The organism is Rhizobium subbaraonis, from assembly GCF_900220975.1.
GTDB classification, from domain to species: Bacteria; Pseudomonadota; Alphaproteobacteria; order Rhizobiales; family Rhizobiaceae; genus Mycoplana; species Mycoplana subbaraonis.
This window is the reverse complement of the sequence record NZ_OBQD01000033.1, coordinates 1-40390: the sequence shown is the minus strand read 5'-3', so window position 1 is coordinate 40390 and position 40390 is coordinate 1. Positions and strand designations below refer to the sequence as shown.

31 protein-coding genes and 1 riboswitch are annotated in these 40390 nt (G+C 62.8%); of the genes, 20 read left to right on the top strand and 11 right to left on the bottom strand.

Going from position 1 to position 40390, the window contains the following annotated elements; genetic code table 11:
* The first annotated feature begins 226 nt into the window (after positions 1 to 226).
* From CRO48_RS28825 to CRO48_RS28795, 7 genes are all read left to right on the top strand, one after another.
* Positions 227 to 1048, top strand: coding sequence for an ABC transporter permease (locus tag CRO48_RS28825; protein ID WP_097143128.1), 822 nt, complete (start codon positions 227 to 229; stop codon positions 1046 to 1048).
* Positions 1045 to 2469: an ABC transporter ATP-binding protein gene (locus tag CRO48_RS28820; protein ID WP_097143127.1), complete on the top strand. Its 1425-nt coding sequence runs from the start codon at positions 1045 to 1047 to the stop codon at positions 2467 to 2469. The genes CRO48_RS28825 and CRO48_RS28820 overlap by 4 nt, the downstream gene beginning before the upstream one ends.
* Positions 2470 to 2518: 49 nt before the next feature.
* A riboswitch (cobalamin riboswitch) is annotated at positions 2519 to 2749 on the top strand.
* 179 nt (positions 2750 to 2928) lie between these two features.
* A complete protein-coding gene (locus tag CRO48_RS28815) occupies positions 2929 to 3960 on the top strand; it encodes an ABC transporter substrate-binding protein (RefSeq protein WP_097143126.1) in 1032 nt (343 codons plus the stop codon).
* Entirely contained in the window at positions 3957 to 4985 is a 1029-nt protein-coding gene (locus CRO48_RS28810) for a FecCD family ABC transporter permease (RefSeq protein WP_097143125.1), read from the top strand. Before CRO48_RS28815 ends, CRO48_RS28810 begins: the two co-directional genes overlap by 4 nt.
* Positions 4982 to 5803 carry an ABC transporter ATP-binding protein gene (locus CRO48_RS28805; RefSeq protein ID WP_097143124.1) on the top strand — a complete coding sequence of 274 codons (822 nt, stop codon included), beginning with the start codon at positions 4982 to 4984 and terminating at the stop codon, positions 5801 to 5803. Before CRO48_RS28810 ends, CRO48_RS28805 begins: the two co-directional genes overlap by 4 nt.
* 4 nt (positions 5804 to 5807) lie before the next feature.
* Positions 5808 to 6644 carry a class I SAM-dependent methyltransferase gene (locus CRO48_RS28800; protein ID WP_097143123.1) on the top strand — a complete coding sequence of 279 codons (837 nt, stop codon included), beginning with the start codon at positions 5808 to 5810 and terminating at the stop codon, positions 6642 to 6644.
* Between the two features lie 23 nt (positions 6645 to 6667).
* Positions 6668 to 7663, top strand: a complete 996-nt coding sequence (locus CRO48_RS28795; RefSeq protein ID WP_097143122.1) for an ABC transporter substrate-binding protein — start codon at positions 6668 to 6670, stop codon at positions 7661 to 7663.
* Positions 7664 to 7723: 60 nt separating this feature from the next.
* On the opposite strand, the gene CRO48_RS28790 is transcribed toward CRO48_RS28795, so the two are convergent.
* The 3 genes from CRO48_RS28790 to CRO48_RS28780 all read right to left on the bottom strand — a co-directional run bounded on the left by CRO48_RS28790 (position 7724) and on the right by CRO48_RS28780 (position 11680).
* Complete coding sequence (locus tag CRO48_RS28790) at positions 7724 to 7870, bottom strand: helix-turn-helix domain-containing protein (RefSeq protein WP_097143121.1); 147 nt, start codon at positions 7868 to 7870, stop codon at positions 7724 to 7726.
* A 489-nt stretch (positions 7871 to 8359) separates the two neighbouring features.
* Complete coding sequence (locus CRO48_RS28785) at positions 8360 to 10810, bottom strand: GcvT family protein (protein ID WP_097143120.1); 2451 nt, start codon at positions 10808 to 10810, stop codon at positions 8360 to 8362.
* Between the two features lie 87 nt (positions 10811 to 10897).
* A complete protein-coding gene (locus tag CRO48_RS28780) occupies positions 10898 to 11680 on the bottom strand; it encodes a DeoR/GlpR family DNA-binding transcription regulator (protein ID WP_097143131.1) in 783 nt (260 codons plus the stop codon).
* A 189-nt stretch (positions 11681 to 11869) separates the two neighbouring features.
* Here CRO48_RS28780 and CRO48_RS28775 point away from each other — a divergent pair, with 189 nt between their 5' ends.
* Positions 11870 to 12913 carry a GlxA family transcriptional regulator gene (locus CRO48_RS28775; protein ID WP_176526937.1) on the top strand — a complete coding sequence of 348 codons (1044 nt, stop codon included), beginning with the start codon at positions 11870 to 11872 and terminating at the stop codon, positions 12911 to 12913.
* A 288-nt stretch (positions 12914 to 13201) separates the two neighbouring features.
* On the opposite strand, the gene CRO48_RS28770 is transcribed toward CRO48_RS28775, so the two are convergent.
* The 7 genes from CRO48_RS28770 to CRO48_RS28740 all read right to left on the bottom strand — a co-directional run bounded on the left by CRO48_RS28770 (position 13202) and on the right by CRO48_RS28740 (position 23496).
* Positions 13202 to 15211 carry a putative 2-aminoethylphosphonate ABC transporter permease subunit gene (locus tag CRO48_RS28770; RefSeq protein ID WP_097143130.1) on the bottom strand — a complete coding sequence of 670 codons (2010 nt, stop codon included), beginning with the start codon at positions 15209 to 15211 and terminating at the stop codon, positions 13202 to 13204.
* Between the two features lie 8 nt (positions 15212 to 15219).
* A complete protein-coding gene (locus CRO48_RS28765; protein ID WP_245423703.1) occupies positions 15220 to 16332 on the bottom strand; it encodes a putative 2-aminoethylphosphonate ABC transporter ATP-binding protein in 1113 nt (370 codons plus the stop codon).
* A gap of 141 nt (positions 16333 to 16473) precedes the next feature.
* On the bottom strand, positions 16474 to 17496 hold the full coding sequence (locus CRO48_RS28760; RefSeq protein WP_097143117.1) for a putative 2-aminoethylphosphonate ABC transporter substrate-binding protein: 1023 nt from the start codon (positions 17494 to 17496) through the stop codon (positions 16474 to 16476).
* 294 nt (positions 17497 to 17790) lie between these two features.
* Positions 17791 to 19245 (bottom strand): phosphonoacetaldehyde dehydrogenase, encoded by a 1455-nt coding sequence (gene phnY, locus CRO48_RS28755; protein WP_097143116.1) that lies wholly within the window; start codon positions 19243 to 19245, stop codon positions 17791 to 17793.
* Positions 19246 to 19255: 10 nt separating this feature from the next.
* Positions 19256 to 20518, bottom strand: a complete 1263-nt coding sequence (gene phnA / locus CRO48_RS28750) for a phosphonoacetate hydrolase (protein WP_097143129.1) — start codon at positions 20516 to 20518, stop codon at positions 19256 to 19258.
* Between the two features lie 20 nt (positions 20519 to 20538).
* Positions 20539 to 21741, bottom strand: a complete 1203-nt coding sequence (locus CRO48_RS28745) for a 2-aminoethylphosphonate--pyruvate transaminase (protein WP_097143115.1) — start codon at positions 21739 to 21741, stop codon at positions 20539 to 20541.
* A 102-nt stretch (positions 21742 to 21843) separates the two neighbouring features.
* The gene (locus CRO48_RS28740) at positions 21844 to 23496 is read right to left on the bottom strand and encodes a Na/Pi cotransporter family protein (protein ID WP_097143114.1); all 1653 of its coding nucleotides are present in this window, start codon (positions 23494 to 23496) and stop codon (positions 21844 to 21846) included.
* 115 nt (positions 23497 to 23611) lie between these two features.
* On the opposite strand from CRO48_RS28740, the gene CRO48_RS28735 reads away from it, so the two are divergent.
* A complete protein-coding gene (locus tag CRO48_RS28735; RefSeq protein ID WP_097143113.1) occupies positions 23612 to 24487 on the top strand; it encodes a LysR substrate-binding domain-containing protein in 876 nt (291 codons plus the stop codon).
* Positions 24488 to 24743: 256 nt separating this feature from the next.
* On the opposite strand, the gene CRO48_RS33600 is transcribed toward CRO48_RS28735, so the two are convergent.
* Positions 24744 to 24941: an IclR family transcriptional regulator domain-containing protein gene (locus CRO48_RS33600; RefSeq protein WP_407071963.1), complete on the bottom strand. Its 198-nt coding sequence runs from the start codon at positions 24939 to 24941 to the stop codon at positions 24744 to 24746.
* A gap of 493 nt (positions 24942 to 25434) precedes the next feature.
* On the opposite strand from CRO48_RS33600, the gene CRO48_RS28725 reads away from it, so the two are divergent.
* The 11 genes from CRO48_RS28725 to CRO48_RS33325 form a co-directional block, all read left to right on the top strand.
* The gene (locus CRO48_RS28725) at positions 25435 to 26913 is read left to right on the top strand and encodes a sugar ABC transporter ATP-binding protein (protein ID WP_097143111.1); all 1479 of its coding nucleotides are present in this window, start codon (positions 25435 to 25437) and stop codon (positions 26911 to 26913) included.
* A 51-nt stretch (positions 26914 to 26964) separates the two neighbouring features.
* Positions 26965 to 27969, top strand: coding sequence for an ABC transporter permease (locus tag CRO48_RS28720; RefSeq protein ID WP_097143110.1), 1005 nt, complete (start codon positions 26965 to 26967; stop codon positions 27967 to 27969).
* Between the two features lie 94 nt (positions 27970 to 28063).
* A complete protein-coding gene (locus CRO48_RS28715; protein ID WP_097143109.1) occupies positions 28064 to 29050 on the top strand; it encodes a substrate-binding domain-containing protein in 987 nt (328 codons plus the stop codon).
* Between the two features lie 66 nt (positions 29051 to 29116).
* Positions 29117 to 29890: an SDR family oxidoreductase gene (locus CRO48_RS28710; RefSeq protein ID WP_097143108.1), complete on the top strand. Its 774-nt coding sequence runs from the start codon at positions 29117 to 29119 to the stop codon at positions 29888 to 29890.
* Between the two features lie 28 nt (positions 29891 to 29918).
* A complete protein-coding gene (locus tag CRO48_RS28705; RefSeq protein WP_097143107.1) occupies positions 29919 to 30911 on the top strand; it encodes a dihydroxyacetone kinase subunit DhaK in 993 nt (330 codons plus the stop codon).
* 12 nt (positions 30912 to 30923) lie between these two features.
* Positions 30924 to 31565, top strand: coding sequence for a dihydroxyacetone kinase subunit DhaL (gene dhaL / locus CRO48_RS28700; RefSeq protein ID WP_097143106.1), 642 nt, complete (start codon positions 30924 to 30926; stop codon positions 31563 to 31565).
* A gap of 160 nt (positions 31566 to 31725) precedes the next feature.
* Entirely contained in the window at positions 31726 to 33822 is a 2097-nt protein-coding gene (locus CRO48_RS28695; protein WP_097143105.1) for a bifunctional sugar-binding transcriptional regulator/dihydroxyacetone kinase subunit DhaK, read from the top strand.
* Positions 33823 to 33884: 62 nt separating this feature from the next.
* Positions 33885 to 34523 (top strand): dihydroxyacetone kinase subunit DhaL, encoded by a 639-nt coding sequence (gene dhaL / locus CRO48_RS28690; protein ID WP_097143104.1) that lies wholly within the window; start codon positions 33885 to 33887, stop codon positions 34521 to 34523.
* 199 nt (positions 34524 to 34722) lie between these two features.
* Positions 34723 to 35169 carry a pseudoazurin gene (locus tag CRO48_RS28685; RefSeq protein ID WP_097143103.1) on the top strand — a complete coding sequence of 149 codons (447 nt, stop codon included), beginning with the start codon at positions 34723 to 34725 and terminating at the stop codon, positions 35167 to 35169.
* Between the two features lie 510 nt (positions 35170 to 35679).
* Positions 35680 to 36342, top strand: coding sequence for a hypothetical protein (locus CRO48_RS28680; protein ID WP_097143102.1), 663 nt, complete (start codon positions 35680 to 35682; stop codon positions 36340 to 36342).
* Between the two features lie 88 nt (positions 36343 to 36430).
* Positions 36431 to 40390 (top strand): RCC1 domain-containing protein (locus tag CRO48_RS33325; RefSeq protein ID WP_210202043.1); only part of this gene is annotated, 3960 nt, incomplete at its 3' end.

Below are 40390 nucleotides of genomic sequence, written 5' to 3'. Positions count from 1 at the left end.
TCTCATCTTCGCTTCCTTTGAATGAGCTACGATGAGCCGAAAATCCTCTCTTCTCAATTAAACCAATTCTGTCTCATGGGCGCTGATGTCGGACACACGCCATCGTCGAGCGCGACGTGCCGATGGTGCAAGGCACGGCGCTGACCATGGGCCTGATGTTCGTCGCTATAGCCGCCATCGTCGACCTTCTGACGCTTTGGCTCGACCCGCGGATGAGGAAAATCGCATGACAGCCATCGACCAGACATATCAGCCGCCCAAAAGCGGACCCGGAGCCACGCGTCTCGCCGGTGCCGGCCTGCTGGTCCTGCTCGCCGGTTTTGCCATCATCGGACCGGCGGTCATTTCGAGCGATCCGGCGGCCCAGGATTTTGGCGCCAGCCTTGCGCCCATCGGTGGCGATTTCCTGCTGGGCGCCGATCACTACGGCCGCAGTCTGCTGGCGCGGCTTGCCCATGGCGCACGCCTGTCGTTCGGAATGGCCTTCCTCACCATGCTGGCTGCCGCCATACCCGGGGTCTTGTTCGGTCTCATCGCTGCCTGGAGAGGCGGTTGGGCGGAACGCGGGTTCGAATTCGTGGCCACCACCGTCCTGGCATTGCCCGGCCTGATGCTGGTCCTGCTGTTGCTCGCCTTTTCGCCCGGCAACTACGGCCCGCTCTTCCTTGGTCTGGCGCTGACGCTCTGGGTCGAGTTCTACCGGGTGACGAAGGCGAACACGAAAACGATTCTGTCCCAGCCACACATCGAGGCGGCTCGCATGCTGGGCTTCGGCTCGCGCTACATCCTCACGCACTATGTGTTTCCGGTCATCGCACCGATGATCACGACCCTTGCCGCATTCGCGATGGCAACAGCCATTATCGCGGTCTCGACGCTGAGCGCCATCAGTGTCGGCCTGCAACCACCGACGCCTGAGCTTGGAAGCATGATCGTTGAACTTCTGCCCTATTTTGCCGAGGCGCCCGTGCATGTGCTGCTTCCCGCAGCCCTGATCTTCCTCCTCGTTCTTGGCCTGCAACTTCTCGCCCAGGGAGAGCGCGCATGAATATCCAGATGATGAATGATATTGCGGTTCATGATCTGTCGATCCACGCAAAAGATGGCCCCATCGTCATGGACGTCTCGCTCGCCCTCGGCAAGGGTCGACCACTGACCCTGCTCGGTGAAAGCGGCTCTGGGAAATCCCTGGTCGCCCAGGCGATCATGGGCAATCTGCCGGCGGGTGTGCACGCCACGGGAGGCGTGATCTTCAAGGGGGTGGACCTCCTTGCGGAAGCGGCCGGAGAGAGGCGCAAGCGCTGGGGACGAAGCATCGGTCTCCTGCCGCAGGAACCATGGCTGGCGCTCGATCCCACGATGCGCGTCGGTCCGCAGGTCGCCGAGGTGCATCGCTACGTCAAGGACAAGACGGCCAGCGATAGCGTGGTGGCGGCCAAGCAAAATCTAGCTGAGGTCTCCCTTTCCGCGGCCGAGGCTCTCTATCCGTTTCAGATCTCGGGTGGCATGGGTCAGCGTGCGGCAATCGCGATGGCGCATGCGGCCGGGACCGAATTGTTGATCGCCGACGAGCCGACAAAAGGCCTCGATGCAGCGCTGCGGGACTCGGTGACGGCACGGCTGAGCCGCGAGGTCGAGGCAGGACGCTTGCTCCTGACCATCACCCATGATGTCGCGGTGGCGAGGGCGCTCGGCGGCACGATTGGCGTCATGCTCGATGGCCGGCTGGTCGAATACGGCCCTGCCGAGGCGCTGCTCGCCGAACCGCAGCACGCCTACACCAAGACACTTCTTGCTGCTGAACCTTCGCAATGGGGGCGCAAGACAAGGGCAACGCCCGGCACGACCGTTGTTACAGCGCAGGGGCTGGAAAAGCGTTATGGCGACAGGGTACTGTTTTCCGGCTTCGATATTGAAGTTGCCGCCGGCGAAATCGTATCCATCGTCGGCCCGAGCGGCTGCGGAAAGACCACGATCGGCAATATTCTGCTCGGCCTGACCAAACCCGATGCAGGTGAGGTCGTGCGAGAAGGGGAGCTTTCGCCACTCCGTTTTCAGAAGCTCTACCAGGATCCACCGGCTGCCTTTGCGCCGCATCAGACGATCCGCAAGGGTCTGAAGGATCTGGCGCGTCTGCATGGCAAAGACTGGTCCGGGATTGAAGCGTCGTGCAGGCGGCTGCGTTTGCAGGACGTCTTGCTCGATCGCCTGCCGGGGCAGGTTTCCGGTGGCGAGTTGCAGCGCTTCGCGCTCCTGCGCGCTCTTCTGCTTGATCCCGCCTTCCTCTTCGCCGATGAGGCGACATCACGCCTTGATCCCGTTAGCCAGCAGGACGTTGTCACGTTCCTGCTGGAGCTCGTCGAGGAGACCGGGCTCGCGGTTCTGTTGGTCACCCATGACCGCGATCTTGCCGAAAAGGTCTCCACGCGGCTCATCGAATTGGAAGGCGCTGATGGACGAGCCGCCTAACGTTATCCCTGGTGTCTCCAGCGCGGGACTTGACCGGCTGCCGGCTTCTCCCTTAACTGGCCGCGACGGTTCCCCTACCCATGAGGTGGAGGGGAATAATAGGGAACACGGTGCGGACGACCCGCATGGGACCAAAACCGTGGCTGCCCCCGCAACTGTAAGCGGATTGCCGTCCATCCTCGTGGCGCTTGGCGCCATGCCACTGTGCGAACGGCACGGGAAGGCAGATGGACGGCAGATATCCGCGAGCCAGGAGACCTGCCGTCACAGATCGATCCATCGTCACGGGCGGGGAAGCCCGGAACAGGAGTATGCAATGAAGATCACCAGCGCCACACGGCGTGGACCGACCCTGTCTTTCCCCCAGCCTGTCGATTGTTCGATCGTGCGGACGGCCTGACCGTCCTTCGTTTCGCTGTGTCGCCTTGCGCGGCTTTCAATCCGAATTCGGGGAAAACTATGACATCGCTTTTCAACACACCGCTTCGCGCGGGTTTCCTGTTCGCGTCGCTTGCAGCCGGCATCTTTGCCGGTCACGCACAGGCCGCCGAGACCGCCTATCCCTTGACTCTGAAAAACTGCGGTCGCCAGATCACCATCGAAAATGCGCCGGAAAAGACCGTTTCGATTGGGCAAAGCAGCACCGAAATCCTCTATTTGCTCGGCTTGGCCGACAAGGTCGCGGGCACGGCGCTCTGGGTTGGCCCGGTTCTGAAAGGCTACGAGGCGGTCAATGCCGGGATCGACCGCCTGGCCGACAATGATCCGAGCTTCGAAAGCGTGCTTGCCAAGAAGCCGGACTTCATCGCCGTGCAGTTCCAGTGGCAGGTCGGCCCGGAAGGCGTTGTGGCCAAGCCGGAGCAGTTCGAGGAGCTGGGCATCCCGGTCTATACCTCTCCGTCCGATTGCACCGGCAAGGAAAACTCCGCCGCAAGCGACGGTGTACGTCATCAGGTCTTCACCATGGAACTCGTGTACCAGGAAATCCGCGAACTGGCGCAGATCTACAACGTGCAGGAGAAGGGTGAAGAGGTCGTCGCCGACCTGAAGAAGCGCGAAGAGGCAGCCCGTGCGAAGGTTGCTTCGGCGGACGGCAAGCTCTCGGCTGTCTTCTGGTTCTCCAGCGCTGCGGATGCCGACCCCTACGTTGCGGGAAAGAACGGTGCACCGGGCTATATCATGTCGGCGCTCGGCATCGAGAACATCATCAAGACCGACGACGAATGGCCGACAGTCGGATGGGAGACGATCGCCAAGGCTGATCCGACGATCATTGTCGCCGGTTCCATGGAACGTCGTCGCTATCCTCTGGACAGCCTTGAAGCCAAGCTGGCCTTCCTCAAGACCGATCCCGTCGCGAGCCTCATGCCGGCGGTCACGAACGGCCACGTCTTCAGCATGGACGCACAGGCCATGAACCCGACGATCCGCACGATCGAAGGTATCGAGGCACTGGCGGACGCCATCGCCGAAGCCGGCCTCGCCAAGTGAGCCGGACGCTGACATCGTTCGGACGAACGGGCGCGGCATTTGCCGCGCTCGCCATCCTGCTGATCGCACTCTGGCTCGGAGCGGCAATCGGGGAAACGGCCATACCCTTCTCGACCGTGGCACAGACGGTTGCGAACCGGCTCTGGAACGCGGGCTATCCGCTGGAGCCGATCGATGAAGGCATCATCTGGAGCTATCGGCTCAGTCGAGCCGTGGTCGCTGCCTCGTGCGGCGCAGCACTTGCGCTTTCCGGCACGGTGCTGCAATCGCTGCTGCGCAATCCTTTGGCTGATCCTTATATCCTCGGCATTTCGGCCGGCGCTTCGACGGGCGCCGTCAGCGTTGCCATCCTGGGTGTCGGCGCCGGTTTCCTGACCATGCCGCTCGGCGCCTTCCTCGGGGCGGTCATCGCGTTCGTTCTGGTGAGCATTCTGGCAGTGAAGGCCGGCCGCGGCACGGCGGCGATCATTCTGGCGGGTGTCGCTGGTTCGCAACTTTTCAACGCACTGACCTCCTTCATCGTCACGAAGGCTGCAACGGCGGAGCAGGCGCGGGGCATCATGTTCTGGCTGCTTGGCAATCTTTCCGGAGTGCGCTGGCCCGATGCCTGGCTGGCCGTGCCCGCGGCGCTCGCGGGCCTCGTGATCTGCCTTCTTCACGCGCGGGCGCTCGATGCCTTCACCTTCGGCTCCGAATCGGCCGCTTCTCTCGGTATTTCCGTTCGCCGGACCTATCTGGTTCTTGTGGGGGCTGCAGCGATGATGACGGCCGCGATGGTCTCGATCGTCGGATCGATCGGGTTCGTCGGCCTCGTCATCCCGCATGCGGCGCGAATGCTCGTCGGCGTTCGCCACGGTGTCCTGCTGCCCGCCTCGGCCCTGATCGGTGCCGTCTTCATGATCGTCGCCGACATTCTTTCGCGCACGCTCATTCCCGGACAGGTTCTGCCAATCGGCGTCATCACCGCGCTGGTCGGTGCTCCCGCCTTTGCTCTTATTCTCGGACAAAAGAGGGCTCGCGCATGACGCTTTCCGCCAACAGCGTTGCCTGGGCCGCTGGAGGGTCCGAGATCCTGAAGGATGTTTCCCTTACGGTGGAGACTGGCGAGTTTCTCGGCATTATCGGCCCCAACGGCTCCGGCAAGACGAGCCTGATGTCGCTCCTTGCGGGCCTTCGCACGCCGAAATCCGGCTCCGTGCTGCTCGATGGCGTGCCGATCGGATCGCTCGGCAGGCGCGCCGTCGCTCAACGCCTCGCCCTTGTAGAACAGCAGGCCGAGACCGGGGAGCGCATCACGGCGCGGCAAGCCGTCGAACTCGGCCGCACGCCCTATGTCGGCACGCTGTCGCCATGGTCGCCCAAAGACGACCGGATCGTCGATGGTGCGCTCGAGAGCGTGGACATGGCACATCTGGCGGAACGGTCCTGGCACACATTGTCCGGTGGCGAGCGTCAGCGTCTGCATATCGCCCGCGCGCTCGCGCAACAGCCGGAAATCCTGCTGCTCGACGAGCCGACAAACCATCTCGACATCGGCCATCAGATCAGCCTGCTCGATCTGGTGCACCAGCAGGATCTGACTGTCGTTGCGGCCCTGCACGATCTCAATCACGCAGCCCTGTTCTGCGACCGGATCGCGGTGCTGGAGGAGGGCCGTGTTGTCGCCCTCGGTGAACCGCGCGCCGTTTTGACCGAGGAGCGCATCCGTACGGTCTTCGGCGTCGATGTCGAGATCGAGCAGGATGACGGCGGCATCTGCAACATCCGCTTTTTGACGCGGCGGGCGCACAGGCGCGCGCCAGTTCGGCAAGGGCGGAGAAATCTCTCTGCCATGGAAGCCTGAGCCGATGGACATGCGCAACTACGATTTGAAGGAAGACATTCGGGAATACTGGTCGCGGCGCTCGGCGACGTTCGACCTCGCCTTCGGTCATCGCATTCCGCCCGGTCCGGAGCTGGATGCCTGGGCGGCTGCCGTGCGCGAGGCGATCGGTCCGGCGCCGCAGAAAGTCCTCGAACTTGCCTGCGGCACTGGTGAAGTAACCAATGTCCTGCTTTCGCTCGGACACGAGGTCACGGCACTGGATTTCTCCGAAGCGATGCTCGGCGTCGCACGCGCCAAGCACGACGGTAATACCCGCGCGCGTTTTATTCTGGCGGATGCTGAGCGCACGATGGAGCCCGACCAGACCTATGATGCAGTGATCTGCCGTCATCTCGTCTGGACGCTGACGGAGCCGGAGCAGGCGTTCGCCGACTGGTTCCGCGTGCTGAAACCGGGTGGGAAGCTGCTCGTCTTCGACGGTGACTGGACCAAGCCGACGCCCATCGGGCGGATCGCGAGCCTTGCAGTCCGTGTGATCGAGCGCTTCATCGGTCATGATCCTTATTATGACGGGGCCATGAGCGAAAGGCATGCGAATATCATGACCCGCCTGCCATTCAGCGGCGGGCTCACCCCCGAGGGCCTAAAGCCGCTTGTCGCAGCCGCTGGCTTTGCGGAGGTCCGTTTTCCTTCCCACCGTCCGATCGCGGTTGCGCAGCGCCGCAACGCGGATCTCAGGAACCGGCTGCGAACGCGGTTCTATCGCCGCTTCGTGCTGACGGCGTCCCGCCCAGAGGATGGCGCGACCGCAGGTCCGCATCTCAACACGCTGCCTCAGCCAGAAGGAATCTCGTCTTGAGCAAAGCCAGTGCACTCCTATCCATGGCCCTTGCTGCTTCCGCCGCATTCTTCTGCAGCGCGCCGGCGGGTGCCGCCCAGGAGACGCAATATCCTTTGTCGATCCAGAATTGCGGCCGGACGCTTACCTTCGACAAGGCGCCGTCGCGGGCCGTTGCCGATGGCCAGAACTCCGCAGAGGTTTTCTATCTCCTGGGTCTCGGGGACAAGGTTGTCGGTTCGGCACTCTGGATCGGCCCCGTGCTTGAAGGCTATGAGGACGTGGACGCTCGTGTTCCGCGCATTGCCGAACTTGATCCGAGTTTCGAGGGTATCCTGGCAACGAAACCGGACTTCGTCGCCACCCAGTTCCAATGGCAGATCGGCCCGGAGGGCGTGGTGGCCACGGTCGAGCAGTTCGAGGAACTCGGGATTCCGGTCTATACGGCGCCGGCCGATTGCCACTTGAAGGACAAGAAGGCGGATGGGGCCGCGCCGCCAAAGTTTACGATGGACCTGGTCTACCAGGAAATCGAGGAAGTCGCGCGTATCTTCAACGTTTCCGCCCGGGGAGAGAAGGTCATATCAGAATTGAAGGCCCGCGAGCAGGCGGCGAAGGCCCGAATTACGGCACTGAGGGGGAATGTGTCCGCCGTCTTCTGGTATTCCAGCGCCAAGCTCAATGCGGACCCCTATGTGGCGGGTGAGGGCGGTGTGCCGGCCTATCTCATGTCGGAGCTCGGCATTCAGAACGTGGTCGAGAGCAATGAGGAATGGCCAACCGTCGGCTGGGAAACCATTGCCAAAGCCAATCCGACATTGATCGTCGCGGGTGACATGACGCGGCGGCGGTTCGAAGGCGACGATCTCGCCGTGAAGCTCGTTTTCCTCAAGAACGATCCGGTTGCAAGCGTCATGGACGCGGCGCGCGAGGGGCGGATCGTCGAAATGAAGGTTCAGTTCATGGATCCGACCGTTCGCACGATTCGCGGACTCGAGATCCTCGCCGATGGCCTGGAGAGGCTCAATCTAGTCCAGTGACAACGATTGGCCTGAATAGCCCCCAGATTTGTAGACACCTTCTTTCCTAATTTTGAGGTTCTAAACGTATTTCGCCTGATCTCGGTAGATGGTCGAGCGATCCCGCTGCAGAGCGCGCGCGATCTCGGCCTGGCTGAACTTCTTCTCATGCATGCGCGCAACGATGCGGCGTTCGTCAAAACTCAACTGCGCAAAGGAGCGGGCCATTCCATCCTCCTGAAGCCATGGCCATTATTGTCCTCGTTGCATTTGAAAATGGAATCTGCCCCGCTACACCCTTTGCTGGCATAATCATGTTTATGGAACTATCGCAACCGCCGGCCGCCGCCGCCGCCGACTTTCTTTCAAAAATGAGTAGCCGGTGATTTGAGAGTATGCAGCGGGGCATCGGGGCGCGGTACCAAGGTACGAACCAACGCCGACAGCCAGCTATCTCATTTCAAAGCTCGATGACTTCAATCTGAAAGAACTTCCAAGGCGTCACCCAATGCCGGCGTCCGCCACATCTCGGCGCGCATCCGGCAGATCAAATGTCCAGGAAAAGCGTGCCGTCATGGCGCCGCCGTATCCGTCGCGACCGGGCAGCAAAATCGCGTCAAATAAGTGAAGCTGCACAGTAAGGTCACATTAAATTCTGTAGGCCTTGCCGGTCTCCGTGCGCCGCCCGAGACAACCCGGCGGCGCGAGGATATGCCGCTATGCTTTCACTCGCAGGCCTTTCGGGTCGTAGGCCGGCGAAAGATGCGCCGTCACGGCGAAGCGATCGCCGGCAAGATCGACCTCGAAGTGGCCGGTTTCCAGAAACGCTCGATCCACCCCGGCAGCGTTGTCGATGAGTGCCAGCGCAACGGAGCGCCCGAGCGTGTGCCCGTAGGCGGCCGAGCGGACCTCGCCCACCGGCTGGCCGTCGCGAAGGATCAGTTCGCCGCCCCACAGCATCGGTGCGGCGTCATCCACGGTGAACTGCACGATGCGCCGCGAAGGCACGCCCCTCGCCTTTGCGGCGACGAGAGCATCCCGGCCGATGAAGCCGCCGGGCTTGTCGAGGGCGACCGCGAAGGCGAGGCCCGCCTCATAGGGCGTGATGTCCGGCGTCAACTCGCGGCTCCACGCCCGGTAGCCCTTCTCCAGCCGCAGCGCCTCCAGCGCGTAGTAGCCGCAATCGATAAGCCCGAGATCGGCCCCCACCGCGTGCAGCGCCTCATAGACGCCGACCGCGAATTCCGTCGGCACGATCAGCTCCCAGCCGAGTTCGCCGACATAGGTCATGCGATTGGCATAGGCCGTGGCATAGCCGATATCGATCTCGCGGATGGCGGCGAAGGGGAAGGCTCCGTTGGAAAGATCGATGGCGGTGATCTTGCCAAGAATATCGCGCGACTTCGGCCCCATCAGCGCCAGCACCGCATAGGCCGAGGTGACGTCGGTGAGCGTGACATGGGCGTCAGCGGGGATGTTCTTGCGAATCCAGTCCGCATCGTGCACCGCCTGCGCCGAGCCAGTGACAATGAGGAAGCGGTCCGCTGCAAGGCGCATGACAGTCAAATCGCTTTCATAGCCGCCACGGCCGTTCAGCAGGCCGGTATAGACGGAGCGGCCGACCTCGACATCGATCTCGGCGGCGCAGATGCGGTTGAGCGCGGCCGCGGCATCGCGGCCCTGGACGAGCAGCTTGGCAAAGGAGGTCTGGTCGAAGATGCCGGCCGCCTCGCGCGTAGCCGTCATCTCGCGCTTTACCGCCGCGTGCCAGTTCTGCCGGCCGAAAGCATAGTCCGTCATCGGCCGCTCACCCTCTGCGGCAAACCAGTTGGCGCGCTCCCAGCCCATCTTCGAGCCGAAGCAGGCGCCCTTGGCTGCCAGCCGGTCATAAAGCGGGGACCGGCGGAAGGGTCGCGCGGTGTCCAGCTCGCGGTTCGGCCAGGGCATGGCGTAGTGCAGGCCAAGCGTTTCCTTGACGCGATCGTGGAGCCAGCGCGGGTTGTTGTTGAAGTTCGCGAAGCGGCGGATATCGACCGGCCAGAGGTCCATCGTCGGCGCGCCATTGACGATCCATTCCGCCAGCGCGCGCCCGCCGCCGCCGGCGCTGGCGATGCCCATGGAGTTGAAACCGGCGCCGACATAGAAATTCTTCAGCTCTGGCGCCTCGCCGAGGATGAAGTTGTTGTCGGGCGTGAAGCTCTCCGGGCCGTTGTAGAATTTCTTGACCTCGCTGGTTGCGAGTTGCGGCACGCGCTCAAGCGCGCTCTGCATGAGGATCTCGAACTGGTCCCAGTCGTCGGGCAGCAGCGCGAATTCGAAGTCGTCCGGGATGCCCGTCATGCCCCAGGGCTTGGCCTCCGGCTCGAAGCCGCCCATGACGAGGCCACCGACCTCTTCCTTGAAGTAGATATAGCCATCTGGATCGCGCATCACCGGCAGGTCGGGATGCACGCCGTCAATCTTCCCGGTGACGATATACATGTGCTCTGCCGAATGGAGCGGCACCGAGACGCCGCACATCCGGCCCACCTTGCGCGCCCATTGCCCGGCGCAGTTGACCACGATCTCGGCCGCAATCGCCCCGTGGTCCGTCTTCACGCCCGTGACAACGCCGTCGGCGACGGATATGCCGGTGACGCGCACGCGCTCGAGAATGCGGGCGCCGCGGCTGCGCGCACCCTTGGCGAGCGACTGGGTGAGATCGGTGGGATTGGCCTTGCCGTCGCCCGGTAGCCACACGGCGCCGGCGAGATCGTCGATCGCCATGACCGGCCAGAGGTCCTGCGCCTCCTTCGACGAGATCACCTCGATCGCGACACCCTGAGCGCGGGCGGAGGCGGCGGTGCGCTTCAGTACCGTCATGCGATCGGCCGTGCGCGCGACGGAAAGCGAGCCGCAATTCTTCCAGCCGGTGGCCAGCCCCGTCTCAGCCTCCAGCTCGCTGTAGAGCTGCGTCGAATATTTGATGAGGCTCGTCATGTTGGCGTGGCTGCGCAGCTGGCCGACGAGGCCAGCGGCATGCCAGGTGGTGCCGCCGCTGAGCTGCCCCTGCTCCAGCAGCACCACGTCCCGCCAGCCGAGCTTCGTCAGGTGATAGGCAACCGAGCAGCCGATGATGCCGCCGCCGATTATGACGACCTGTGCCTGTGCTGGAAATTCTGGCGTCATGAAACGATCTCCGAAAAAGATGGAGGCCGCACGGTAACAAAACGCCGTCAAAGAACAAGACAAAAAATTACAGAAAATTACATTTCGTCACGTCGCAACGATCAAGGCAGGCCCCCTTCGCTCCAGAGCCTCACCGATCGGCTCCGGCGGGCGCCGGTCGACGATCACGCCGGCGGCCAATTCGAAGCGCGGAATGCGCAGCGGTGTCAACCGGCCGAACTTCGAGCTGTCGAGCACGAAATAGGCCTTGCCCGCCGTGTTCGTCATGCGCGAGCGCTGCTCCGCGCCGCTGCGGGTGAAGTCCGTCACCTCGCCATCCGGCGACAGGCCGCCACCGCCGAGGAAGGCGACGTCGACCCGGAAATGCCTGATCGCCTCCAACGCATCGATGCCGACGGCGGCCTCCTCGACCGGATCGATCTCGCCGCCCAGCATGTGCACCCGCACGTGTGGCTGGCGGCACATGAGAAGCGAGATCGACAGCGAGGTGGTGCAAATCGTGAGGTTTTTCCGCTCGGACAGCGCGTGTGCCACCGCGAGCGTCGTCGTCCCGGAGTCAAGAAAGACCACCATGCCGTCACGCACGAGGCCTGCGGCCGTACGGCCGATCGCCGCCTTCGCGCCTGCATTCTCCTCGCGCCGCTCGGTGAAGGCCGCCTCGACCGGCTCGAACAGCGTAGCCCCGCCATGCACGAGATCGAGCTGGCCGCGGTCGGCCAGAAGCTTCAGGTCGCGACGGATCGTCTGCCGCGACACGTCGAAGAAATCGGCAAGCTCGGTGATGCCGACCGTGCCGTCGGTCGCGAGACGGCGCAGGATCTCGCCATGACGGCGGGGGGCAAGGGCGCGGGCGTTCTGAGAGTCTGACATGGCGGTATCTGCGATCATTTTTGTCGCTTTGACAAGCTGAGCGTGAAACTCGCCCCTCCGCTGGGTCAAGAATACGGCCGCTATAGAGCATCTCATACCAGATTGTGGCGCTATATGTTGTTTAATGTTGCTTTATGTAATTCTTTTTCCCATTCTGCTCAAAATGATTTTCCAGATCGGGAGACGACAATGCGACAGGCGTGCGAACAGGGCGGCCGCTTTACCTTCTATCTGCTCGACGGCTTTGCGTTGCACACCTTCTCCGCGGCGCTCGAAGCCCTGCGCCTCGCCAATCAGGTCGCCGGCCGCACGGTCTATGACTGGCAGGTCGTGACGGGCGACGGCGAGCCGGCCCGCTCCTCCTGCGCAATGCGGATTGCCGCAGACCACTCCCTCGCCGAGGAGCGGGGACAGCTGTACCGGCCGGGAAGCCGGCAGGTCATCGTGGTCTGCGGCGGAAACGCGATCCCCGCGCCCGACCGGTCGCTGGAGGCGTGGCTGCGGCTTTGCCAACGCAGCCGGACCACATTGGTGGGCCTTGCCGGCGGTCTCTATCCGCTCGCCCGTGCAGGGCTTCTCGACGGTAAGCGCTGCGCCGTGCATTGGGAGCATTTCCCAGATTTTTCCGAGCGCTTCTTCGCCGTTAATCCGCATCAGACCGCCTTCGAGATTGACGCGGATCGTCACACCTGCGCGGGCGGTAACGCGTCCTTTGACATGTTCCTCACCATCGTCGAAAGGGATCTCGGCGCGGACGCCGCCAACCGCATCTGCGAGATCGCGCTTTGCGAGCGACTGCGGGAAGCCGGCGAACGCCAGCGCTTGCCGCTTCAGGCCCGCCTCGGCATCCACAATGCGCTCCTGATCCGGATCATCCAGCAGATGGAGGCGAACCTCTGCGAACCGATCAGGCTATCGGACATGTCGCCGGTGAGCGGGCTCTCCCGCCGTCAGATGGAGCGCCTGTTCCGCCGGGAAATGGGCCGCACGCCGGCGCGCTACTATCTCGAGCTGAGGCTGGAGCGGGCGCATCTGCTACTCATCACCTCGTCGCTGCCCGTCATTGAGGTCGCCATGGCCTGCGGCTTCTCCACCGCCTCTCATTTCGCCCGCACCTACCGCGAACGCTACGGCTGCACACCGCAGAGGACGCGCCTGGCGGAAGCGGAGCGGCAGGCCCTCTCCAATCGTACGCGCGCGCAGCTTGTGATGGGGGAGCGGCAGGTCGCTTGAGACATGCTTTTCGCAAAACAAAGGCTCCTCCATGGCTGGAAAGGAGCTTCATAGGCCGTTTGCGGGGAAGCTCATCCGAGCCGGAATTCAGATCCTGGCCGACCATCCGCGGCTTTACTGGAAGCGGCACAGTGCGTCACGAACGGAATGGTTCCGTATCCAGAGCGATGTCCCGGCAGAACGCATCCAAGGGCGGCTGCAACGAAGACATGATTGGGCCACGATCACTGGAAAGGCCTCCTCCCCTGCCGGAGAAGAGGCCTCCGCCGCCGCTCTCGGAAAGTGCCGTCAGCGCCAGGCCTGGGTCCGTTTCAGCAGGCCGCGGGCGATCAACGCGTGGATGAGCTTGGCGGCGACATTGGTATAGAAGATCATTATGCCCATGGCCGCAGCCGGTGCGATGTCGCCGGCATCGTCCATATTGAGCACCGCGACCGAGGCGAGCTTGGTGTCGGTGGAATAGAGGAAGACCACGGCGGAGACCGTCGTCATCGCGTTGACGAAGAGATAGATCGCGATGTTGAGGATCGCCGGCAGGCAGACCGGCACCGTGACGCGGAAGAACAGCCGGTGGAAGGGCTGCTTCAGGGAGGCGGCCACGGATTCGAATTCCGGATCCATCTGCTTGAGGGCCGTCAGCGCGGTCAGGTGCGCGACGGTGTAGAAGTGCGTCACCGTGGAGACGACGAGGATCGTCATCGTGCCATAGATGGCGTTGAGAGGATTGGCCGGGTTGTTGAAGAAGAAGATGTAGGCAAGGCCGAGCACCATGCCGGGCACGGCCATCGGCATCATCGCCAGGAAGTGGAAGATGCCGCGGCCGACGCGAAAGCCGTCCGCCTTCTCGACCATGTAGGCGCCGGCAAAGACGATGATCGAGCCGAATAACGCCGTCAGCATCGCCAGCCTGATCGAGTTGCCATAGGCCGCCCAACCGCCGCCGTCCATCAGGTCGAACGCGAAGTTCTTCGTCGTCAGCGAGAGGTCGTAGGGCCAGAATTTCACGACGGCTGCGATCTGGCACATGGCGATCATGCCCAGGATGAACAGGCTGACGAGGCAGGCGAAGGAAAAGCATAGCGCATCCGTGCGGGCGTTCGGCTTCGGCGCATAAGGCACGGCTCTGGCCGAAAGCAGCGCCACCTGCCGCTTCTGCATGCGCCGGTCGACGGCAAAGGCGAGGATGGCCGGCACCAGCAGGATGACAGAGACGACCGCCCCCATCTCGAAATTCTGCTGGCCAATCACCTGCTTATAGATATCGACGGCAAGCATGCCGTATTGCCCGCCGATCACCTTTGGCAGGCCGAAATCGGTGATGACGAGCGTGAAGACGACGAAGGCAGCAGACACGAGGCCGAAGCGCGCGCCTGGCACCGTGACGGTCTTGAAGGTGCGCCACTTGCTGGCCTTGAGCGAGGCGGCTGCCTCGTAGTGCCGGGCATCTGCGACGGACAGCGCCGTCAGGATGATCAGGAAGGCATGCGGCAGCGTGAAGAAGATCGAGCCGATGACGATGCCGATCGGACCATAGATGGAATAGCCCAGCAGCCAGTCCTTGAAGACGCCCTGAGTGCCGAAGAGATAGACGAGCGCGATACCGGGCAGCAGCGACGGCACGAGGATCGGGATCGTCAGGATGCCGCGGAAGAGCCCCTTCAGCGGCATGCAACTGCGCGTCAGACCGAAGGCGAGCGCGAAGGCGATGGCGACGGTGAACACCGTGCTGATCGCCGCCATCAGCACCGAATTGCGGATCGACTGGGCGAGTGCCGGCGTGGAGAAATAGGTGACGAAATTCGCGACGCCGAGGCTTCTTTCAGGGCGCAGCACCACACGCCGGAACTCGCTGGAATCATAGTCGCGCCATTCCGTCCCCTTTTCCAGCGTCGAGCCGGCAAGAAAGGCCGCCTCGTTTGTCGTGCCGCGAATGCGGTAGTGAACGGGGCTGCGGAAGCTGAATTCCGGGAAGAATTTCGTCGCTGCAAGCCGCCCGTCGGAATTGGTCGAAAGCTCCCCGTCCGCAACGGCGCCAAGCTCACGGTTCAGAGCCTCCGCGCTGACTACCGGTCCCCAGTTCGCCCCCGTTTCGTCGCTCACCTGGAACTCGAAGGCCGCGAGATCGAACCGGTAGGTCGAGAACGACTTCGAGAGCATGACGAAGAGCGGTGCGCCGAGCGCGATGATCAGATAGAAGCCGATGACCGCCATGAAGCCGAGCTTGATGCGGTCGTCACGGGAGGCTTCCTGCCGCAATCTTTTCCCGATGAGGGGAAGATGGGGCGCTTCGAGGACCATGTTCATCGTCATGCGCTCCTTGGAAAGAGCAACAGGCGCTCGCGCGGGATTTCGACCTGGATGACGCCGCCGGTCTGGATGCTGAGGCGCCGGACGGCATTGACGGAGAAGTCGGCGACGAGCGTACGGTCGCCGAGCCGCGGCGCGGTCAGCCGCGTGCGCCAGAACATGCCGAGGAACTCCATTTCCCGGACTTCGGCATCGATCAGGTTCTGCAGCGTGGCGGGCCGGTCGACCGCGTTGACGGCGTGGGCGTCGGCACCGTGCGGGATGATATCGACCGGGCGCACCACCGCGGTCGCGGCCTGGCCGGCGGAAAAGTCCTCCGTCGCGCAGCGGAAGGCGGAATGGCCGATCCCGATCTCGCCGTCGGCGAGCACCCTGGCGGGAAACTGGTTGGTCTCGCCGATGAAGTCGGCGACGAAGAGGGTTGCGGGGTGCCGGTAGATTTCCGTTGGCGAGCCGACCTGCTCGATGACGCCGTGGTTCATCACGACGATGCGGTCGGCCATCGCAAGCGCCTCTTCCTGGTCGTGCGTGACCATGATGGTGGTGACGCCGAGCTTTCGCTGCAGCGCCTTGATCTCATGGCGAAGGTGTACCCGGACCTTGGCGTCGAGCGCCGACAGCGGCTCGTCAAGCAGGAGCAGACCCGGCGAAATGGCTATGGCACGGGCCAGCGCGATGCGCTGCTGCTGCCCGCCGGAAAGCTGGGCGGGATACTTCTTGCTCTGGGCGGCAAGGCCGACCGTGTCCAGCAGCTCGGCGACCCGGGCGGCGATCTCCGTCTTCGAGCGGCCGGCGTTCTCCAGTCCGAAGGCGATGTTCTGCTCGATGGTAAGATTCGGAAACAGCGCATAGGACTGGAAGACGATGCCATAGTCGCGCCTGGAAGCCGGAAGCGTCGATATGTTGCGGCCGGCCTGCTCGATCTTGCCGTGCGACTGGAGATCTAGACCGGCGATGGCTCGCAGCAGGGTCGTCTTGCCGCAGCCTGACGGGCCGAGGAAACAGATGAACTCGCCCTTGTCGATGCTGAGGGAAATGTCGCGCAACGCGACAAAATCCGCATAGCTTTTCCAGAGGCCGGTGATTTCGAGGTAGGGAGCTGTCGCAGCCATAGGCTGATCTGCGGCCAAAGAGCCTGTAGGTGTCGGTTCGATCGACATGGCATGTCTCATCTGCAAGCTCCGTTGGCTGTCAGGCAATCTTCGAGAATGCGCGGGGCGAGGCACGAAAGCGTCCCGCCCCGTCGATCACGATCAGGTCTTCGGCTCGGACTTGGCGTCGTAGCGCTTCTGCCATTCCTTCAGGATGGCCCCACGGCTGTTGGCGGCCCATTCGAAGTCGTTTTCGATCATCTTGGAGGCGATATCGTTTGGCAGATGCTCGACCTGCTTGGCGACGCCCGGATAGGCGACGACGGCGTAGCCGGCATTGTACATCTCGTTGGCTTCCTTGGTGACCGACCAGTCGACCAGGGTCTTGGCCGCCTCGAGGTTCGCCGTGCCGGCGATTATCGCCGTCGCCTCGGCCTCCCAACCCGACCCTTCGGACGGGAAGATGATGTCGATCGGCGCGCCGGCGCTCTTGGCCTTGGCGCCGGGGAACTCGAACGAAACGCCGATGACGGCTTCGCCGGCACCCGCCATCTTGCAGGGCTTCGAGCCGGAATGGGTATAGGCGGAGATGTTCTCGTGGAGCTTGTCCATGAAGGACCAGGCCTTCTCCTCGCCCCACATCTGGAGCCAGCCCGAGACGTCGAGGAATCCGGTGCCGGAGGAGGCAGGGTTCGGCATTACGACATGGCCCTTGTATTCTGGCTTGGTGAGATCCTCCCAGCTCGTCGGCGCGGTCAGGCCGAGCTTTTGGCCTTCCACGGTGTTGTAGCAGAGCGCGGCGACATAGGCGTCCATGCCGACCCAGCTCGGCGGCGTGTCCTTGTCGACGAATTTCTTGTCGAGTTCTGCAACGCCCTTGGGCTCGTAGGCTTCGAGCATGCCTTCTGTCTTGAGCAGAAGCAGCGACGTCGCCGCAAGCCCCCAGACGACGTCGGCCTGTGGGTTGTCCTTTTCGGCAAGCAGTTTGGCCGTCATGACGCCGGTGGAGTCGCGCACCCAGTTGATCTTGATATCGGGGTGAGCCTTCTCGAAGGTCTCTTTATAGCGGTCGAGGTCGACGGCTTCGATTGCGGTGTAGACGGTGAGCTGGGTTTCAGCGAAAGCAATGGCGGGGAGCACGGCGGACATGGCGCCGGTCAGCATAAAAAGCATGCGTCTGTTCATGATCTAAAAACTCCTCTGAAGGCCTGGAAAAATCCGGGAAGCACGGCGGTCGATCTAGGTGTCGACCTTATGAAGTTCGGCTTCACGAGGCATTCTGCGCAGGGGTTTTCGGTAAGTAAAATTTATTATTCTTATCGTTCACAAGATAAAAGCTATATGTTATTTGCCGTTAAAACAGGCATTTAAGCCAGAATTTTTGCCGCCGACGCCCTGCCCTGCCCTCCTGCGAGCAACAAAAAAGGAGCCGCACGGAGCGGCTCCCGGAATGGGCGATCCAGCAGGGGATTGCTCAGATCACCATGGCAGGGAAAAGGTCTTGATATTGGTAAAGCTCTTCATCGCCTCGATGACACCTTCCTTGTAGCCGTTGCCCGAATCCTTGATGCCGCCGAAGGGGGACATCTCGATGCGGTAACCCGGCACTTCCCAGATGTTCACCGTGCCAACCTTGAGGCCCGCGATATACTTCTGCATGCGGCGGAAGTCGTTGGTGCACACGCCGGAGGAAAGGCCGAAGGCGGTGGAGTTGGAAAGCGCGATCAGCGCATCATCGTCGTCGGGCGCGCGCACAATCGGGATGATCGGCGCGAAGGTTTCCTCCATGATCAGTTCGCTCGAATGGGAAACCCGATCGATGACGATCGGCGGCAGGAGGGCGCCCCTGCGGCCGGGATCGTAGAGGATTTCCGCCCCCTCCTCCGCCGCCTTGTGCACGCGGCGTTCGAAGACTTCCGCCGCCCTGGCGTGGACGACCGTGCCCAGATCCGTCGTGCGGTCCATGGGATCGCCGAACTTCAGCTTCTTCGCCCGCTCCAGCACCAGCGGCACGAAGCGGTCGGCGACGCGCTCCTGGCAGAGGATGCGCTTGACCGCCGTGCAGCGCTGGCCGGAATTCTTGGTCGCGCCGGCGACCGCCAGATCCGCCGCTCTCGCAAGGTCGTCGTCCGAGAGGTCGTTCAGGATGATCAGCGGATCGTTGCCGCCGAGTTCCAGCACCTGGCGCTTGTAATGGGCATGGGCGGCGATCAGCTTTCCGACCGGCACGGAGCCGGTGAAGGTAATGAGGTCGAAATTCGGGTTGGTGATCATCTCCATGCCGATATCGCCCGGCCAGCCGGTGACGACCGAGAGCATTTCCGGCGGCAGACCGGCCTCGTAGAGGATGTCGGCGAAGACGAGCGCCGTCATCGGCGTCAGCTCCGTCGGCTTCAAGACGACGCAGTTGTTCGTCGCGATCGCGGGAGCGACCTTGTGCGCCACCATGTTTAGCGGATGGTTGAAGGGCGTGATCGCCGAAATGGCGGTCAGCGGCTCTCGGGTCGTGAAGATCTTGCGCGCCTTGCCATGGGGCGTGAGGTCGCAGGAGAATATCTCGCCGTCGTCGTGGATGCACATCTGGCCCGACAGCGTCAGCACGTCGAAGGCGCGGCCCACTTCATAAAGCGAATCCTGCTTGGAAATGCCGAGCTCGAGTGTGATGAGGTCGGAGACCTCCTCCTTGCGGGCGACCAGCAGTTCGGCCGCCTTCAGCAGGATGCGCTGGCGCTCGTAGCGCGTCAGCTTCGGCTGGCAGGCCGCTGCTATCTCGAACGCCTTCCTGGCATGTTCGGCATTGCCCGCCGGAACGGTGCCGATGACGGCATCGTTCCAGGGATAGTGGACCTCGATCCTCCGTTCGGTATCGACCATCTTGCCGGCGATCCGCATGGGCTCATGGCGGATCGCAAATCTCGTTTCCACCTTGGTCATCGCTGCCTCCTCAATGCGCCGGCTGGGCGGCCGCGACGAGCGCGTAGTAGAAGGCGTCGAAATTGCGCAGCGTACCGGCCGAAAGCAACTCCGGCAGGGGGCGGTTGGCTATGAACGGCACCTCCTGCTCGGTGAGGCCGCCATGCGAGCGTAGCGGCTCGTTGAGCGCGGCAAGGTCGTGCCGGTGCTCGCTGGTGCCGAGCGTCTTGTTTTCCGACGAGACCAGCACGATGTCGCCTATGCGGTCGTCCGGCAGCTCGAAGCGCACGCAGGCTTCCGGGCGCGACAGAACGACGTCAATGCCCTCGATGGCCTTCAGCCGTTCGATTATCTCCTCCTTGTCGGTTCCTTCCGGCAGATAGGCCGTAGCGAAGGAGCCGAGCGCACCGTGGTGCACGACATAGGGGTCGGTAATCGGCAGAATGACGCGGGCTGTGCCCTTGCCCAGCCATTCGTCGAGCAGGTCCTGCACGTAGATGACGTCGGGCGTGCCATCCGCCTTGTGCTTGGGCTTCATGCCGTGGTCGGCTGTGACGATGATCGCAGCACCCAGCGCATCCAGTTCCGCCAAGTACTTGTCGAACATCTCGTAGAAGGAATTGGCTTCAGGCACACCCGGCGCATATTTGTGCTGCACGTAGTCGGTGGTGGTCAGGTACATGACGTCCGGGCGGAACTCCTTAAGGAGCTTGACGCCGGCGGCGAAGACGAATTCCGACAGATCGGCGGAATAGACTTCCGGCACCGGACGGCCGAGCCACCCCGAGGCATTGTCGATGCCGTGCTCCGCCTTGGTCGACGTGTCCGACTTCTCCGAGGAGAAGCAGATCGCGCGGCCGTCGTCGAACTTCAGGCCATGGCCGAGCAGGGCGCGCAGCTTGTCCTTCGCCGTCACCACGGCGACCTTGGCGCCGGCATCGTAGAAAGCCTTGAAGATGGTCGGCGCGCGCAGGAAGCGCGGGTCGTTCATCATCACTTCCTTGCCGGTCGCGGGCTCGTAGAGATAGTTGCCGCAGATGCCGTGGATCGCCGGCGGTCGACCGGTGGCGATCGACAGGTTGTTCGGGTTGGTGAAGCTCGGGATGACGCTGAGCGCGGTGCGCTCCGTGCCGGTCTTGCGGATGCGTTCCAGCGTCGGCATCAGGCCGGCCTTGATGGCCTCGTCGAGATAGGCCGGCTCGCAGCCGTCGAGGCAGATGGCAATCGCCGGGACGTTCGGCCAGGGATAAGTGCGCCGGTTGACGGCGACGGTGATCTTGGAAATCTGGTTCATCGAAAGAATCCTATATTGCACTAGGCTGCAAGGCGGCTGCGTTCTTCAAGGGCAATGGCCGGGGGCGCGGCATTGTCGACGCCCATTTCGGCAAGCGAGGAGCGGGCGGCGTCCACCACGCGGCGCATGACATGCTCGTCCATGCGGCCGATGCAGCCGACCCGGAAGCTGTCCACCACCGTCAGCTTGCCGGGGTAGATGATGAAGCCCTTGTCCTTCATGAGATCGTAGAAGCGGTCGAAGGCGAAGGCCGGGTGGGCCGGGCTGAAGAAGGTGACGATAATCGGCGAGAGCCACTGGTCGGCCAAGAGCGTCTCGAAGCCGGCTTCGCGCATACCTGCCACCATGACGTCGCGGTTGCGGGCGTAGCGCGCGCCGCGGGCCGCGACGCCGCCTTCCTCACGATGGATGCGCAGTGCCTCCAAGAAGGCGGCGACGACGTGGGTCGGCGGCGTGAAGCGCCACTGGCCGCTTTTGTTCATGTAATCCCACTGGGCGTGGATATCGAGACTGAGCGAGTGGCTGCGGCCCTTGGCGGCCTCCAGTTCGCTCTTGCGGGCGATGACGAAACCGAAGCCCGGCACGCCTTCGATGCACTTGTTGGCCGACGAGACGATCGCCTCGTAGCGGAAATCGGAAACACGGGCGGGCACGGCGCCGAAGGCGCTCATCGAATCGACCAGCAGCTTGCGGCCATGAGCATAGACGGTGTCGGAGATTTCCTTCAACGGATTGAGGATGCCGGAGCTGGTTTCGCAATGAACCACTACGACATGGCTAATCGCCGGATCGGCATCGAGCGCTGTTGCTACTTCGGTCCCGCGCGGCGGCATGTAGTCGCCCTTGTCGATCACCGCATGGTCGCGGCCGAGATAGGACAGCGTCTGGGCGATGCGTTTGCCGTAGGCGCCGTTGCTCAGCACCAGAACCTTGCCGTCCTTCGGCACGAAGCTGCCGAGCATGGCCTCCACCGAGAAGGAGCCGCTGCCCTGCATGGGCACGCAGTCGAACTCGCCAGCCATGTCCCCGGCGATATCGAGCAGTTCACGGCGCAGTCTTGCCGTCATGGCGCGGAAGGCGCCGTCCCAGGAACCCCAGTCCCGCAGCATCGCTTCCTTGACTTCGTAAGCCGTCGTCAGCGGGCCCGGAGTGAGAAGGTAAGGCTCGCCGAGTCTCGGCGTTTCAAGGGGCGCGCTGGTGCTGTCAGAAGCGGTGTTCGGCATGGTCCGTCCTCACGTTTGGCATATCCGAGACCGACAATGCAGTGGAAAGATATATATGTAAAATCGTTCTTTTGTATAAATGTATCGTTTTAACTTATGAAACTATGCCGCCGGCACCAGGCGGCTTTCCAGGAGGTCGCCGGTCTCGCGCAGGCGCGGATAGGCCATGGTCGTGACCAGCGAATTGACCTCCTTCAGCGCGCGCACGATCTCCAGATGCATGTCGCTGGACTGGATGGAGGCGGCAAGGCCCTGACGCAGACGCTCGAGATGGTTCTTGCTGCTTGTCTGCACGAGATGGCGCACATACTCCTTCTGCCGCACCATCTCGCGGGCGATGACGGGATCGGGCGAGACGAGCAGATTGGCGGCGAGCCGGACATTGGAAAACACCGCGCCATGCAGCAGCGTCAGTTCCCGCCAGCCTTCCTGTGAAAAGGCCCCTGCGCCTTCCAGGCGCTCCTGCGCAATCTGCAGCAGGTTCTTTGCGACCACGTCGCCGGCATATTCGAGATGGATCGCCGCCTCGGTCAGTTCGATACCGCGCCGGGATTGCTCCTCGGTGAGCACGCCGCGGTTGACCGCCGCGATATAGAGCTTGATCTCGCTATGAGCCCGATGAATATCGCCGTCCACGCGCCGAAGCGCCTGTACCGTTTCCGGCGTCGGCGACTGGATGACCGTCATGAGCGGCTCCAGCATCCGGGTGATGAGGTTGCCCATATGCAGTACTTCCCTCGCTGCGGCAGCAAGCGCTTGCGCCGGCTTGTCGATCAGCGAGCGGTCGAGCGCGCTGACATGAGCCGTCAGGTCGCCCGCGCCCGTTGCTTCCGGCGTGAGAAGCCGGACAAAACGTCCCATCAGGCCGCAGCCGACAAGCCCGATGACGACGAGCACGGCGTTGAAAAGCACATGCAGGTTGACGAGCCTGGCGGCGACCGTATCGCCGGGTAACCAGTCGAACGGCGCATGCAGCGAAAAAAGCGCGAAGATCGCGGCGCTGAACAGCCCGCGGAACAGAAGGTTGCCCAGCGGCAGGCGCCGCCCCTCGACCGGCAGGCCGCGGGTTAGCCACAGCGCAATCAGCCCGCCGCCGAGATTGACGCCGAGGACCAGCGGAATGCCGACATCGAGCGGCACGATGCCCTTCGCCGCGAAGGTCAGGATGAGCAGGATCGCCGCCACGCTGGAGTGTAGCGCCCAGGTGAAGACGGCCGCCAGGATCATCACCGTCAGCCCGTCCTTACCGAGATAGGCGATGGCGGACGGCAGCAGCGGGCTTTGCGCCAGCGGCAGCGTGGCATGGCCGATCATCTGCAGCGACAAGAGCAGGAGGCCGATGCCGAGCACGGAGCGTCCGGCTTCGATCGCCTTGCGCGAACGCGCCTTCAGGTGGAGCAGACCGCCGCCGGCTATGAGCAGCGGCGCCAGCCAGTGCAGGTCGAAGGACAGAATCTTGACAACCAGCGCCGAGCCGAGATCGGCGCCGAGCAGCACCGCGAGCCCCGCATCGAGCGCCAGCGCGCCGCTGACAGCAAAGCCGGCCGCGAGCATTGCGACCGCCGTCGAGCTTTGCAGGGCGATTGCCACGAGACAGCCGTAGAAGGCGGCGCGCAGCCTTCCCCCGCCACCGCCGACCGTGCGCGCCACCATATCGCCCGAGGCCGCTTCGACGCCCTTCTTCACCAGGCTGACGGCGTAGAGCAAAAGGACGGTGGCGGCGGCAAGCTCAAGGGCGACGGCCGGAAGATTCATGGGGCGCGCTCCGCAAGGAGAGTGGAAATCCCCAATTTATCTTTTGCCGCTTTACATAAATCAAATCGTTCCTTTTAATAAATGCATAGACTGAAGCTATCGAAAGCTTTCCCTCATGCGCTATGTGCAACTCCGAGCCTTTCACAACGTGGCCATCCACGGGGGCTTTTCGCGCGCCGCCGAGGCGCTGTTCCTCACCCAGCCGGCGGTGTCGGATCAGGTGCGCAAGTTGGAGGAGGAATATGACGTCCTGCTCTTCAACCGCAACAAGAAGCAGGTGACGCTGACCCAGGCCGGCCAGCAGCTTCTCGAAATCACCCGCCGCATGTTCGACGTCGAGCAGCAGGCGCTCGACCTCCTGTCTGAATCGCGAGCGCTCCGCGCTGGGAAGCTGCGCATCGTCGCCGACGCTGCCCACCACCTCCTGCACATCCTCGCCGCCTTCCGCCGTGCCTACCCATCAGTGCAGGTCTCGATCGACGCCGGCAACACGGAAACGGTCACCACCAGCTTGCATGCTTATGAAGCGGATATTGGCGTGCTTGGCGAGATTCCCCAGTCCAGCGATTTTGAGGTTCTCAAGCTGAACTCGACACCGATTATCGCATTTGCAAGCCGCGATTACCCGTTGGGGGACACGAAGAGGATATCGTTCTCCGAGCTTGCACAGCACCCTCTGGTCATGCGCGAACGGGGCTCCAAGACCCGCCAGAAACTCGAAATCATGGCAGAGCAATGCGGCGTGCCTCTGACTCCGCTTATCCAGGCGGAGGGTCGCGAGGCCGTCCGGGAAATCGTCGCAGCAGGCGGAGGTATAGGCTTTGTCTCCTCCGCAGAATTCGGACAGGACAGTCGCCTCGTTCCTATAGAGATAGATGCACCCGAGATGCTGATGGATGAAGCCCTCATCTGCCTGCGCGAGCGCGCTAACGGCAAGCTTGTCAACGCATTCTTCGACATTGCCCGCAAACTCGCGTCCGCACCAATGTAAGTCGAATACAAGCTTGAAATCGTCCTAGGCTTTTGAAAGGGGTGCGAACCTTTACACCGAGCCAGATAACCTCCTGTGGCTGCCAGGTTGCACTATCCGCTGTTGCGCCCCGTTCAATTGTCACTTTCGGTGCCCGGGCGGGTGTGACAGACAGCTTCGGGTTTAGCTTGAGACCATGTGAGCGCCGCTTCACTCCGCAGTATCTGGCCGAAACACCGCTGGCGAATTTTCAGCTCGGCATGGCTTTAGACAACGGCTATCTCGAAACCACCTGAGAAGCTTCCCGTGCAGACGCAATGAGATCGACTGCCAGCTTGCGCTCCGCCTGAAGCTTTGAGAATCGTGATTTCAACGTTGATATGTTGATCGCACCGACAGGCTCGTCACGGCCCGCAAAAACAGGAGCCGAAAGAGAGATGCTGTCCACGTCTTCCATTTTCTCGGTAATGGACACCCCCCTGCGGCACGCGCAACCGAAGCGACGAAAAGACGAGGGTCAGGCCCGGCGTCCTCGTCCGTGAACGTCTCATCCGCGTGATCCATCGCGTCCTTCCATTCCCAGCACGGTTTGTCGGTCGTTCGAGTAGTTCCTTCGGCTAGAAGACGCCAGCCGAAGTTGGCGATCGTATTACGGGCATCTCAGATATTTTTCGGCGGACCTCCAAACATCCGGATCAAGACGGATTTGGGGCTGCAGTGCGTGGGAGCGCCGATCTCACCCACGCGTCTACCCCGAGGTTTGACTTTTCAGAAGCCATGCGTCAGAGCGGCTACCCTTGCGCTGCCTGTTGCTGCGTTGAAGAAAACGAAGTGATTACAGTGTCTTGGTCTTAGAGTCTGCTTCCTATTGACATTTGTCGATAGCATGTTGAATATTGTCAACGTCGATGGCGGCCGAGTTCTGTCCATCGGCGGCTCGCTCCACGGGCCGATCAGGAGGAGAGACGTTGGAATACCTGCTAGACGTGGAAGGACTGCAGAAGTCCTTTGGTGGTGTCGCAGCCCTGCGAAACGGCCGCCTACAATTGCGTGCGGGGTCCGTGCACGCCCTTTGCGGCGGCAACGGCGCCGGCAAATCCACTTTCCTGAAGATCCTGATGGGCATCCTGACGCGCGATGGCGGCCACATCCGTCGCCGTGGCCAGGAGGTCGCCTATTCGACGCCGGCTGAGGCGCTGGCCGCAGGCATCGCCATCATCGAACAGGAACTCAGCCCGATCCCGCACATGACCGTGGCCGAGAACATCTATCTCGGCCGCGAGCCGTCAGCGCGCTTCGGCGGCATCGACTTCAAGACGATGAACCGGAATGCGCAGGCGCTTCTCGATCGGCTGGAATTCGACATCCGCGCCAACCAGTTCATGATGAACCTTTCGGTCGCGCAGGTGCAGCTCGTCGAAATTGCAAAGGCGCTCAGCCATGACGCCGAAGTCATCTTCATGGACGAGCCGACGTCGGCGATCGGCGAGAAGGAAGCCCAGCAGCTGTTTTCGGCGATCGAGCGCCTGAAGGCCGAGGGCAAGGCGATCGTTTATGTCTCCCACCGGCTCTCGGAGATCTTCCAGATCGCCGATGCCTACACCGTCTTCCGCGACGGCAGCTACGTCGGCAGCGGCAACCTGGCCGACATCGACCGGCCCGAACTGATCCGCATGATCGTCGGGCGCGAGCTCGGCGAGGAATACATCAAGACGAACGCGCCCACCGGCATTGCCGGCCTGGAGGTCTCGAACCTGACCATTCCCGGCAAGATAAAGGATATCTCTTTTACCGCCCACAAGGGCGAAATCCTTGGCATCTACGGTCTCATGGGATCCGGCCGCACGGAAATCTTCAACTGCCTGTTTGGCCTCGACACCGCTTCGGAAGGCGGCATCAAGCTGGATGGCGAGGCGATTTCGGTCTCAAGGCCCGCGGATGCGATGGCGCGCGGGCTGGCCTTCGTCACCGAGGACCGGAAGCTCACCGGCCTCAACCTCACCGACAGCGTGCGCAATAACATCTGCCTGGCCAGCCTGCCGGAGATGAGCCCGCGCTTTTCGATGAACCGGCGGATGGAGATGGCGGCCAGCCAGGACATGATCAAGCGCTTCGCCATCAAGGCGGCGCGCGACACCATGTCGGTATCCGGCCTTTCGGGCGGCAACCAGCAGAAGGTCGTGCTTGGCAAGTGGTTCCTGCGCAACCCGAAGGTCCTGCTCCTCGACGAGCCGACCCGTGGCGTGGATGTGGGGGCCAAGCGGGAGATCTATCGCATTATCTGCGATTTCGCCGAACAGGGCGGAACGGTCGTCATGATCTCGTCGGAGATCGACGAAGTGCTCGGCATGTCCGACCGCATCCTGGTGATGCGCCAAGGCCGTTCAGCCGGAATTTTCCGCAGGGAAGAGACGGACGCGCAATCGCTCGTCCATCTGTCCACCTAAGCGGCAAGCCGGACTGCAGAACAAACGTCCGGTACGAGAGAGGAAACCCAAGTGTCCACGACAGATAACAATTCATCCACGGCCTGGCTGGGTTCGGACCGCCGCAGGCTGATCATCCAGGAATACGGCATCTTTCTCGCCTTCCTGCTGCTGGCCTTCATCCTTTCGGTGTCGAACCAGTACTTCCTGACGCCGGGCAACATCTCCAACGTCCTGCTGCAGACGTCCATCAACGGAATTCTCGCGATCGGAATGACCTTCGTCATCCTGACGCGTGGCATCGACCTTTCCGTCGGTTCCGTCGTGGCACTCGCCGGCATCGTCTCTGCAAGCTTCGCCACGACCTCGGCAACCGCCGGCATCGTCGGCGCGCCGTACTCGCCCTTCGTCGCTCTGCCGATCGGCCTTTTCGTTGGCATCGCCTGCGGCGCGATCGTTGGCATCATCGTGTCACGCTTTTCGGTCCCGGCCTTCGTCGCCACCCTCGGCATGCTGTCGGCTGCACGCGGCATGACGCTGATCTATGGTGGCGGCAAGCCCGTGCCGGCGCTGACGCCCGACTTCCGCTGGATCGGTACCGGCAGCGTCTTCGGCGTGCCGATGCCCGTCGTGCTCTTCGCCGTGGTGTTCCTGGTGTCCTGGTACGTGCTCAACCGCACCCGCTTCGGCCGTTACATCTATGCCGTCGGCGGCAATCCGCATGCCGCCAACACGTCGGGCATCAATGTCAGCCGCCTGCGCTTTTCGGTCTATGTGATTTCCGGCGGCCTGTCCGGACTTGCCGGCATGATCCTGTCGGCGCGCACCGGCTCCGCCCTGCCCCAGGCCGGTATCGCCTACGAGCTCGATGCGATCGCGGCGGTCGTCATCGGCGGCACCAGCCTTTCGGGCGGCGTGGGTCGCATTACGGGCACGCTGATCGGCGCCCTGATCATCGGTGTCATGAACAACGGCCTCGATCTGATGGGAATCCAGTCCTACTACCAGCAGGTCCTCAAGGGAGCCCTGATCGTCGGCGCCGTCATGCTCGACCAGAAGCGCAACATGGGCGGCTGACCCCGAAGCTTTTCAAGAAATACGGGTGTCTATCACCCGTGCATAGAACGGTGCACCGCGTCGGTGGCCGGAATCCCAATGGAGGAGACTGATAATGAAGAAACTTTTGATTGCGCTGGCTGCCGCCACGGCACTCATGGCATCGCCTGGCCTGGCGCAGGACAAGCTGAAGATCGGCGCGGCCCCTTACGGCCTGAATGCCGAATTCATGCAGATCTGGTCCGCCGCACTCGAGCAGCACCCGGCCGTCAAGAGCGGCGAAGTCGAACTGACGGTCTTCGACGGTCGCTACGATGCGCTGGTCCAGCAGGAACAGTTCAACACGATGATCACGCAGCAGTTCGACGCGATCGTCTTCGTGCCGATCGACGTCGAGGCCGGCGCGACCGCCGTCCAGGCTGCCTACGAAGCCGGTATCCCGGTCGTCGGCTCCAACACCCGTGTTAATTCCGACCTGCTTGCCGCCTATGTCGGCTCCGACGACACCGTTTCCGGCTACATGGAAGCCAAGACGGTTCTGGACAAGATCGGCTGCAAGGGCAACGTCGTCATCCTCGAAGGCCCGATCGGCCAGTCCTCGCAGATCTCCCGCCTCGAAGGCAACCAGAAGGCGCTTGCCGAGTGCCCGGACGTCAAGGTTCTCGAACAGCAGACCGCCAACTGGTCGCGTGCTGAAGCTCAGACGCTGATGGAAAACTGGCTGACGGCGCATCCCGGCCAGATCAACGGCGTCATCGGCCAGAATGACGAGATGGCGCTGGGCGCCATCGAAGCCATCAAGGCTGCCAAGCTGAACGTCGGCGACTTCGCCATTGCCGGCATCGACGGCATCACGGATGCACTGAATGCCGTCAAGGAAGGCACGATGACCTCGATCCTTCAGGACGCCCGTGCGCAGGCTCAGGGTGCGCTCGATCTGGCGATCTTCCACGCCAGGAAGGGCGACTACAAGCCGCAGTCCGACATCTGGGCCCAGTATCCGGACATGCCGTTCAACGACGGCAAGGACAAGAACTACAATGTACCGTGGACCCCTGTCACCACCGACAACGCCGACAAGTTGATCGAGTCGCGCCAGTAAACGAAGATGAACGCGGGACGGCCATGCCGTCCCGCACCCCATGACAAGATCGAGGCTTGCAAGACAATGACCGATACCGCTCCAGAAATTGACCTGAACTTCCCGCTGTCCGGCAAAGTCGCCCTGGTGACGGGCGGAGCGTCCGGCATTGGCGCCGCGATCTCCGAAGCCTTCATCGCCAAGGGCGCCAAGGTCGCCGTCCTCGACATCAACGCCGACGTTGCGAAGGCCAAGGCCGACGCGCTGGGAGACGACGCGAAGCCGTTTGTCTGCGACGTATCGAACCCCCAGTCGGTGAATGAGGCCGTCGCCGGCGTCGTCGCCGCCTTCGGCGGCATAGACATCGCCGTCAACAGCGCCGGCGTCGTCTTCCTCGCGCCCGCCGAAGACCTTTCCCTCGGCGACTGGGACAAGACCATCAACATCAATCTCAAGGGCAGTTTCCTCGTCACCCAGGCGGTCGGCAAGGCGATGATCGCGGCCGGCAAGGGCGGCAAGATCGTCAACCTCGCATCCCAGGCCGGCACGGTTGCGATCGAGGAGCACGTCGCCTATTGCGCCTCGAAGTTCGGCGTCATCGGCATGTCCAAGACGTTTGCCGCCGAATGGGGCAAGCATGGCATCCGCGTGAACACGATCTCGCCGACCATCGTCCTGACCGAACTCGGCAAGAAGGCATGGTCCGGCGAGAAGGGCGAAGCCGCCAAGAAGCGAATTCCGGCAGGCCGGTTCGCCTATCCGCAGGAAATTGCCGCCGCCGCCGTCTTCCTCGCCTCGGCCGGCGCAGACATGATCAACGGCGCCGATCTGCTGATCGACGGCGGCTATACGATCCTCTAAGCCGCACGCCCGTTCCACAGGAGTTAACATGCAGCGTTTCGTCAACAATCCGGACCTGGTCGTAGAAGATACCGTGAGCGGCTTCGTCAAGGCCCATTCGGATATCGTCCGCCTGGCCGAAAACCCCCGCGTCGTCGCAGCCAGGAACGCGCCGATCGTCGGCAAGGTCGGCGTCGTCACCGGCGGCGGGTCCGGCCACGAGCCGGCCTTCATCGGTTACACCGGCAAGAACATGCTGGATGCGGTAGCCGTCGGCGAGCTCTTCTCGTCGCCGACCGCGAAGAGCTTCCACGACGCCATTCGCGAGGCCAACGGCGGCAAGGGCGTGATCGTGCTTTACGGCAACTATGCCGGCGACAACATGAACGTCAAAATGGCCACCAAACTGGCGGCCAAGGACGGCATCGACATCGCGACGGTCGTGGCCAACGACGACGTCTGCTCCGCTCCGCCTGAAGAGCGCGAGAAGCGGCGCGGCGTTGCCGGCGAAATCTTCATGTGGAAGATCGGCGGCGCCAAGGCTGCCACCGGCGCGACGCTGGAGGAAGTGCGCGTCACCGCCCAGAAGGCGATCGACAGCTGCCGTTCGATCGGCGTAGGCCTCGGCCCCTGCACGTTGCCGGCCGTCGGCCATCCGAACTTCCAGATCGAGCCCGGCACCATGGAAGTGGGCATCGGCCATCACGGCGAGCCGGGCGTCCGAGTCGAGCCGCTGAAGACCGCCGCAGAGGTTGCCAAGGACATGTGCAAGATCGTCCTCGACGATCATGACCTGCCGGCCGGCACCGAAGTGGCCGTCCTCGTCTCCGGCCTCGGCGCCACGCCGATCAACGAGCTTTACATCCTCAACGACACGATCGAGCAGGAAATCAGCGCGCGCGGCCTGAAAATCTACAAGACCTATGTGGGCAATTACTTCACATCGCTCGAAATGGTCGGCGCAACCCTCACCGTGATGGCTCTCGATTCGGAACTGAAAGAGCTTCTCGACGTCGAGGTCCGTTGCACCACCGTTTTGTAAGGAGGCGGATCAATGCAGACACTGAACAATGCCAGCGCTGGGGGCATCGTGCTCGCCATGGCCGATCGCATCGTTGAAAACCGCGCCTATCTGAGCGAGATCGACGGCAAGATCGGCGATGGCGACCATGGCGTCAACATGGCCAAGGGCTTCGGCATGGCCGCCGAACGGCTGAAGGGCAAGGACCTTTCTCTCGCAGCGTCGCTGGAGACGCTCGGCACCATCCTGATGACGGAGATCGGCGGCTCGATGGGCCCGCTCTACGGGGTGATGTTCACCGAGTTCGCCGAAAAACTGGAGGGCGTGGACGCGATCGACGCTGCCGCCTACAGCCGCATGCTGCATGCCGGCCTCGAAGGTATCCAGTCGATCGGTTCGGCGAAGGTCGGCGACAAGACGCTGCTGGACACCTTCGTGCCCGCAGTCGAAGCCTTCGACGCGGCGGCTGCCGACGGCAAGTCCTTCGGCGAAGCCCTTGATGCGCTGGTGGCCGCGGCCGAGACCGGCCGGGATTCGACAATCAATCTCGTTGCCAAGATCGGCCGTGCCAGCCGCCTGGGCGAGCGCTCGCTCGGCGTCTTGGACGCCGGCGCAACGTCCTGCGCCATCATTTTGAAGGAATTGTCGGAAGGAGCGCGCGACCGGCTGCAATAGCCGGCGCTACCGTCCGCAGCATCGATAGCCTCCCAAGGCGGCGTGGCCGGGCTGGCAACGGCCCGGTCACGCTTTGATTTGTGCATAGTGCGCAGAAACATTGCAATGGCATTGCATTGCTTCCATCCTCGCCCCACAAAGCCGGAACGCGCAGGGAACCATGGCAAGCAAGACCTCTCCCACAGGCAAATCGACGGCCGGAAAGACCGGGCAGACGGACGTGGCGGACGCGATGCCGCTTCGCTACGGTGACGACCCCTATGTCTGGGCGTGCTGGCTCTATTACGAGGAAGGCCGCACCCAGCACGACATTGCCGAAATCATGGGTATCTCGCGCGCCACGGTGAACAGTTACCTTGCCGATGCCCGCAGCCGCGGCATCGTCAACATCTCGCTGGAACCCTCGCGCCTGAGTTCGCTTGCGATCGCCCAGGAGCTGAAACGCCATTTCGGCCTGCTGGACTGTCTCGTCGTGCCGAGCGACGACGGTTCGCGCACGCTTATCGACCGGCTGGGAACGGCCGGCGGGCAGGCGGTGGCGAAACTCTTGAAGTCTGGCGATACCCTTGCCGTCGCCTGGGGCCGTACCGTCCTTGCGATCGCCGGGAACACTGCGGTGACGGGCCTGCAGGACGTGACCATCGTGCAGGCAACAGGTGGCACCCGGGCGAGCTTTGCCTACACGCCGGAGCTCTGCGCCTCGGCCATGGCGGAGGCGACCGGCGCAAAGCTGATCAACATTGCCGCGCCCGCGATCGTTTCCAACGCCGAAGTTCAGTCAGCCTTCCTGCGCGAACCGCTGATCGAAGAGCAGTTTGCGGCACTCGGCCGCGCAAACAAGGCGCTCTTCGGCGTCTCCTCGCTTCGGCCGAACTCCACCATCCACACCAGCGGCTTTTTCGAATCCGTATCGATCCAGCACTATCTGGCGAAGAACGCGGTCGGCGTCGTCGCCGGCCGGTTCATCGATCCGCAGGGCCGAGCTGTCGCCGGCCCGCTCGACGAGAGGACGATCGGCATCTCCCTCGACATGTTGCAGAAGATCGGGATGCGGATCGCAGTCGCCGGTGGCTTCGACAAGGTGCCGGCAATCCTTGCCGCATTGCGGGGCGGGTTCATCAATGTGCTGATCACTGATGCTGCGACAGGCAGGGGAATCCTGAACGCGGACGGCGTTACTGAGGTTGACCAGAGGCTGGCCCAGCGCACGCGGGGCGAAGGCCCCCTGCCCCTTCCCAGCAATGTTCGAACCCACATCAAGAAGTTCCTCAACAATCCGGACCAGGTGGTCGACGAGATGCTGGAGGGCGTGCTCAAGGCGCATGCAGACTATATTACTCCGATCAAGGGCTCGAACCGCGCCCTTGTCGCCCGCAAGGGGCCCCGCGCCGGCAAGGTCGGCCTCGTCATCGGGGGCGGAACGGGGCACGAACCCTGCTTCCTCGGCTATGTCGGCAAGGGGCTGGCCGATGCCGTTGCCGTCGGCAACATCTTTTCGTCCCCTCCCCCCGGCCCCATCCTCGAATGCGCACGCGCCGCCTCGGGCGGGCAAGGCGTCCTCTTCGTCTACGGCAACTATGCCGGCGACGTGATGAACTTCGAGATGGCGGCTGAGATGGCGCAGGAGGAAGACATTCCTGTCCGCACCGTGCTGACCACAGACGACATCGCCTCGTCGCCGGTCGAAGACAGGGATGGAAGGCGCGGCGTTGCCGGCAATTTCTTCATGTTCAAGATCGCCGGTGCAGCATGCGATCGTGGCCTGGCGCTCTCCGAGTGCGAAGCCGTGACGCGGAAAGCCAACGACCGCACGTTTACGATCGGCGTTGCGCTTGAGCCATGCTCGTTGCCGCAAACCCGACGTCACAATTTCGAGATCGGTCCCGACGACATCGAGATCGGCATGGGGATCCATGGCGAACGCGGGGTGGTGCGCGACAGGATGATGAGCGCCGACCAGATCACCGACCGGATCATCGATAGGATCTTCGGAGAAATGAACGCCCAGCCGGGTGACCGGGTGGCCGTGCTGGTGAATTCCTTCGGCGCAACGCCGCTGATGGAGCTCTACATCCTGTTCCGCCGCGTGGAGCAAAGGCTGAGCGCCAAGAACATCACCATTGCGGCGAACTGGATTGGTCATTACTGCACCTCGCTTGACATGGTTGGCGCATCCATTTCCATTCTGCACCTCGACCAGGAACTGTCCGATCTGCTGCTGTATCCCTGTGATAGCGCCGCCCTCAGGATCAATTGATAAGGTTGCTGCAGCGCCTCGTGATAAAGGCGGACAACGCAGAGAATATTCGGAGGCAATACATGGCGGAATCGGCATCTCGCTTTCTCAGCCGCATGTTTCAGCTCATCGCCATGGCCATGCAGGCGGAGAAGGACCATCTTTCCGAGCTCGACGGGGCGGTGGGCGATGCCGACCATGGCATCACCATGGCTCTGGGCTTTGCCGCGGTGAACAGTGCCGTCGCCAAGCTTGATCTCGACAAGGCCTTTCCCTCGGAGGTTCTTTCTGCCGCCGCGTCGGCATTTCTCGATGCCGTCGGCGCCTCCACCGGTCCGCTTTATGCCACCGCCTTCCGCAAGGCGGCCCAGGTGCTGAAGCAGGACGAAAGCCTTTCGCCTGCAGGACAGGTCGCGATCGTCGAGGCTATTGCGCAGGGTATCAAGGATCGCGGCAAGGGCCAGCGCGGCGACAAGACGATGCTGGATGCGTGGATACCGGCCATGGAAGCCGCGGTCGCAGCGCGCGAGCGTGGTGCGGAGCCGGACGAGATGTGGCGCGATATCGTCGCCGCCGGAGAGACCGGGGCGAATTCCACCCGCTCTATGGTCGCTGCCCGCGGTCGCGCCGCCAGACTGGGCGAGCGGTCGCTCGGCCATGTCGATCCAGGTGCCGCCTCCGCCGTCATCATCCTCCGGGCGATGAGAGATACCTTCTCCTGACGGAGAGGGCCCGGGGTGCCTTCCTCCCGATCGAAACCAAATCGGTCGGATAGAGCTGAAGGCCGCCTGCGAAGGAATGACGCACCCCGATGACACCCTGTCCAGGGTTGCGGTTGCGGTATGTCAAACGGTGTCTCCGGCGTGGCGATAGGGTGCTGCGGACGAGGCCGCCCCGGCTTCGCATGCAGGAGCAAAGAGAATGACCATGATCGCCCGGTCCCTCGCCGGCGCGGCAGTCCTGGCCGCCGCCCTGTGCGGCCACGCCTTCGCCGCGGACTTCGAAATCCATATGTTGAACAAGGGCCGGGACGGAACGATGGTATTCGAGCCGTCGTCGCTCAGGATCGCCAGGGGCGACACTGTAACCTTCGTCCCCACGGACAAGTCACACAATGCCGAGACCCTTCCGGGCCTGCTGCCGGACGGTACCCAGCCCTTCAAGGGCAAGATGAACGAGACACTCAAGGTCACCTTCGATACGCCCGGCGCCTATGGTGTCAGGTGCATGCCGCATTTCGGAATGGGCATGGTTGCGCTCGTCGTCGTCGACGACGGATCGGCCAACATCGGTGCGGTCAAAAGCGCGAAGATGCCGAAAAAGGCTCGCGAGCGCATGGATGAGGCGATCGCCGCCTTAGGGCTCTAGTTCTTCGATCCAGGCATCGGTGGCTCTGTCGCCGATGCCGCTGGCGGTATAATCGTCCGCCCGCGGACAAGCGCAGCGGTATTCGCATCGCCGCCCGGCAATCTTCAAGCGCGCCCACAAGGGCCCGCCACCCGGACCATTTCGCCAGTCGCCTAAGACCAGGCTGAAGTTTTCATCCCACCGGTAGACGCTCGAAACCTGACCCGCCGAAAGCCGGCGGGTTGCCGGACTTACGCGCACGATCCGCCGCGTTCGGGGGCAGTTTGGCAGCGCTCGCCATTGGCCGAAATGCGGGTCGCTCGGTTGCGTGGCGGAAAAATTCCACTTCTGCTAATGGAATATAACTTGACTTTTTTTATCACGATTATTACGGCGATTATGTCTCAAGGTGATGCTCGCGGGTTGTCCTCGCAGCAAGAGCCCTGAAAATTTGAAATTATACCAATAGTTTAGTCCGACCGGCATTGCCGGCCGGAGCCGATCCCTCATGTCTGAAGAAGGCCGCTTTCCGTGGATTTTCTGATCTGGCCCGCCAGTGACGTTACGGTTTCCTATTGCCGGACAGCGCTGCGGCTGCTGCACTTCGGCGGCCTTGTGCTCGGCGCAGGCGGAGCGGTCTATGTCGATCTTCTGATTCAGCGATACAGCCGCAAGGGCATGACGGATGAGGCATTCGGCCTCCTTGCGGCGACCAGCCAGTTGGTGGCCGTGGGGCTGGCGCTGCTATGGATCTCGGGACTTGGCTTTCTCGTGCTCTACGGCCTCGCCGAGCCTGCAAAACTGAACAATCCCAAGATCTACGCCAAGATGACGATCGTGGCGATGCTGTCGGCGAACGGCGTCTTCGTGCACAGACTGGTCATGCCGTTCATGCGCCAGCGCATCGGCCGGCCGTTGATGGCGGGCCTGCATTCGCGCGTGCGCTTTGCGCTCATCGCCTGCGCCAGTGTGTCGATCGTTTCCTGGTCGATGCCGGCCGTGCTCGGCGCGGCACCGCAGCTGAACGTCGTGGCGCCGTACTGGTCCATCATGGCCGTCTACGCGCTTCTTCTCCTTCTCGGCTTCGCTGTCATCGCTCTGGTGATGACCGAGGCGGGCGCTCTCAGAAACAAGAGCGATGAAAACATGCGGATGCCCTTCGCGCCGGCCCTGAGAGAGGGCGCGGCAGAGTGATCCATCGCAACTTCTCAATCAAACCGACGCCCATGCGGCAGCCGCAAGCGTCCTTCAACATTCAATATCATTGGCTGGGGTGCACATCATGACAGTTCAAGTCGGCGCAGGAAATCACTACTCGCTGTTCTACAAGGACGGCGTAGTCTACTCGGTGGGCGAAAACAACGAAGCCCAGCTCGGTCGCGGCACGCAGACGGACGTGGGCGTTGCCTGGGCCGATATGGGCACCGTCAACCTGCCGGAAGGCTTCACCGGCGAGATCGTCGCGATTTCCGCCGGCATGCTGCACGGCGCGTTCCTGACGGCGTCCGGCGAGGTCTACACCTGGGGCGACAACAACCTCGGCAAGCTCGGGCTCGGAACGACCACAAATTACGAGAGCCTGGTGCCGCAGAAGGTCGAGGCCCTGAACGGCGTCACCATCGCCTCGATCTACATGACGAACGGGGCCAGCTACGCGATCTCAGATGCCGGCGTCCTCTATGCCTGGGGGCAAAACAGCAATGGCCAGCTCGGCATTGGCAGCCTCGACAACCAGGGCTCTCCCGTGGCGCTGGATGCGAGCGCGTTCGGCGGCGAAAAGGTCGCAAGCCTGGCCTGGGGCACGAGCTTTGCGCTCGTCCTGACGGAAGGCGGCGAAGTCTACGCCATGGGGTCCGGCGTCCAGGGCCAGCTTGGCAACGGCACGTCCGGCGCAGGCACGCGTTCGAACGTGCCCGTTCTCGTCGATATTCCCGGGACGGTCGCCAAGGTTGCCGCCGGCACGAATACCTCGATCGCCATCACCACAGACGGAAAGGTCTGGGGTTGGGGACAGTCCGACTACGGACAACTGATCAAGGGCACGATCGTCGATGGCGTTCTGACGGACGCGGAGACATCCAACAGCTCCACACCGTTCGAGATCCAGGGCCTTCCCGACAATGTCGTCGACGTCCACATCGGCTCGCGTTGGGCAATCGCGCTGACGGACGATGGCGAAGTCTGGGCCTGGGGCCGCAACGATGAAGGCTGGCTCGGCCTTGAAACATCAACCGGCGCCATCACCACGCTGATCGCGCCGACGAAGATACCGGGCTTCGAAGGGATCGACATCGTCAGCATTTCCGGCGGCCCGAACCACTCGCTGGCCGTCGACGCCGACGGCAACGTCTATGGCTGGGGCAACATGAACCAGGGTCGCCTGGGCACGGAGCAGGAGGCCAACACCTGGGCGTCCGGTCCGATCCTGATCCCGCTGGAGAGTGATGACCGTACCGTCGTCATCGGCACGACCGAGGGCGATGGCGCGCTGTCCGGCGGCACGCTCGCCGGGGACAAGATCGGCTTCTCGATCTACGGCTTCGGCGGCAATGACAAAATCGAAGGCAGCGCTGGCAGCGACTACCTGAATGGCGGCGTTGGCGACGACACCATCAATGGCGGCGACGGCGACGACACGCTGCTCGGCGCTGGCGGCAATGACGTCCTAGCCGGGGGCGGCGGCAACGATACCATCGATGGCGGCGCCGGTACGGATACGGCCTATTTCGACGGCGAATTCGTGTTCGGCCCGGGGGGTACCTACAGCTTTGCCGGTGGGACGGGCGGCAATCCGCTTGTCGTCACCGACAGCCGCGCGACGGGCGGGACGGGCGTCGACACGCTGACCAATGTCGAAATCCTCAAGTTCAACAACATGACCTACGACTTCGTCAACCACAAGGCGAACTACACGCCCACCGATCTGGCGCTGGATGCCGCGGAGATCCTGGACACGGCCGGCCACGGCGCGGTTGTCGGCTCGCTCGTCGTGACGGATGGGGATACGAGCGATACCCACACCTTTACGCTGCTCGACGATGCCGACGGATTGTTCGTTCTCGACGGCACATCGATCAAGGTTGCGGGCCCTCTCTCGGCGGACGACTATACGCTGCGCGTCCGTGTGACTGACGGAGCCGGAAATACCTTCGAAAAGGACCTGACGGTCGCCGTCACCGAGGCGGCGGAAACGATCACCATCGATGCCTCGAGCGCCTCGTCCGGCATTGATCTGGAAGCGTTCATTCGCGGCGGTTTCGCATCCGATACCACCGGAGGCGGCTTCCCGGTGTTCGACAACGGTTCGACCTTCTCCGGCGAGGAGATGTTCATCGGCTACGGCAGCGAGGCAACCTCCAAATATGTGCTTGCGCACGGCAGCCTGGAGTACTCCTTCGCGACCCATACCGTTGCCGGCACGGCCAACACCATCGAGTACGGCACGCGCGGTTCGGGCAGCTACGATACCGACGGCTACTTCTCCGGCGGCAATGTCGAATTGAGGATCACCGGGCTCAACCTTTCCAACGCGAAACCGACCAACGCCGAGGAAGAGGCTGAAATCGAGGCGAATGGCCCGATCCACAACTTCACCTTGGCGCATATGTATGGGGCGGCGACTGCGTCGACCCAGGGGCGTTATGACACGTTTGCGGATTCGCTTGACGCCTATGCACAGCACTTCAAGGGCTCGGCCTACGCCGACATCTATGTCGGCACGAAGTTCAATGACACGATCGAAGGCGGTGCAGGCAACGATTTCCTCGCTGGCGGCGGCGGCAACGATACGATCGACGGCGGCGCGGGCACCGACATCGTCTATTTCGACGGCACCTTCGGCGGGCCCTCCGGCAACTACAGCTTTACCGGCGGTACGGGCGGCAATCCGCTGATCGTCACGGACAAGCGCGCGACCGGTGGCACGGGCATCGACGTGCTCACCGGTGTCGAGATCCTGAAGTTCAACAACCTCACCTACGATTTCGCCAACCACAAGGCCAACTACACGCCGACTGATCTGGCGCTGGACGATGCAGAGGTGAGTGCCGAAGCCGCGGTCGGTACGGTTGTCGGCTCGCTGGTCGTGACCGACCGGGATGCCGGCGACACATTCAGCTACACGCTTCTCGACAATGCCGGCGGGCTGTTTGCCATCGATGGGTCGTCGATCAAGGTCGCCGGCGCCCTGGAGGCCGACGCGTACACTGTAAGCGTCCGCGTCGTCGACAGTGCTGGCAATACGTTCGACAAGGAGCTCACCATCGATGTCCTGCCGAACACGGCTCCGGTCATAACCTCCAACGGCGGTGGTGCGACTGCCTCGGTGAACGTTGCGGAGAACAAGACGGCAGTCACGACCGTCAAGGCGACGGACGTCGAATCGGCGGCCCTGACCTACTCGATCGCAGGTGGGGCAGACGCAAACCTCTTCACCATCAATGCTTCCACCGGGGCACTTTCGTTCAAGGATGCCCCCGACTTCGAAGCACCAAAGGACTCCGGCAAGGACAACGTCTACAACGTGACGGTCAAGGCGAGCGACGGGAAGCTCTCGGATACCCAGGCGATCGCCGTCAAGGTCACCGACGTCAACGAGGCGCCCGTGTTCAGCGGTGGAGCGTCCGTTTCGGTGAACGTTGCGGAGAACAAGACGGCAGTCACGACCGTCAAGGCGCCGGACCCGGAAAAGAAGGCGATCACCTATTCGATCGCGGACGGCGCCGACAAGGCGCTGTTCAATATCGATGCCAAGACGGGTGCGCTTTCGTTCAAGTCTGCGCCTGACTTCGAAAATGCCAAGGATGCGGGCAAGGACAATGTCTACAACGTCACGGTGAAGGCGAGTGACGGAGCGCTCTCCGACACCCAGTCGATTGTCGTCAAGGTCACTGACGTCAACGAGGCACCGACCTCGCCTGCGCTGTCGGACACCAGCGTCAAGGAGAACGTCGCCGTCGGCACCACCGTCGGCACGCTGTCGGCCAAGGACCCGGAAGGCAAGACGCTGACCTACAAGCTGACCGACAACGCCGGCGGCCTGTTCAAGCTCGATGGCAACAAGCTCGTCACCGCCAGGGCGGTCGACTACGAGACGGTCAAGTCCGGCAAGGTCACCGTCGCGGTCTCCGACGGTGTCAACACGGTGGCCAAGACCTTCACCATCGGCGTCCAGGACGTCAACGAGGCCCCGACGTCGCTTGCCCTGTCGGGCACGAGCGTCAAGGAGAACGTCGCCGTCGGC

What these genes read in the sequence shown, in the direction of transcription:
- CRO48_RS28805 (WP_097143124.1), top strand. Translation starts at nt 4,982, where the DNA reads ATGACGCTTTCCGCCAACAGCGTTGCCTGGGCCGCTGGAGGGTCCGAG.
- CRO48_RS28825 (WP_097143128.1), top strand. Translation starts at nt 227, where the DNA reads ATGACAGCCATCGACCAGACATATCAGCCGCCCAAAAGCGGACCCGGA.
- CRO48_RS28735 (WP_097143113.1), top strand. Translation starts at nt 23,612, where the DNA reads ATGCGCTATGTGCAACTCCGAGCCTTTCACAACGTGGCCATCCACGGG.
- CRO48_RS28710 (WP_097143108.1), top strand. Translation starts at nt 29,117, where the DNA reads ATGACCGATACCGCTCCAGAAATTGACCTGAACTTCCCGCTGTCCGGC.
- CRO48_RS28785 (WP_097143120.1), bottom strand. Translation starts at nt 10,810, where the DNA reads ATGACGCCAGAATTTCCAGCACAGGCACAGGTCGTCATAATCGGCGGC.
- CRO48_RS28745 (WP_097143115.1), bottom strand. Translation starts at nt 21,741, where the DNA reads ATGCCGAACACCGCTTCTGACAGCACCAGCGCGCCCCTTGAAACGCCG.
- CRO48_RS28775 (WP_176526937.1), top strand. Translation starts at nt 11,870, where the DNA reads ATGCGACAGGCGTGCGAACAGGGCGGCCGCTTTACCTTCTATCTGCTC.
- phnY (WP_097143116.1), bottom strand. Translation starts at nt 19,245, where the DNA reads ATGACCAAGGTGGAAACGAGATTTGCGATCCGCCATGAGCCCATGCGG.
- CRO48_RS28765 (WP_245423703.1), bottom strand. Translation starts at nt 16,332, where the DNA reads ATGGCTGCGACAGCTCCCTACCTCGAAATCACCGGCCTCTGGAAAAGC.
- CRO48_RS28815 (WP_097143126.1), top strand. Translation starts at nt 2,929, where the DNA reads ATGACATCGCTTTTCAACACACCGCTTCGCGCGGGTTTCCTGTTCGCG.
- CRO48_RS28695 (WP_097143105.1), top strand. Translation starts at nt 31,726, where the DNA reads ATGGCAAGCAAGACCTCTCCCACAGGCAAATCGACGGCCGGAAAGACC.
- phnA (WP_097143129.1), bottom strand. Translation starts at nt 20,518, where the DNA reads ATGAACCAGATTTCCAAGATCACCGTCGCCGTCAACCGGCGCACTTAT.
- dhaL (WP_097143104.1), top strand. Translation starts at nt 33,885, where the DNA reads ATGGCGGAATCGGCATCTCGCTTTCTCAGCCGCATGTTTCAGCTCATC.
- CRO48_RS28760 (WP_097143117.1), bottom strand. Translation starts at nt 17,496, where the DNA reads ATGAACAGACGCATGCTTTTTATGCTGACCGGCGCCATGTCCGCCGTG.
- CRO48_RS28790 (WP_097143121.1), bottom strand. Translation starts at nt 7,870, where the DNA reads ATGGCCCGCTCCTTTGCGCAGTTGAGTTTTGACGAACGCCGCATCGTT.
- CRO48_RS28780 (WP_097143131.1), bottom strand. Translation starts at nt 11,680, where the DNA reads ATGTCAGACTCTCAGAACGCCCGCGCCCTTGCCCCCCGCCGTCATGGC.
- CRO48_RS28740 (WP_097143114.1), bottom strand. Translation starts at nt 23,496, where the DNA reads ATGAATCTTCCGGCCGTCGCCCTTGAGCTTGCCGCCGCCACCGTCCTT.
- CRO48_RS28715 (WP_097143109.1), top strand. Translation starts at nt 28,064, where the DNA reads ATGAAGAAACTTTTGATTGCGCTGGCTGCCGCCACGGCACTCATGGCA.
- CRO48_RS28795 (WP_097143122.1), top strand. Translation starts at nt 6,668, where the DNA reads ATGGCCCTTGCTGCTTCCGCCGCATTCTTCTGCAGCGCGCCGGCGGGT.
- CRO48_RS28685 (WP_097143103.1), top strand. Translation starts at nt 34,723, where the DNA reads ATGACCATGATCGCCCGGTCCCTCGCCGGCGCGGCAGTCCTGGCCGCC.
- CRO48_RS28800 (WP_097143123.1), top strand. Translation starts at nt 5,808, where the DNA reads ATGGACATGCGCAACTACGATTTGAAGGAAGACATTCGGGAATACTGG.
- CRO48_RS28770 (WP_097143130.1), bottom strand. Translation starts at nt 15,211, where the DNA reads ATGGTCCTCGAAGCGCCCCATCTTCCCCTCATCGGGAAAAGATTGCGG.
- CRO48_RS28820 (WP_097143127.1), top strand. Translation starts at nt 1,045, where the DNA reads ATGAATATCCAGATGATGAATGATATTGCGGTTCATGATCTGTCGATC.
- CRO48_RS28705 (WP_097143107.1), top strand. Translation starts at nt 29,919, where the DNA reads ATGCAGCGTTTCGTCAACAATCCGGACCTGGTCGTAGAAGATACCGTG.
- dhaL (WP_097143106.1), top strand. Translation starts at nt 30,924, where the DNA reads ATGCAGACACTGAACAATGCCAGCGCTGGGGGCATCGTGCTCGCCATG.